The organism is Ruegeria sp. SAZD013 (assembly GCF_059612525.1).
This window is the reverse complement of the sequence record NZ_JBXWQT010000012.1, coordinates 1-56,490: the sequence shown is the minus strand read 5'-3', so window position 1 is coordinate 56,490 and position 56,490 is coordinate 1. Positions and strand designations below refer to the sequence as shown.

Below are 56,490 nucleotides of genomic sequence, written 5' to 3'. Positions count from 1 at the left end.
GAAATGCCCCGCGTCGGTCTGGAAGAACCGCTCTGCCACATCCGTCGCGATGTCGCGCACATCCTCGCCGCGCATGCCGATGGGGAAGGACATGAGCATGTGGGTGGTCTGACCAAGCTTGGGTTTGAAGCCCGCATCCCACCGCTTGGAAAAGCGCTCGGTGAGGTCCTTGATGTCCTTCGCCTCGAGCTTCGCCTTGCCATCGAGGAACCCGCTACTGTCCACGATATGGGTGGACTTGGTGGAGAGGTAATCGAGCTGATTCATCAGCTGCGATTTGGTATGCGTGCCGCCGCCCCGGATCGCCTTGAAGACGGCTGGCCTATGCCCCGCTGCCGCGCGCACAAGCTGGGTCTGCTTGGCCACATGCAGGCCCTGCATCGAGCCGCGGATGCGGCTCCAGCCGTCCCGGAAGACCTCGCCGGTGACCGCGTCGACAGCATCATTCAGCCGCATGGGCAAACTCCCTCAGCGCGGTTGTGGCCTCGAGCTGCATCGCGTCCCGACGGCGGCGCAGGAGCAGGTCGATCTCGTCAGCACTGTCCAGGATGAACCGCGCCAGCCCGCGCATCTGCGCAAGGCGCAATTCGGAGAACTCGGCACTCGTGCCCCCCAAGGCCCCCTGCCCCTGCCGGTTGGCCTTCGTCATCTGCTTGGCGATCTGCGCGACCCCATTGCCGACCTCGTGCAGAGAGGCGCGGTAACGCGCCATTTCGGCCGCCATCTGCACGTCCGGAACGAACACACCGCCTGCCGCTTGAATAAGCCGCCGCAGCCCCTCGGCACGGCTCTCGATCCCCGCCTTCGCCAGCACCGCGTCGAGCGCCGCCAACTCCGCAGCCGTGACCTTCACACTGACCGCTGAGACCGGAATTGCGGCATCCGTCTGGCGCTCGGCATCGGCTTTGAGCGTGTACTGGATCGCCCGCACCGACACGCCAAACCGTTCAGCAAGCTCAGACGTCGACACACCTTCTGCAGCCTCGCGAACGATCTCCATGCGGTCCCTATCTGTGAGACGTTTTGAGCGCGACATGCGAAGAAAGACCCCCTATTTCCTGCCACCTTCCACCAAGGCTGCCCCCACCTTACGATAATATACCTAGCTGTCAATGATATACTTACGTCGCATTCAGGCTCACGCAGCCTTGGTGTCCGCTTCGCGCCGCGGCCCGCAGGAACGCGGCTCTGCCGCCTTCACCATCGGGCGACCCACCTGTCCAATGGGTCCCCTTCCCCAGCACCGCCCGAGGGTCTGGCCGAACACGCATGTGTTCGGACGGAATCGCGGGCGGGCGCAAACCCCACCGACAGGGCGGACAGGCAGGGTCAAGGAGGGCCAGATTTGGCTCCGCCAAATCTCTGCCGCAAAAACCGGGAGGCCCTGGCCTTCCTGTTTTTGTGGATGGCCCCCTTGAGGCTGACTGGCCGGTCTGTCGCGACCTGACCCTTCCGGTCGGCGATCGTCCGTTGCGCGCGCAGCGACCGGCACCAAGAGGAGGTCACCTCGGGCGAACTGACCGCCGGACACGGCATCCCTGGAACAGGGATCGGGCCGCCCCAAGATCGTCCTGGGGCGGCCCATCCTCGCCAGAGGATTTAGTTCTGGGGATCCTTCGCGCTCGGCGGGAACATCACCAGCTCCGAGACCGCGACCGGGAAGTCGAGCTTGAGGCTGAAGAACTCCGATCCATCCCCGTTGCGGGTGTTGCGGAACATCGTGCCCACGCGCTGAAAACGGGTGCGTTCCTGGCCATCGGTATCGGTGAACTTGACGGGGACGGTGGCGACGTAGTGGTTGGTCATTTGGGTTACTCCTTGTTGCGATGGGGATCTGCCAGCACGGGGGCAAGAGGCCCGGTCGCAAGTGCAAATGCGGAGGGTCCGCGGCCCCGCCGTGGAAGCCGTATTTGTGCTTGCCGAAGCGCAAGCGCAGGGCACGATTGGGCCGACCCCGTGCGATCCACATGCATAGCAAAAAGGAGAGACCCGGATGACCTCTGGCATCACGCCGACGCCACCGTCCGCGTCCTCGTTTCGCCAAGTCTGGCCAGGGCGCTGACAAAGCCCCCTCGCATGGGTGCGATGTTCCGCAACACCACCCGAGGGACGCGCAAGTCTTCTGCCTCACGTGCGACGTCTTCCGCCCCCGCGTGGTACGTTGCTGATGATGTGCCTGAGGTGCGCTCAGCCCCCGCCTGAACCGAGACGGATGGATCGCGCTCGGACGGACCGGGTAGAGGGAATGCCATTGCTGGCCACCGGCGCATGTCGATCACGCATGACCGAGCGCGCAAGCGCCATGAGACATGACGAAAGGGCCGCGCCAAGCGCGACCCCCTCTCTTCAATCCTGCGACGTATTCTTCGCCGGGTCCGCAACCCGCATGACCGTCAGGCCTTTCGCTTCCGCCTTCTGCCCGAGGTTCAGCGCGACCCCGTTGCCTCCGAAGAGCACGACGCCTGTCGCAGCGAACTTGTCGTCCAGCATCTCGTCGTTGCACTTGAACGGTGCCGCCCGCCCGTGCGCGGACCAGCGCGGATCGAAGCGCGCTTGTGCGACCCCGCGTGCCCGGGCCCACCGGGCCGCAATCATCTCCGCCCCGTGCTTGCCACCCTTGTGGCAGAGGAAGATCTCCTGATTGCGGTTCTGCTTGATCCGGTCGCGAACCTTGTCGAGCGTGTTGAAGATCACATCGACATCGGTCCAGTCGGTGGCGCCCGAGACGATCAGGGGAACCCCCTCGACTTTCGACTTCTCCGCGGTTTCACGATCATGCTGCTCGAGGAGCTGCCGGGCCTCGAAGACCGCCCCGGTCTCTTGCGCCCGGACGCTCGCCCGCGACCCGGCCGCCGGGATGAAGGCGTGGCCCGTTTCGATCTCGTAGCATTCCGCCGCCGCCTCGCTCATCACCTCGATGGCGCTGACAATCTCGCGCAGCTGCAGGAAGCGCGCCTGCGCCTCTTCGAGCGCGGTCTCGGCGATCTCCGATCCGTCGTGGGATTTTGCCAGCGCGCCGATCTTGTCCGCGGTGCGGTCGACCTCCTTGCCGAGTGCCACCTTGCGGCGCTGCAGGATCGTCGCGAGCCCATGGGCCAGCGGTTCGATTTCTGCTTCAAGGCCGGTCCCGCGCAGCGGACCGAGCAGAGCCTCGAAGCTCTCGCGGATGATGCAGTCCTGAAGAATGTGGTCTTCCGGGATCGGCAGCTGTGCGTCCTTCTCGGTCAGCCCGAAAAGTTCGATGGTCTCGTAGGTGTTTGCGTTGTCGTAAGCCATGTTTGGTCTCCAGTGTTCGGTTCCAAGGCCACCACGTGAGTGTGGGGGCATGGCCGAATGCCTGGTTTCCGAATCTGCCCGGGTCAGGGACGGCGCAGCCGCCGGCTTGCCGGGCGCAAAAGTTTTCCGCGCAGGGCACCCGACACATGCGCGCCCTCCCGCACGGGACCGCCCCGCGCCACAGGCCCCGCTCTCGCCGAAAAGTTTTGCGATCCTTGACGCGGGCTGATTTGGGGGCCATCCGGAGGATATGCTTCCACGCTCATGTGTGTGTGTTTTGACGGTAGGTTTGCCCGACACGAGCAGGCAAACGGCCCGACCGGACGCGGGAGACGGATGGAGTGTCGGGATCGTTTTGCTCCGCAAAACAGACCAGAGCGCAATCCGGCGGAGCGGCCGGGGAGGGACGTGCTCGCGAGGCGGGCAAACCGGGATGCCAAGCGCAACGCCGCGGTGAGGCCGCATGGCCGAATGCGCGACGGACCGAAGGGCCGTTCTCCCCTGCGACACGCGAAGCCGAGCGGGGGAGGCCGCAAGGCTAAAGCGAAGAAGAGCTTCGCAACAATTTCCTTCCAGCAAGCCGAATAAACAAGCTAGTATCTCGCAAGGCGCCTATTGATTTCCCTAATGGGAAGTCTGCATCTCGGATGATCACGAACCGCTTCGAGACCAGATTTCAGGAGGTCGGTCGAACAAACCTCGTGACGTTCCATCTCGTCGAAGACCCACAGGACGCCGTGCATCGCGATTTCTTGGCGCTCTGCCTCAACCCTGAGCGCACCGTCTCCGGTAAGGAGAACCCAGCCCCTCTCAGCCGCGAGGCAAAATGCAAAGACATCTGGCGTCGATAGCATAGCTTTCGCCCGCTTCAGCTCAGTCGCGCGTATAGTTTCTTCTGGCGTAAGTTCCTCCACTCTCAGTCCCAGATCGATCAGATCAGGGCCCATCCACTCAAGGAGTTCCGCTTCATAAAGAATATCTGGAACAACGAAATCATAGGGGAGGTCAAAGAGCCTCGCGGTCAGCGAGGCTCTCTCGATGTCGATCAGGACAGAAGTATCAGAAACAAGAACTTGCACACAGCGACTATGCCATGTGGTCCAAACGTTCTTCCAGTTCTTTTACTCGTATTTCGAGAAGCTCAGCTGCGCGAGACAACCCAATCAACCCCTCGGAGAGGGCACGAAAACACAACCTTTGAAAACGGTCCGGTTCTTCTCGTTCCCAAGGAATGGAATTCGGCTCCTCGAACGGCTCATCCCGCCAACCTCGTTGCTTATAGACCTTAAAGAGGCGCGCAAATGTTGCCTGGTTGATGATCTCCAAATCCTTGCATCGATACGTCAGCGCCTGAATGCTAACGCCAAACCGATCCTTCAGACTAACGAGCTCACCAATGCTTATGTCAGTTCTGCGGGCACCAATCTCCTGCCGAAGCACTTCTGCCGGAACGAGGAATGCGCCAGCAAATCGATTTGCGGCGCGTTCTGAATCGCACCCTTCGGCGACCCTAAGAACCATGTGGCCCAGTTCGTGAGCCAAACTGAAGCGCTTCCGCTCAGACCAGGTCTTCTTCTTGATCATGATAACACGTGCGGAGTGATGCTCTTTTCGACGGACTTTGGCCGCAAGGCCATCAATCCGATCAACGTCCAGAGACAACACCTTTATGCCGTGCTCCTCGAGGAGTTCGGCAAGCATTGGAATCGGGTCATGACCAAGCTGCCAAGAAGCACGCATGTTGCGAGCCGCGTCCTCGGCATCACGAACATCGGTCACCCAGTAGGGCGCTTCGTGCGGGGCATCCCATTCCTGACTCGAAAGATTCAGCAAGCTTTCGACAGCCAGGTACTTTTCAACCATATTGAGCGTCTTGGCTTCGATCGTCGCGATCTCCTTGGCTGACGAGCTGGCTGACTTGCGAAACTCAACGCCCTCCAACTCAAGCTCGTCATCGCTCAGCAGGAAATCAACAGAGACCTCGAGTGCTCGGGCAAGACTCAGCAGCACGCCCGATCCGGGCATGTCTTCATTGCGCTCGTACTTGCCTATGGCTTGAGCGGACACCTTGTTCTCCATGGCATCGGAAAGCGCACGGAGCGAAAGGCCAGATGCCGTCCGGGCTCCTTTGAGTCTCTTGCCAATCATAACGTCCTCCCAGTGGGTGGTTTACACTTCACCCATATGATTGATATTTTGTAAACTACAACGCTTGAAAGCGCGGCTTTTTGTCCCTACTTTGTAACACGAGGCCAAATGGAAGGCAAATTTGTAAACCGCCCAATCGCCCCAAGAGGCGCTAGACAGGCAACGAAGCGAGGAAGCAGCCATGAACATACCGTTTACGGGCGAGCTGACACCAAGGTTTCAGAGCATCGTAGGACTGCCTGATAATGGGCTGGTTGATCCAGTCTTGGAAAAGCTAGGTGCATCATGAGACGCATCCTAAGCATCGATGGTGGCGGCATCAAAGGCACCCAACCCGCGGCTTTCCTGGCGGGTTTGGAAGAAGATCTTGATGAGCCGATTGGCCGCTACTTCGACCTGATTGCGGGAACGTCAACCGGGGGTATTCTCGCGATCGGCCTTGCCCTCGGCATTCCGGCCAAAACCCTCCTCGAACTCTACGAAAATCGCGGGCCGACGATTTTCGGGCAAGCGGGGGACAACAGCTGGTTCAGGCGAAAGGCTCGGGACGCGCGTGCCGCCTTGCGTCACCTGGCCAAGCCGAAGCACGATGCATCGACGCTTCGGGACGAACTCCATGCCGTCCTTGGCGACAAGCTCATCGGCGAAGCTGAGACCCGGTTGCTGATCCCGGCCTGGGATGCCGACCAGCGCAGCGTCTACATCTACAAGACGTCGCATCATCCGCGGCTCACCAAGGATTACCGGAAGCCGGCCCTCGACGCCGCGATGGCGACGTCGGCCGCTCCAACCTATTTCGCGCGTCACAAGACGGTGGATGATGTCGGGCTTCTCGATGGTGGCACCTGGTGCAACAATCCGGTGGGCGTCGCGACCGTCGAAGCGATCTCGATGCTCGGCTGGTCTCCGCAGGACCTGCACATCCTGAGCCTCGGCTGTGTCGACGAGGTCTACATGCTGCCTGAATCCCCTGGCAAGGCCGGTCTCGGGTTGAAGGCCCTCAGTCTTCTCATGGACGGGCAATCCCGTGGAGCGCTCGGCATTGCCCGTCATCTGACAGGCGATCCGCACGACCGGACGGCTGTTCACCGGTATTCGCCGAGCGTGCCGGAGGGTTTCTTTTCCCTCGACGACACCACCAAGATCCAGAGGCTCAAGGGGCTTGGCGCCTCGAGTGCCCGGCATGCGAGCCCCACACTGACCCCCATCTTCTTCCAGCAACCTGCCGAGCCGTTCGTGCCCGTGCATCAACTCGAACGGAACGCCGCATGAACCAGATCTTCTCGCACCCCCTCACCGATACCGCCATTCAGCGGCGGGCGCAGGTCTTCACGATCCTTGAAGAAATCTGCCAGGAGCTGGAATGGACCCAGACCCAGTTCGAGAAGGCCCGTACCAGTTACGAAGCCGTCGCAGACTGGTTGGCCGGATCGAGCGACCCGATGCTTGCTTCCCTCCATGTCTACCTGCACGGCTCCGGCGCACTCGGCACCTCGATCAAACCGATCGGGCGCGACGAGTTCGATGTCGACCTGATCAGCTTCATCCTCGGCCTCGGCCCGAAAATCGCACCGGCACGCCTGAAGGCCGCGATCGGCAAGCGCCTGCGCGAGCACGCCTACTATGCCTCTATTCTGGAAGAAAAGAAGCGCTGCTGGCGCCTGAACTACGCCGGCGATTTTCACCTCGACATCTCCCCGACCATTGCCAACCCGAACTGCATGAACGGCGGTGAGCTGGTACCCGATCGCAAGCTGCGGGATTGGCACGCGACGAATCCTCGGGCCTATCGGACCCTCTTCGACGAAAGGGCGGCCCTAGTCCCGCAGATGACGCAGTCGATCATCGCGGCGCAGCGCGATGCGGCGACGACCGAGCCTTTCCCGGTACGTCAGTCCGTCAAGGGCATTCTGCGGCGGACCGTGCAACTCCTAAAGCGTCACCGGGATCTGGAATTCCTGCATGTTCAGGAGGAGATCGCACCGATCTCGATCATCATCACGACCTTGGCCATGCGATCCTATGAGATGTGCGTCAGGCGCCACGTTTTCGCAGACGAACTCCAGGTGTTGATCGACACGATCCGCCTGATGCCGGTCTTCATCGAGCGGCCCCTAGTCAATGGCCGTCACATCTACGCGGTCTGGAACGAGACCACCGAAGGTGAAAATTTTGCCGAGCGTTGGAATGAAGAACCCACGCGGGTCGAAGCCTTCTACAAGTGGCACAGCAAGGCGCTTGCGGATTTCGAATCCCTGCGTGACCTCGTTGGCCTCGACGCGATTGTAGGCTCCATGAAGGACAGCCTGGGTGACAAACTTGTTGCCCGGACCATGAACCGGCGGATGGATGCGCTGAACGAGGGGCGAAAGACGGGGGCACTCGTGCTTGGTGCGGGTGTTGGCCTGGCCACCCAAAAATCGGCCGCGTCGACGCCCGTTCCCAAGAACGAGTTTTTCGGGGACTAAGCGCGATGGCGGGATCGACCACAAGAATCCGGCTGACACTGCCCCAGCAGTACCTGTTCCTGCAGAAGTCCAAGATAGTAGCCGGCGAGGGGGTGCTCGGTCCGCGCCGGTTGGAATGGCATTTTCACGCACAACCTACGCCGCTTTCTCGGACGTATCAGGTCACCCTTGTCCTGGAGAGGGACGGAACACCGGACGTTCGGGTTATAAGTCCTGACTTGAGGTTGCTCGCCGGTGAACGCGACCTGCCACATATCTACCATGACCCTGATCGGCTCTGTCTCTATCTGCCCGGAACCGGACAATGGGACGCCAGCAAGCGTCTGGACCTCACCATTATCCCCTGGACCCACCTCTGGCTGATCTATTTCGAGGAATGGCTTGCATCGGACGAATGGAAGGGCGGAGGGAAGCACCCTGGAGAGGATGACCCAAACGAGGGCAACCGTGCGTTGAGGCGCAGCCTTCAACGACAACGCTAAAATCCGCTGTTAATCTCATTGTATGATGTGAACCGAGTTGGAACCGAGTGACTGTGGCGGATGATCATTTTTGACGTGAGGCAACGGCGGCGCATAATCCTGAGAACCACAGTAGGGCGGTTCGGCACTCAACAAACTCAAGTGCGTATCTACACCCTGTCAGCACAGAAAAAGGGGAACCGTGGTCCCACGGCTCCCCTTTCGGTTCAGGTCGTGTCCCCCTCGCGCGCCGATTAGGCGACCAACGACAGCCCCGCGCCCGCGTCCTGCGGCTGCTCACCGCTGTCGATGAACGGGATGATCGAGAAGGTCTGCCCGCCGCGCTGTTCTTCATTCTGCACGGCGTTGACGCGCAGGTCGCCATCAGGCGTGTTGATCAGCAGCGACAGGTAGTCATTGCCCGTGCGGCTGCTTTTGGCCATCCACGCCGAGCCGACGCGGATTGGTTTACCCCGGGGCGAGCTGACCTCGATCCGGTAATCCGGGTGGGTCTCCTCGGATTTGTAGCTGTTCTCGATCAGCATGAACTCCAGATCGAACATCATGTTGGCGATGTAGCCGGTGAAGGCGTTGTCAGCGTCCATGGCGGTCAGCTCGCCCGAGATCGAGCCGGATTTCATCAGGCCGTTCGAGACCAGCGGGATGATCTCGAACTCGCCGCTCTGGGCCGTGCGCGCTTCTTTCGTCTGCACCGCGTTGACCCGGAACGGGCCGAGGCCGACATCGATCTGCATCGAGATGTAGGGGTTGCCGCTGGTATTGCCCGTCTCATTCCAGGCCGTGCCGATACGCACCTTGCGGCCGGACTTGTTGATCGCCGTTACGTCATAATCCGGGCTGCGAGCGGACATCTTGGCCCGCGCCTCCAACTGGATGGCGATGTCAAAGCGCGTCGAGTGGATCATGCCGGTGTATTCGGCGGCGGCGGTCTCGACATTGCGGGTGAGGGTTCCTGCGAACATGGGATAGTTCCTTCTTGGATTGGCCGGTGCCTGACGTTCTTGCCAGCGCATCCGGGATTGCTTTCTCGACCCCTCCTGGGATCACAAACCAGAAAGCTTGCTTTCCTTTCAGCCCCGCCCACGGGTCAGAGCTGCCGTCCGACTGGGAATACCCCCGCGCCTTCGGGTGCTGCGCCCCTCCCCTGCCCATCTGGTCTTGATTGGCTGCCCGGATTTTCCGCGCCGTCCTCCGATCGCGCGATGAAGAACTCCGCCTCTTTTCCGTTCAACCGTTGCCCGCCCCGGTCGGTCAGGCCGATGCAGCTGCCGTTCGGCAGATAAGTGATGAGGTACTGACCGACACGGTCCTTGTGGACAACGTAGCCAGTATTGGCCCAGTGCACGGTTTGGCCGGCATCGACGGCCGCCTTGATGTCATCGAGTGTCATGCGAAGCTCCTTACGAAGAATGGTGGGGAAACGACGCAAGAAGCCCGGTCGTCCAACCGGGCTTCCATGCAGCATTTGTTTGGCCAACGGCCGAGAGCTGTCAGGCACCTTGCGTGGCTTGTGTCGCGTGCGCCGCCTTCCAATCCTTCAGACCAAGAACCGTTCTGCCGGCGGCGACTTCAGATGCCCAGGCGGCCCTTGGGTCGCCGTAGGGCTCGGAGCCGACATGCCGGTCGATATGGCCATTGGCCATCCATGGCTCGGGCTGGATCCGTCGCAGCCAGTCCGCCATGCTGGGAATGCGGCCCTGGCAGTCTTCACGGATATGCTGCTCGCCGATCCAGCGCACGGGAATGTCCCGACTTGCGCTATTGGTCAGGGTTAGACCGAAGACACGTTCAGCATCGAACAGACCTTGGGTATGGTGGCGCAAGGCCCGGTGCGTGAAAAGCGCGAGATGCTCTTTCGAGGCGTCAAACCAATCGTGGACGGCCTGATAGTCAGACGGCACCCCGCCGAATTTCCGGGCAGAGCTTTCGGCATGATGAAGCGGATGGGCCATCTCAAAGCCCCTCGTCATAGCTGTGCGAGCATTCGACATAGCGGTCGGCGTGATCGAGGGTGATGCTGTCTGCTGCAATGTCCCAGGTCAGCGTGCCGTAGCCGCCCTCGTTGTTCTCGAACCCCGGATGATGATGATAGGCGAGTGACCAGGCGAAATCGCCCACGGCGGTGACAAGCGCTTCCGACAGTTGGACCTCCGCAGGCTGCACATTCACGTCCTCGACATTGCCAGAGTCGCCATAGCCTTCGTATTCGGCGGTGACCTCGTTGATGCCAAGCGCGCGCAATTGCGCGATCAGTTCCGCTCGGGTTGCTTTCAGGGTGGTTTCGCGCTCGGCGCGCCACTGAGCCGCCATTGCGGCATAGTCCATTTGGGGTTTGGTCATGGGTCTGTCCTTTTGTCTGCAATTGGGGGGCCGGGCGCGGCATTGGTCAGCGCGCGCCCGGAAAGCGCAGACCGGCCAAACCCCGATCCGCGATACCCGACACAAAGCCCCCTTTGACTTTTCAGGCGGCTTGGTCTGCCGTGATGGCAGGCCTCTGCCCCACGATCCGGGCCAGAATGCTTCCCGTGTCGATCCCGTCCCCATGCGGCAGGAAAACCCGCAGCTGGAAGGCGATGATCTCCGTGAAACACCCCATGGCCTTGAGGCCATCAATCATGCCCTTGTCCGCGCCGCCAAACTCAAGGCGCATCTCGCCTGCGACCCGGCGACGGGTCAGGGTCATCCCCCGGCCCAGATCGACAGGCGCGGTGGTGCCAAGGGCGGCGGTCAGCATTTCCTGCGGTGTTTGCGGATTTGACACGAGGAAGCGAGCGCGCAGCGCGGCCGCCCCTTCCTCACTGAGCGTGCGCCCGATCATGGCGGTCGCCCCGTCTGGCGTCACACGGTAGATACGCTCATTGGTGGTCGGAATATCCTTCCAGATCGGCAGTAGCAGCCCGGTCAGCAGATAGAGTTTGGTCGTGGTGGTTTTTGGCATAGACGCAGCCTCTTCATCCCAAAGCCGTGCGAACTCAGACCTGCCGATCTCTTCCCAGGCCGAGGACGCGAAGCGTATTTCCTCCAGATAGTTCGACCCGTTGGGTCGCACCGCCTTACGCATCAGCGTGACGATGTCCTCGTCATACATCTGCATGGGCCGCGCCGAGATCAGCGCCGCGCGGCCGGAGGCGCGATTGACCATGGGTAGCTTGTCGGGATTCCGCGACATGGTCTCTTCGGCGCCCAGCACATGCACCGGGTCGGTGACCTCGAGCCCGATGATCCGCGTCACGGCGCCGGATTTCGGGCAGGTCCAGAGATCCTCGGTCGAGACCTGCTCGATCTTCTCGCCGCGCAGGGTTTCGACGCCGAGGTCGAGCGTGCCCGCTGCGCGCGCCCGTTCAGTCTGATGGGCAATCCGGCGCATGAACTCGGCAAAGAGCGCGTTCTGCATGTGGATGGGAAGGGCAAGCACCCGGTTGAGAAACCGTTGGATCGGCGGAAGCTCCTCGAGCAGCACGCCGTCCTTGTCGATCAGCCGCAGGGCTGTCCAGTCGGTGAAGCTCTCGTAGCTCATCGCCTCAGCGCGTCCGGCGGCAAGATCGGCGAAATACCCGCGCAGTGCGGCGCGTGCGATCGGGCTTTCGAGATTGTCCTCTTCGCGGAACATGCCTTGCGAGCCGGTCTCACGCTGGCCCTTCGTCAAGGCCCCCAGCTGGTCGAGGCGCTTGGCGATCGTCGAGGTGAAGCGCTTCTCGCCATGCACATCCGAGGTGCAGACCCGGAAGAAGGGCGCGCTGACCTGGGCCGAGCGATGCGTGCGACCGAGCCCCTGGATGGCCGCATCGGCGCGCCAGCCGGGCTCCAGCAGGTAGTGACGCCGACGCTTCTGGTTCTTGGCCGTTTGCGCCGCATGATAGGATCGGCCCGTCCCGCCCGCGTCAGAAAAAATCAGGATATCCTTCTCACCATCCATGAAGGCTTGGGTCTCGGAGGAATTGCTGCTTGCGCTACGCTTTTCGGTGAAGAGATGACAGTCCTCGGCCTTGAGGGGCCGGATAGATCGCCCAGTGACCTCGGCGACAGCCTCGTCACCAAAGGCCCAGAGGATCTGGTCGAGCGCTGAGGGGATCGGGGCCAGAGTCATCAACTCCATCATGGCCGCGTCGCGCAGGGCGAGCGCCTCGCGCGAGACGACCAGCGCGCCGGTCTCATCGCGCAAGGGTTCCGCGACCATGTTACCGTCGATCTCCACGAGCTTCTGCGCGTGGATTGGAAAGGCTTGTTCGAGATAGCCCAGAACATAGTCGCGCGGCGTCAAGGCACCCTCGACGAGCTCGTCTTCCGCGTCCATCAACTCAAGCCGACGTTTCAGCAGGCTCTCGCCGGTCGAAACCACCTGGATGACGCAGGCATGGCCCCCGGCCAAGTCTTCCTCGATGGCGCGGATGATGGTCGGTGCCTTCATGCCCATCAGCAGATGATTGAAGAAGCGCTGCTTCGTGCTCTCGAAGCGGGACTTGGCCGAGGCGCGTGCGGCCGAGGCATTGGTCTCGCCCGAGGCGTCATTGACGCCAGTCGCAGTCAGTGCTGCTTCAAGATTGTGGTGAATGGTGCGAAACGCACCCGCGTAAGCGTCGTAGATCTCGATCTGGGCCAGAGTGAGCGCGTGTTCGAGCACGTCATACTCCACGCCATCGAAACTGAGGGCGCGGGCCGTGTAGAGCCCGAGCGTCTTGAGATCGCGCGCGACCACCTCCATTGCCGCCACGCCGCCGGCTTCCATCGCCGAGACGAAGCTCTCGCGGCTCGGGAAGGGGTATTCGGGGCCTTGCCCCCAGAGCCCCAGCCGCGCGGCATAGGCGAGGTTGTGGACACTCGTGGCCCCCGTGGCCGAGATGTAGAAGACGCGAGCCCGGGGTGCTGCCAGTTGCAGCCGTAGGCCAGCAAGGCCCTGCTGGGAGGGTTTGACCCCCCTGCCCTGCTCGGACCCTGCGGCGTTCTGCATGGCATGGGCCTCATCAAAAGCGAGGACGCCTTCAAAGTCTTCACCCATCCAGTCGAGGATCTGGCTCAGTCGCGTGGTGCCGCATTTGCCCGCGGACCGCAGCGTAGCGTAGGTGACAAAGAGGATGCCGTCGCCCATCGGGATGGGCTGGTCCGGTTTCCATTTGGAGAGCGGCTGGATGTCGGCGGGCGAGCCGCCGAGATCGGTCCAGTCGCGGATCGCGTCCTCGATGAGCGTGGCGGATTTGGAGACCCAGATCGCCTTCCTGCGCCCGGCCAGCCAGTTTACTAGGATGAGCCCTGCACATTCGCGGCCCTTGCCACAACCGGTGCCGTCGCCGAGGAAATAGCCGAGGCGATAGGCGCGTGCGACTGGGTCATCGTCGGCGCGCGTCAGCCTCGTTTGGTCCTCATCGATGGTGAACCGACCAGGCAGGTCGCGCCCATGGGCATCATGCGCCATGATGATGGTCTCGAGCTGCGCCTCTGAGAGATGTCCCTCCTCGATCAATCGTGCTGGCAGGCGCAATTCCGAACTGGCGGCACCCGAAGGCACGGGTGGCGCGACAGAGGCCATGGCGATGCTCTCGACCAACGGCGTGGGATGTTCGTGCGCGCCTGCAATCTCGATTCGTTGCGGGCGGTAGCGCGCATAGATGTCCGAGATGGGCGTGTTGTCGCGCGGGGTCTGAAAGCTTGTGAAACTGAGCGAGCGGACGGCATTCGCCTGGGGTTTGGAGGGGGCGACAGGCGTACCGGCGGTCTTGCGCGGGACAGATGCTGGACCGATCGGTCGCGCAGGAGTAACCGCTGCCCCCCGTTGGACTGGGCGCATCTCGGTCCGTGTTGCGGCCACGGCATCGACAAAAGGAAGGGCTTCATCCAGATCGCACACAGTGGCGCGGATCATCTCGCCGTCCTCCTGCACATTGTCGAAGACCATCAGCTGGGTTTCAACAGAGGTGCCAAGCTTTCGGTAGACTTGCCCCGGCATCGTCAGCGCCAGTCGCGGCGTGAGGAGACCGCAGGCGCGGGACCAATGCGCGGCATCGCGCTCAGACGTGAATCCCGGCGGCATGATCGCCACAAGCCGCCCGCCGGGTGCCAGGCGCTTTGCAGCCGCGATGAGATGCTTGGCGGCGATGTGCTTGTCCCGGGAACGATCGACCGAAGACGCGAAGGGCGGGTTCATCACCACGACGTCGGGTAGTACCGGCGCCTGCAGCAGATCGTCGATATGCTCGCCGTCATGGCCCGTTACCGCGCCACCGAAGACAGCGCGCAATAGGCGCTGGCGAAAGGGGTCGATCTCGTTGAGCAAAAGCGTGGCACCGTCCCGGGCGGCGAAAGTAACGAGAGCGCCGGTGCCAGCCGACGGCTCCAGCACGGTCTCGCCCTTGCGGATCGCCGCCGCCCGCACGACCAGCGCCGCGAATGGCAGCGGCGTGGAAAACTGCTGCAGCCGGATCTGCTGCTCGGAGCGGCGGGTTTCGGTGAGGAGCCTTGAGGCAAGCAGCTTTGCGCTGGCGATGTCATCTGCCGCGTCGGCCCCACGCAGCAGCACCTGAACAGCCGCGGCCTGCATCAGGTCATATGCCATGCGCCAGTCCCAGGCACCGCCGGCATCGCTGCCATGAAACGTCTCGCGCATGATGCGCGCGAGCGCTGAGCTACGCAGGGGTTGGTGGTCGATCTCCGCGCCGATTTGCGCGATGGCATTTGCGAGATCAGTGTCAGAGATTGGGAAAGCCGGGTTTGCCGGTTTGGGCTTGGACATGGGGATTTTCCTTTGGATCAGGGTCTGAGTTCCAAAGGACAAAAAGCCCGCTCTACACTTTGAAGGCGTAGAGCGGGCAATTTCTTAGCGGGGGGCCTGCACTCCGATCATGGCCACTGCTGCGCAGCATGAAGAACGCGCAAAATGGTCACCATCTCAGGGCCTTCAACATAAACCACGATGTAGTTCGGCCGAACAACCATCTCCCGGGTCCCATCGACACGGCCCGCACGATACATTTGAGGGCGTTCTGGAAGAAGGGACGTCTTGTGTTCAATCTCATCTTTGAGAACTTGGGCGGCATCCGGGTTGTCGTCGGAAATGTAGTCAATGATTGCCAGCAAGTCGGCGATGGCCGTGGCTTTCCATTCAAGATTTGGCAAGGCGCTTCCCGTCAATCAACGCCTGGGCGTCTTGCATCGCCTTGGCATGGGGCGTTGTGGGCCTAGGATCGTCCAGCGCTTCCTGTACCTTCGCCCGGAACCAGGCGTCATGGGCATCCGGATCAGAAGTCAATCCGGCAGGCAAGCCGCCTTCTGCGGCCACGCGGGTCAGAAGAATACGCACCGCGTCGGAGAGCGTCAGACCGACGCCCGCAAGTGCGTCCGAAGCCTGTGCTTTCAGCTGATCGTCAACACGGACATGAAGCATGGATGTTTGGGCAGGCATGGATGGTCCTCCAGTTGATGGGAGTGATGTATCTCATTTGAGATACGGTTTCAAGTCGGCAGTATGTGAGCGCGTGGTCCTGTGGTGTTGTCTCAGCGGGAAACTCAGCCACGCTGCCCCGCGAGATACTCCGCCAGCACAGGACTGGCATCGCCTTTTGCGGAGCTGAGCAGCTCCGAGCCGGCAAGCGAAGCCTTCGAGAGCCGCACGAGCCCGCCGGTTTCCTCGATGCGGTAGCAGCGGCGTTTTTGCCGCCCCCGTCTGTAGTGCGTCGCTGTGACGATCTGGCAGGTGCTGCCATCGGTGAGCGTCACGGGCGTGGTGAGCCTGATCTTGTCGCCTTCCTCGTAGTCCGGGATCGCAGCCCAGTCCCGGCAACGCTGACGCCAGTTCTGGGCGTAGCTGTCTGGGTCTTTCAGCTCGGACAGCAGGGCCAACAGGATCAGTGGTGCGCGAGATTCGACTGGTCCTGCGCTTTCTTCCATGTCCTTGTAGCCCCAGCAGCCATCATCGTATCGGGTGAGGAAGACAGCCCCGAAAGTGATGGAGCCATCCGCATCGGTGACGTAGGTCGTGTCTTCGACAGGGGTGCCGTCGAGATTGGTGAACCTTGCCGCCGCATACCAAGTGGAGCCAACCTTACAGGCTTTGACCAGCTCGGTTTTGCGCGTGTCGCCCTCGAAGGTGCAGAGCTGGGTGATCTCCGCCTTCTCATCCGCGTAGGTCTGGACGCGGCGATCGGTATAGAAGAGCCAACCCATCACGCCGCCCTCCGGTCATCGATTTCCATCAGCGCATCGAGCGGCACGCGGTAGGGCTGCATCGCGTCGAAATCCTCGCAATTGCCGCAGTTCTGCACGATCGCGAAGGTGTCGCAGGCATCCTTGAGGATGACCCGGAAGGTGCCGCCAAGACCCGAGGGCACCTCGTAGGTTCCGCCGATGAGATAGTCCGAGGCCCGGCGCACGAAGACGCGGATGCTGTGGCCATCGGTAGCGAGCCGGATGGCCCCCCGCCCCCGGTCGATGAGCACCTGCACATCATCGAGGATGTCAGTGTAGAACTGACCGGTCAGATCGCGAAACGCCATGCGGCGCTGCGCCATCCAGTCGCTGTCTCGAAACGGGTTCATGCCGTCGGCGAAGGCGAAGGAGGGATCGGCCTGCTCGGTGGTGACGATGCGGGTGGTCGTGCCGTCGATGCCGTTCGAGCGCAGATGCACACCATTGCCGACGATGAGGATCAGGGCGGGCCTGTCCACGGGCCCGTTCCAGTTGGGCAGGAAGGTCTTGCAGGCGCGCGCATGAGCGATCTGCGCCGCAACGGCGGAGGCAGAGAACTTGAGAATAGCCATGGGGATGTCTTTCCGTTCGGTTTGGAAGGATCGACCCGCGCAGGCATTGCGCCTCGCGCGGGTCGCTTGATGCGTCAGGCCGCTTGCGCGACTTCGCTGTCAGGGACGGGGGTTTCCGCAGTGGGCGCCGTGTCATCACAGGCGAAACCGGCGGTTTGCATCATCGGCGGGCACCAGGCGGCCACGGCGGCGCGCTGCGCGTCCGTAAGCGTGGCGAAGGGCTCGGCGAAGAGCTTGTCGCAGAAGGCGACGATCTCCTTCTTGCTCGAAGAGGCCAGCGTCACCGCCTCCTGGGCGAGACCCAGATCTTCGCCGAGGATCTTCAGGAGCCAAGCCTTCTTGAAGCGATTGAACAGCGCCGCATTCGGCGTCCAATACGCGCGAATGTCGGGCATGATCTCGATCTCGAACGCATGCATCAGGCTGTCACGCTGCCGGTCCCGGGCAAAACAGGACTGCGTGGTGCTGGCCGTCGCATAAGCCACAAGCTTGGCCTTCTCACCCGCTTCGAGCGCGCGAAACGCCGCGAACTGATCCGCGGGCGGGCGGGTGTCATCGTGCCACGAGAGGTCAAGCGCATCATGCGCCACCGCCGCCTGCTCAAGCGAGGTGCCATCGATCTCGTCCATCTTGGCGTGGCTGCGGTATTCCTTGCGAGCCTCTACCTTGATCGCCTGCGTGACGCTCATGCCGCGACCCAGAACGTCGCTCACCAGCTTGAAGAGCGCCAGATCGAGCGTGGCCTCCGGATGCAGCGCCATCGCGGCGCCAAGGGCCATTGCCCGCTCGGTCTTGAGGTCCTCGGCCAGCGAGGCCGGGTAGGTGATCTCGCCGGGGTCCGGGGCCTCCTCGCCCGTTCGGTTGCTTGAAGAGACACGCCCGCCCTCCTCTTTCGCGGTGTCCTCCGGGCGAACGAGGCCAACATGGAGCGTGGTCTGACCACCCTGCCACGACGCGATCACTCCAGATCGCGCCAGGTCCTCGGCGCTGTAGGCCTCCTGCAGATCCCGCGCTTCCTCTTCCAAGGTGTCCACGCGCTCGTAAAGGGCGTTGTAGGCGTCGTCTTCGAGCCCCTCGTCCTCCATCTCGAGCTGCAATTTCTCGAGCTCGACGGTGATCTCATCGATGCGCTTCTGGGCGGTCTCATCCGGCTCGATCGGGCCGGGATAGACGCGGCCATAGTCGGCCATGGCCGCGTAATCATAGCGGACCATCGCATCGGCCCAGGCAAAGCCCAGCCTCATGCGGGCCTCCTCGGCGGCAGCCGTGAGTTTCTCGAGCAGGATGGTCTCGACCAGTGCCGTATCCTCGAGCACCGAATGCTCGTCCAGCAGATCGGCCGAGACAGCGCCGCCGCGGGCCTCGTAGTCTTCGCGCACGAAAGCCCCGATATCGTCGCTGACCTGCACGCCGCGGGACTTCAAAGCCTGACGGACCGTGTAGGCCTGCAGATAGCCGCCGTCCTTGGTGAGCACCTCGTAGACCTCGCGCTGCACCTCCTGGCTCGGGTGCTCGGCAAAGGCCTTCATCGTGTCGAGCGTGATCGTCTTGGCCCGAACCGCAGCGCGGATGTAGGGGTGGATCAGCCCGTAGCGCAACCGGCCTTTGACGGCGGCGACGGTCGTGCCGAAGGTCTTAGCGATGGTCTCAGGCGTCTGGCCGTCGACGTCCATCATCCGCGCGAAAGCCTCGAACTCGTCAATCGCGTTCATCGGCGCTTGCGTGATGTTCTCGGCGAGCGACAGGGCGGTGGTGACGTCGCAATCCTCGGGCACAAGGCGGCAGTCGACCTTGGTTTTCGCGGTGAACCCCTTCTCGCTCTTGTCCGCGACCAGTTCTTTCAGGGCGGCATGGCGGCGACCGCCTGCGAGCACGGCATATTTGCCGTTGATCTTCTGGACCAGGAGCGGCTGGAGGAGACCCAGCACCGCGATGCTGGCTTTCAGATGCGAGATGTTTTCGGGGTCATAGGTCTCGGGGGAGTTGCTGCGCACATTGGCCGGATGTGCTGTCAGATCGCCGATTGCGACGGTGAGAGGGGTAAAGTTTGCGGTCATGGGATGTCCTTTTCGGTGGATGAGGTGTGGCCTGCGCGTTCACGCGCGTGACCAATCCCCGGCATCGGGGATCACCACGACAAAAGGCCCGCTTTGCCTTTTTTGGGGGCAGCGGGCCTTCCTCGTCTGAGATGTCAGGGGGAGGCGTCCCCTGCCCTTCTACCAGTCGCGCGCCAACATGATGGTCAGCACGCGCATGGTGGTGGCAGGATTGTCCGGGGTCTCAGCCCCGTAGCGGAAATCCGAGTCTGCTTCATAGAGATCGATCTTCCAGAACACGGTCTCGCCCCGGATCTCGACCGCCCCGAAATCATGCCAGCCTTCGGGATCATTCTCGGGTTCGAATACGTCGAACTCCCCGGTCGCCTTCACCGCCTCGGCCATGAAGCCGTCGCTGGCCTCCATAAGCGAACGGGTCACATGCATGCGGCCCTGGATGGGCTGCGCGGGCGGCACTCCAAGGCAGGCAAGCTTGCGAAACGCGTCGTTTTGCGCCGCGATCACACTCGGATTAGGGCGGTCTGGCTGGGTTTGTGCGATGATGATCATCGGGCTCTCCTTTGAGAAGTTGAAACACCCTTCCCAAAGCCCGCTTTTTCTTTTCCGCTTGGCGGAAGGACCGAAGCAGAAGGTGCCCTACCCGAACAGCCCCTTGGGTCTGTAATTCGGGTTGGGGATGGTTTCGATCCAGCCGCCCTGGTCCGTGATGCTCTCGAGCGCTGCCGAGAGCGGATACGCGCCCTCAGACGCGCTCCACCAATAGGCACCGCGTTTGAAGGAGATGATCTTGCGGCGGCCGTCGTTGAAGCAGGCCACCCGCAGCGTCTTGGGTTCTTTACGTGACATGCGAGTCTCCGTTCTCCGTATGGTCAAGCAGCCTCGGCGTCCTCCCCTGCCCTCCCCGCCTCCGACCGAGCGATCAGGTAGTCGCAGGCGCGCTGCGCGTCAGCGGCGTGCTTGAATATGGCGCCCTTGTCCGAGCGCAGAACGCGCAGCCAGTTGTAGAGATACGCCGCGTTCATCTCGAGCGTATGCGCCGTGAAGCCGAGCGTCTGACCCAGGAACACCGAGGTCAATTCCGCGACGATCTCCTCGCGCGCGTAGGAAGTGTTGCCGAACTTCGAGAACCCGAAATCGCGGTTCAAGCGATGGCGCGCCTTGGTGGCATGGGCGAGCTCATGCGCCCAGACCCCGTAGAAATTCCGCGGGTTCTCGAAACGCGCGATCGACGGCATGAACACCTTGTCCACGGGCGGCAGGTAGTATGCTTCCGTCCCCGTGAAAACGGTCGTGATGTCGATGGCGTCGAAAAACACCTGCATATGCGGGATGGGCTCGGAGGGTGGATGTTCAGGCACTGGCTCCGGGTCGGGGTAGAAACTGTCGGGCAGGCCATCGATCTGGCAGGCATTGAACACGCGATAGGATTTCTGGAAGCGGAAGATGCGGGCTTCCTTCGAGCGATCATCGCCGTCGCTGCGGTCGTCCTCGCCGCCCGCGTCTTTCCGGCTTTGGCCGTAATAAACGACGACAGAGGACTTTTCGCCCTTGCGGACCTTTGCGTCCAACGCATTGGCTTGCGGCAGCGTCATCCAGAAGGGAGAGCTGTGGCCCGCCATCACGGTCCGCATTGTCAGCAGGAAATTGTTCACCCCCTGGTAGGGTTCACCGCCCACGCGCAGGGGGCGAGAGCTGCCACCTGCGGTCCAGGGCTTGCGCCACGGAAGGACGCCGCGCTCGATGATGCGGATGATTTCGTTCGTGATGACCTCGGAGGCATCGAATTTGGGCGTGCGGGATCGGGCCATGGTTGGCCTCCTTTCGAGTGTTGGTGAGAGGGAATGGTGATCAGGTTGACTGGCGGGGGCGCGGATCGTTGGCGATCCTCGCGCCGAGCCCTTCGACCATGTCGATGTAGGTGGTCAGCGAGACACACTTGCCAGCACCCGAATGCTCAGGGTCGAGCGATCCGTCCCGCGTCACCCGCGGCAGGTTGGCGAAGGCGATGACATCTCTGATGGGTCGGATATCGATGAACGGCGTCCCTCGTGCGACCGCAAGCACGGCGAGGGGAAAGCGCTCGATCGGCGCGAAACTCGAGACGGTGGTCCAACCGAGATGGAGGAATGTCCCGCCGTCTCCGCAGATCACATGCGCGTTCGGCAAACTGGCAGCCCGCCTGAGAAAGCCGATATCGCGGAGAACGGCTTTCCGCTCGAGCTGCCCTGCCAGCTCCGTTTCGCCGGTTCGACGCAGCTCTCTATGCCGCCACCAGGAGGCAGCGGTCGCGCGGAGCACGCGCAAGACACCTGTTTGCATGGGAATGCCCTTCATCCGGAACGGCAGACCGGAACCCGGCCCGGACCCATCTGAGGGACCCCAAAGGCCCTCATCCGTCAGTCACAAAACCCGAAGAACACTTTCACTTTTCGTGGACCAAACCCATGAAACACCCAACCGCCACCGAACTGTACTGGTACGACGGGATCAGAACTTCCACAGGGCCCATCGGCTAGACCTGTGGCGGCTCCTTCTTCACGAGATAGCCCAAACCGCTCAATCGGCCCGCAACTGCCAACGTCTTCGTAAAGCGTGCTGATGCTTTGGCTTCCCGCGATGTAGCGGATCGGCACCCCAGAAAGGGAAACCATGTCGATGATGGCTGTTATGGGCATGATGTCACATCGCGAACACTAAAAATCACAATAACCTATTGTTATTAATTGGTTTTCATCCACCGGATGGATCAGACCATTCCGCAGCCAACAACAAAGCACTCTTTTGAAGAGTTCGGGTGTAATGAAATCAAGAGATTGAGTTGCACCCGCTGTTCTGCGATATCCTCGTCGTCCAATACGACTAAATCAGCGGAACGCGGAACCGCTGCCAACCAGTTGCTGCACTTGAGGAGCCGCTGGCCTCGCTCGCCATGTCGCCATTATTGAAGTGACTGAGAAGTTACGCGGTCACCTTCCCCGCGCGCGGGAATTCGAGGATCGAGCCCTTGATCAAACGGTTTTGTTCACCATCGGTCGTCTGCTCCTTGTGCACCACGGCCCGTAGCCACGATGTTATGCAACAGACATCCACAACCTATCTCTCAGGCATTAGCAGCGATGCAGGCCAAGCGAAGACCCGAGGCCAGGACCCAAATCGCCGTCAGCAGGCGCCGGATTGCTTGGAGCCAATTGTTGAGGGTATTCATCATCAGATCTCAGACATCGAAAAGGGCAGGGGCCGCGGAGGCTCGCAACTGCTAGGTTGGCTACAGCGCAACGCTCTGTATGTTCTTCACTAGCCGCCTTTGCGCTACTAGCAGCGATGGTCACCAGCTGAGGTTTTACCATGATGATCGGGATGCCCTCGTCATCAGATCTTCGCCGCGACGAAGGCGAAAGCCACTTTCACGATCTCAAATACCGCCACACCTCAACCCCCTAACTTTTCTCTCTCGAACACCGTTTGTGTGCCGAGAGCCTACTTAACAGCTGTTAAGTTATGCCATGCCAGCCGCACGAGATCGGAGTTTAACAGCTGTTAAGCCGCGTTCCGCCGGCCAATCAATGCCATGACCATTGGGCCACAGGAAAACTCGCCTGCCGCAGCTTTGGTAGTCAGAGCTCGCAAGTATCCACCAGGCGATCTTATGTCGGCGAAGCGTTCCAGCATGGCAGCAACGACGATCGACGCTTGCTCCGGACCCATGAACCGCTGTGCTTCTTCCCATGCAGACGCACTGATGCCCATGGCTGGCCGCACATGGCACGCCGCATCGAAGAGCTGATGCCAATGCCGGATCTCACCTTGGTAGAAGGTCTTGAGCGAGGGACATGCCGCGATCACTAGGTGCAGCGGGATCTTTGGCAGGTGTCTTGTGTCCTGTTCATCAACGTCAGCCACCGGCTCATTCGTATCCACATCTGGCACACCCGCCGCCGCCCCGCTTTCTTCTAAAGCAGGTTCAATATCTATAGATTCTTTATTTGAATTATGATGATGACGCTCAGATTGGGCATCATTGGTGTTCATTTCTTCTGTTTCAGGGCCATCAATGATGTTGCGTGCCTGGTCAAGGAGAGCTTCAAGATCGGCTCGATGGGCCGCGAGGTCCTCAACTGAAAGCTTGCGACGAAGCGCGCGGGCTGTGAGGGCAGCCCTGTCGCGAAGCTGATCCCAGAAGCCTAGGCCTGGCTGCATCTCGTCTCCGAACTCGGCGAGGGCCGCGAGATCGCGGCGCATGAGGCTTACGACCTCTCTCAGGCGCCTGACGCGCTCCTCAGCCTCACGTACAGCCTCTGCGGCCCGTGCTATCTCCTCGGACTGACAGTAGAGCGGGGAAAGATCAAAGCCAAAGGCAACGCGGTCTTCGCCGTGCTTGCGGACGTAGCGCTTCCCATTGGGGCTATCACGCCGCTGGAGCAAGCCAGCCTCGACAAGACGCGCGAGGTGACGACGCATCGTGGAGCAGGGCATACCATTCAGGCGCTCACAGATCGCCTTGTTCGAGGGAAAGACGACCATCTCGGCATTCCCGCCAAGCGCATCGTCCGGAAAGAAGCTGAGGAGCCCCTGCAAAACCGTCAGATCACGTTCCGAGACCCCAAAGGCCGTTTGCGCCTTGGAGAGCTCGCGCAGGAGTTCCCACTTGTTAACGGGTCTGGCTGGAACAGATGCCTCGTGTCGTTCAACGACACGCAAATGGGCGTGCGAAATCGGCCGCATAAACGGCGAGATTGGTGTGTACTCCATGAAAATGTCCACGAAGACAAAAATTCTAGGGCCCGCGAATCGCTTTGCGCTTGCGGGGTAGGGGCCAGAACGCTACATTCAGAAGTGCGAAAACTGAGATTTTGTAGCGGGCTGATCCCGGTGCGAAACCTTACAAAGGTCTCGTGAAGCTAGCTTCTCGGGGCCTTTTTCTTTTTGCCTGTATCGTGCCTCCTTCTTGTTGGTTGCTCTTCCTCAGTCTCCTGAACGCTTCCAGCGCTCATGAAGCTCGGTAATCAGCTTTGGGGCGTTGCCCTCCAACCAGCTGATAAAATCAGGTTCATCCGTAGTTAGATCAAGTTTGAGCTGCTTGCCTTGGCGGCCGGTCTTGACCGTCGCAGCTCCAACACCGGGGATCGCCAAAGCAGGCACACCCTTTCTAGACGGGCTTGCTTTCTTCTCTGCGCTCTTCGCAGCTGCCAGAACTGCGAGAAACGCACGCTCAGAAACCTCATCGACCGAGCCGGAACTTCCGGACTTGGCTGCATGAGCTATTGCTAGCAGTTGGTCCCGATCACCGTCGTAGGCACCCAAAGCCTTTTTGAGCTCTTCCCATCTCGGGCGACCAATCCCAGGAGCTGCACCAATTGCCTGGATGAGATCCTCGCCGACCGTCCGAACGACACTCAAGAGCTGTGAAACCCCAGCTTCGTGGAGGCTAAGGACTTCGGCGACACCACGATTGGTGCGCTCAGCCCCTTCCAAATGGTCGCCGTCCAGAAGGGCCGTCGCTACAAGCGCACGTTCAATAAAGCTCAGATCACGACGCTCTTGGTTCTCGAGAAGCTGATCTCGAAGCGCTTGATCACCTTCAACCTCTGTGACGATGGCTCGAACTTTGATACCGAGTTCGCGACATGCTTCCAAGCGTCTGCGGCCATAGATCAGGTTGTAGCGATCGCCTTCCAGTGGGCGGACCAAGACAGGCACACGCTGACCGTTCTTGGAAATAGAGCTCTTCAGGCCCTCAACTTCAATCTGAAGCCTGTCATCCAACCGTCCTTCGGTAACAATCTGCGCCGGATCGATCTCAAAAACACCGCCACGCAGTCGGCGCCCTTCAAGAGCGTCAGGCGCGTTGCGAAGGGTCTGCAGCGGCAGGCCAAGTTTAGGCTTTCTTGCCATTCCGCCCCCATGTGTTCTGGATGATTTCAGCGATCTCATCGTTCACTGCGTTCATAGACTCGATCGCACGATCAAACGTCTGACGCGTGAAGTCCTTCTTGTCAGCTTCGTAGAGCGTTTGCTTGGTCAAGCCGGCATCAGAAATTGCGGTCGACTCAACCATGTGATTGGTCAGGACCGACCTCCCAAAGAGCCCGCGAATGAAGGCGATGACTTCGGTCTGTGGTGCGTCGCCGACTTTGTATCGCGTTGGCAAGAAGCGAAGCCAATCGAAGCGCAGATTTGCGCCTGCATCCCTGATTACTCCAAGAAGATCCGCAGTCATTCGCAGGAATTGGGACATCGACATAAGGTCAAGCATCTGCGGGTGAACCGTCACGAGCACACCAGAGGACGCGGAAAGTGCTGACATCGTCAAGAAACCAAGTTGCGGCGGACAGTCGATCACAACAACGTCGTAGTTCGCTTCAACACTATCGAGTGCGTCATGAACTCTCGCGAAGAACGCCTTCGCTCCGCCTCGCTGGATCGCAGCAGGCGTCTCGTGCTCGAACTCCATGAGTTCAAGGTTGCCCGGGATAAGATCAAGGCCGCGGATGTAGGTCTTGCGGATCACTTCGGCGATCGGAACCGGATCGTCATAGCGAACGGCATCATAGAGGGTTCCGCCCTCCATGAGGTCGAGTTCTGGCTGGATTCCGTGAAGAGCCGAAAGAGATGCTTGGGGGTCGAGATCGATCGCAAGAACCCTGTACCCCTTGAGCGCCAAGCGCTGAGCGAGGTGAGCAGACGTCGTCGTTTTGCCGGACCCGCCCTTGAAGTTCACCACTGAAATGACTTGAAGCTCGTCACCGTCGCGACGTCCAGGCACGTAAGTTCCAGACTTTTTTGCGTTTCCTTCAAGCGTCTGCCGGATTTCCCAGATATCGTCGAGCGTATAGCGGCGATGACTTCCAGCCGTCGTCTCGACGTCAACGATCTTTCCTTCTCGATGAAGCTTCCGAAGATAGGTATGGTCGACGCCAAGGAGCTCAGCAGCTTCGCCGCTGGTCAGAGTGCGCATCACCTTCTTTGCATCTGGTGGGAAGTGTGCAGCGCGCTGAGCATGCAGGTTCGACGCGAGAAGTTCCGCGTAGTGCCCGATGGCGATATCTAGATCCTGTTCTGCTTCGCTCATGTTTGCCCCGATCCGTGGGCGCGTTTTTTATGTGACCGCGCGTTATTTTTCGAGACTATTGCCCGAGCAGCCAGATTCGTGCAAGCACTTTCTAGATTTAGTGGCTATCCGTTAGGCCAACACAAGTGTCGTGTTCAGAGGAGCCCCAACTTTTCCGCACGCTCAAGCAGCATTTTGACCGAGGACGGCTGCCAGCCAGTGCGGCCTCGAGGGGTGCGCTCACGCATGGCTTCCAACCGGTCGCAGATCGCTTGTAGCGCGATATCCGGGTCCGACCCTTTGATGGCCGCCACGATGGCCGGCAGGCGGTCATCGGTTTCGCGGCGTCCTGCGCGGCCAAGCACCTCGGCAGGCAGGAATCCGTCTCTGACATATGCCTTCACGGCGCGGAGCAGGCGGCTTTGGGTCCAATGACGATCTGGGGGCAGGGGGCCATTGATAATCCGCAGGACGTCTTCCCAAGCCATATCGGGGCGCAAGCGGCGCACATGGGGCACCCAATCCTGCGCGGTCTCGTTGAGGCGCTCCATGTAGCCGTCCTGTCGCGCCAGCCGCACCTTGCGCAGCGCAGCGGGATCCTTGGCGCGTAGCCCAGGATTGCCACCAACGCGCCCTTTGGCGCGCGCAGAGGCAAGCCCGGCCTTTGTGCGTTCGCGGATCAGAGCGCGCTCGAACTCGGCCGCAGCGCCTAGAACCTGCAACGTGAACTTGCCTTGTGGCGATGCCGTGTCGATCGGGTCTTGGAGAGAACGGAAGAAAGCCCCCTTGGCCTCCAGACGTTCGATCACCTCCAGCAAGTGCGACAAAGACCGCGCAAGCCGGTCGATCCGCACGACGACCAGCGTGTCGCCGTTCTGGACACGTTCGAGCACGCGTGCCAGCACCGGTCGTGCGCGATTGCCGCCAGAGGCGTGCTCTTCAAAGATCTCGACGCAACCCGCAGTTTGCAGGGCCTCAGACTGGGGCAGGAGGGTCTGATCCTCTGTGGAAACACGGGCGTAGCCTATCAGGGGCATGAAATCGGGCTGTCTGCAATTTTATGTATCGCTATTAAACGACCGTTTGTAAACGAATGCAAGTAGGCGCTCTCTCGTCGCGCTCGTCCAAAAACCCTTGGTTACCTTGCGCTGAGCGCGATCTGAGAGGTTCCACCGGCAGTCGCGCGCGCATACTATATAAAGGGCGAAGGCAACCGCCACAGAAATCACTTGGGTAATGTGCAAAACGACAGTATTTTGCACACATGAAGACCCAAACATCCGCTATTATTCATGATTTCGATGACCCACTCTTCACCAATGAGGAGGATGAAGAGGCAAACGAAGACGACCTCTGGTTTCTGCCGGGACCACTCGAAGAAGAACCAGATGATTTGCCTCCCGGGCCGCGAGCGGAACCGCCAGACAATGCCGTCATCAAAGACTGGGCAAAGGCAGAAAGCGTTCACTCTGCGCGACTGGCACGCGTGGCTGGACGCCTGGGTGCTCTGGATGACCGGCTGCTGCGCGGCCCGGAAGGCTGGCGGCATCGGCTTGCTCTGATCGAGGCAGCGGACCTTAGCTGGTTCGCAGGGGATCGGGTCAGTGCTGACCGCCTGGCGCTCTGGATATCGATGCGGCTCTCGGGCGCACAGGATGACCAAAATGCCCTTGCAAGAGTTGGATGGGCTGTTCGGCGCCTGACAGGCGGTCCCGGACCAAAAGCTGATATGGCCGCCTTCCTTGATCGCCGCGATCCCGAGAACATTGAAGACAGCGCTGAGCGTTTCGAAGATCGCGCGGGCGGATGGCTGGATGTAATGGCAGCCGCAGCCGAGCTCCACCCAATCACCCGGGCTTGCATGGGCTTTCATCTCTGGAGTCTGGCGGGCCTCGGACAGCACGGAGACCAGATCGAAGCCGCCGTCACCGCGTCCAGGGTCGCGGCCTGCGACGGAAGCGGCGCCGTCTTCGCGCCGCTGGCTATGGGCGGGGCAGGGGGGCTGCGTGGCTCGGGCACACCTACCGAACGCTTGGCCCGCTGGTTGGATGGCATGAACAGCGCAATTCTGACGGCGATGCGAACACTTGACGATATTGAAGCGTGGACCGGTCGGGCAGAAAACGTCATGGCGCAATTGTCTGGCCGCACGCCAGTTGCCTTGCGAAGAACTTTCTCTCAGTGGCCCTTGGTCTCCGCCCCAATGGCTGAGGCGACGACTGGAGTCAGTCGCGCCGCCGTTCAGCGCAATCTGGCGTGGATGGAGGCAAGCGGTTTGATCCGCGAAGTGACCGGGCAAGGGCGATATCGAATGTGGTCTCTCGACATCTGAAAGTCGTTTCTCAGGGTTTGCTGGATGGCTTCAATGTGTCAGCATGACAGAAATTGTCATGCTGGGATATTACAGCAAACGCAAATTTGAAATGAGGCCGTCAGAATGACTTTCTCAAAAGCTGCCAATCTGTTGCGCGTCGCTGACATGGCGACCTCGCGGTATGATGGAATCCGATTGCAGGACGTGACGGACGAGTTCGGCTGTGATCACCGAACCGCGCAGCGCATGATGCGTGCTTTTGAAGCAGTGTTCCCTCAGGTTAGCGTCACCGAAGATGATCAGCGCCGCCGCCGCTGGCATTTGCCCCGCAGTGATCCTCGATGGCTTCAGGCCCAAGGACTACGTGACAGTGAATTGGCCGCACTCGATATGGCGGAGAAACGCGCGCTTCGCGATGGTGCGCTCGAAGATGCAAAAAACATCCGCGCTTTGCGGGACAGACTGCTTGCAGCGATGCCCGCAAGCCATGCCAGACGCACCGAAGCGGATGCTGAGGCCTTGCTCGAAGCGCAAGGATTTGCATCTCGCCCAGGGCCTCGGTCTGTCACCAACATGGAACTGCTTGGAACGTTGACAGAAGCTTTGCGGGCCCCTTTGGAACTGACGCTCTCCTATCGCGGGGCTGACGATGCGCGACCGCGCGTGAGAGTAGTTCACCCCTATGGCGTTCTTCTTGGTGTCCGACAGTACCTTGTTGCGAAGCCAGTCGATGGAAACAAGGTGATGCGCCGGTTCCGTTTGGATCGTATCGAAGAGGTCAGCATTACGGGCCAGAGTTTTGCACGAGATCCAGACTTTCATCTGGATTCATTCGCTGCTCTGTCTTTCGGCTCCTACCACTCGGACGAGGAATATGGCGAGGTAATATGGCGGTTTGCGCCTGAAGCTGCGGAAACGGCGCGGCGCTTCGTCTTTCACCCAAACCAGAGTGCTTCAGACCAGCCCGATGGATCCGTCCTCGTCAGATTTGTCGCCTCCGGGCACTTGGAGATGGCCTGGCATCTTTACCAATGGGGAAACCAAGTTGAGGTCATAGCACCGAAAGAACTGCGAGAACTTGTGGAGGCGTATCGACGAAGTGACTTCCCTTCACTACCATGACAAAAATTGCCACCCTTAGTTTCTAATATTGCATTAACGCCCAGATAACCGATTCTCGAGAGTGCCCATGCGTATCGATCCATTACTAACTGCCAATCCCATCACCGGGGCAGTGCGCTATGTGACGGATGACCTGCTTCGAGAGACCTATCTCGCTCCGAAATCCCGCGATCTGGACTTGCTGGCCACCCTTGAAGGACGGAACGCACCTTGGAGCGCAAGCTTTGAGGCCGCACCCGCTGAGACAACACGAGCCGTCGAAGCAGCCCTCACGACTGTCGCGCGGTCAACGCAGAGCCTCAGTCCTACTGAACTCGATGTTTCGGCATTGCCGGAATGTCGTGCGAAAACACACCTCGCTGCGTTGAAAGAACTTTGGAAGGACTTGGGCAGTTTGCCTGAGCCATTGGCGGCATGGGCGCGCGTGATCTGTTCTGAAGCGAAAGATGCACTTGAGCCGCTGCCGATCCTTGATCCGTTGCCGTGTCCACACGCTGATGCGGCAGAAGCTGCCTTGGCGGAAGCTCTGACACGCCAACACGGCGCTGCACCCGAAGCAGTTCTGACAAGTTGGATGCAGCGCCAGCCGCGAGGTGATGGGTCAGCAGTTGGTTGCTACGGCATTGTCCAAAATCATTTGGGTGCGGCGACGAATCCTGTCGAACGTGATTCCACCGTGTCCTGTTTCGGGCTGCGTGATCCGAGAGAAGAAGCACAATTTGCAGCGGCACTTGCCCAACGCATGCTTGATGACGGCTGCGTTGATGGCCCTGGCGAAATAGGGTTCTTGGTGCCCGACGACACCGCCTACATGTTGGCAATGCAGGAAGGCTGCGAACGACTCGGTCTGCCGCTTGCGGGTGCGCCGGAGGAAGCGGCCAGGAGAGACCTGACAGGCGAACTTCTTTCGCTCCTGCTGGTCCTGTTGTCCGTGCCTGCACCGCGCACGGCGCTGGCATCCCTTTACATCTCTCCTTTGATGCCATGGACGCGCGACGTTGGTCATCAAATGGCCCGTGAAGTAATGGATTACGGCTGGTCCAAGACAGCCTCTCAGTTGACTGGATCAGCGAAGGAGTTGCTGGAAGCGCTGCAACCATCGCATACCCCGGAGCAATTGTTCGCGCGTCTGGGCGCGATCGATAAATCTCTACCAAATACGGACTTGCAACCGCGCATTGCGCCCTTGCGCGCAGTAACCCGCGAAACGCTCGACTGGGCACTGCTTCACAAGCTGGCGGTTCCACACCAGGTTGACGCCACTGGACATCAACGGTTTGTGGAAGGGGTATCGCTCTTCACAGAGAATACACTTCCGTGGCGGCCCGTTCGCCAGCTACTTGTGCTGGGGATGAACGGCAACCGCTGGCCACGCAGCCCTGGGTCGGATCCTTTCTTCACCGAGGCTGAAGTTGCTCTGATCCGCCAGAATACCGGACTGCAACTTAAGGGCCGCCGCGAGAAGCTCGCGCGTGGACTGGAACTCTTCCGCCGTCAACTTTGTGCAGGGACAGAAGGCTTGACACTCCTCGCACCGGCGAAAAATCTGCTCGGTGAACCTTTGTCGCCTTCCACCGGTTTGGCCTTGATCAGCCATATGCTCGGATCTGAGAAACCAACAGACCTTATGCAGGACGTTCGAGCTCTACCGCGTGATCAATGGCCCGTGGCATGGCATGTAACGCCCCACCTTTCGCACGGATTCAGAGCTGAACTCCCGGAAGATGGTATTCTGCGGCTCAACCGTGGTCTTGGCACACCAGACAAACCGGGCATCGATCTTCTCCGCATCCGGCATGATGATGCGGGGCGGATGCTGCCGCAATCGCCCTCGCGTCTTGAATCCCTGCTTGTGAGCCCCTTGGCCTGGTTGCTCGACGAGCTCGATGCGAAAGACCGCACCTGGGCACCAGAAACCCTCGATGTCATGACCCTCGGGACAATTATACATCAGGTCCTCGAAGACGCCTTCCCTGAAAACGCACCAGTCTCGGCGATTGACGCTTTGGAAGCAACACTGCCCGATATCCTCGATGCAGCGATCAAGAAACACGCAAGATGGCTCAGCGGCGCATCTTGGGCTACAGAACGTCAATCCCTCTTGGGCGAGGCACTTGACGTCGCAAGAACTTGGGCCGGATTCTTGAACGAAACTGGCGCGACCATTTTGCACAACGAAATCAATCTTGCCGGGGATCACGGTGGACTGCTCTTGCATGGCAAGGCCGACTGCCTCCTACAGTTGCCGGACGGGCGGATTCTCGTTGTTGATCACAAGAGATCAGGAGCCGGCAATCGCCGCGACCGCATGTCAAAGGGCTGGGACCTACAAGTCGCACTCTATCGCGCTATGCTGGAGCGCCCCAACGAAGAGACCGCGCTGACGCGACTGGTCGACGATGGAGCGCAAATCGTCACCGCCTATCATACAACACGCGACGCGACGGTTTTGTCCGATGACCTTGGAGCGGGCCTTGCTCGTGTCGAAGCTGCCTCCCGAGATGTCTCTGAGAATGCAATGTCGCATCTCGCGGATGCCGTCGCAGAGGTTGGTGCTGGTACAGTGCGATTAAACCGAGAGGGAGATGCCAAGCGGTTCGAGAAAGAGCGCGGTATCAAAGCGTACGCACTCGAAGGCAATCCGCTGGTTGCGGCCTTCACTTTGCCCGAGGAGGACCAGGCATGACACATCTCACGCTTGTACCTGCCGGAGCAGGGGCCGGGAAAACCCATCGCATCAAGGAAACGCTTGCCGATTGGGTGGTGGGTGGTGAGATTGCCGCCAGCAGGATCTTGGCTGTGACCTTCACAGAAGCTGCTGCTTCGGAGATGCGCGATCGTATCCGCGGCGCATTGATGGCGCGGGGGCGCATCGGGGATGCGCTTGAAATTGACCGAGCATACATCGGTACTATCCACGCTTTAGGACAGCGGCTTCTGACAGAACATGCCTTCGCCGGCAGGCGCTCCCCCGAGAGCCGTCTTCTGACAGAGCCCGAGCGCGATCTTCTTATCCGCTTGGAGATGGGGCGTTGTGAGGCGTTGAAGCCGTTGATGGTTGACTTGGCTCGATTTGGTTATGCTTGGGATCCGCAGACAGGCATGAGTGCCGAGGAGAAATTCCGCGCGAAACTCCTGCAAACTGTCGATCTGATCCGAGGCTTGGGCGAGCGAGGTGGTTCTCCGGATATTCTGAACTCTGCACTGGCGGAATTGACCGATGGCTATGGTGAATGCGAGGCTAATGGAACAGCTTTGACAGATGCATTGAGACGGGCTGTGCAGTCTCTTCTGGATGCATTTCCGCACAATCTTGCAAATCAATTCCAAGGCAATGCGTCTGCCGTGAAGGACTTTTCCGGCAACCACAAAGACCTGCGCCGCGCTTTGGGGCCCGGTGTTTTGGAGGGCGACTGGAAGCTATGGCAAAAACTGAGAAATCTTCGTCAGTCGAAGCGGGGCTCACAAACCCCTGAGGGCTACGATGAACGTGCAGCTGCCGTGGTCGCCGCTGCAGATTTCTTGCCACGCCATCCAGGGCCTCTGGAGGATGCTCGCGCCCATCTCACCGCAATTGTGACCGGTGCACAGGAGGTTCTCGCCGCCTATCAGGCCGCGAAACGGGAAGCAGGACTCATCGATTATGCCGACATGATCGTCGAAACCGAAACCTTGCTGCGGAAAGACCCCGCAATCCTGCAATCGGTTCTTGGCGAGATCGATTGTGTGGTGATCGATGAGTTTCAAGACACTAACCCGGTTCAGTTCGCCCTGCTTTGGCGGCTGGCTTGTAGCGCCAAGCATGCACTCATCGTTGGAGACACCAAACAGTCGATCATGGGATTTCAGGGCGCAGACGCCCGGCTGTCAGCAGCACTTCAAACGGCAAATCCGGATGTTATTGCACCGCTTGACCGCAACTGGCGATCCGATCCGCGGATCATGGAACTTGTGAACACGCTTGGGCCAACACTCTTCCCAGATAGCTATGATGCGCTTTCGCCAGTGAGGGCTGAAACCGGTGAGACGGCATTCGAAGTTCTGAATTTGCCGCGAAGTGACTTCGTAAATGGGGCTCCCAGCATCGCCAACCGCGTCGCCGATCTTCTGGCTGATGGAACACAAGTGTTCGACAAAGCGCGAGAAGAGCTTCGTGCTGTTCGTCCAGAAGACATCGCCGTGCTCTGTTACACCCACGGTCATGCCAGCAGCGTCGCCGCAGCACTTGAGGCACATGGCATTCCTGTCCGCATTCAGCAGGCGGGCTGGCTGGGCGCACCCGCTATGCGTGCGGCGCGCGCGGCGTTGGCCTACACGTCTGACCCCGGAGATACATACGCGGCACTCACGTGGCTGACGCTCGGGCCACCTCGAATGGCGATGGAGGATGCTCTTCGCAATGCCGTGGATGGAGTGCTGGACACGCATCAGTCATTGGAAAACTTACGAGGGTTGAACCAAGCAATCGAAGCGCTTCCGATCGCTGATGCGGTTGCCTTGGTGTTGCAGACCACCGGTTTGCGAGACTGGGCTGCAGGCATTTCCGACGCGACACAGGCCCTGGCGGATTTGGCCCGCTTGGATGGAGAAGCGCAGGAATTCGACAGGATGTTGCCCGGGCTGCGCGCCGCAGCAGGCTTCCATGGCAACAACATGCAGATTTTCCTGGGTTGGATTTCAGGGCAGACGGATAGAGATTGGGATCGCCACCCAGACCGCGACGCTTGGTCAGGCAGCGGCGTTGAAATTTGTACATGGCATTCAGCAAAAGGTCGGGAATGGCCGATAACACTCGTGGCCGGCCTCGATCAAAGTATTGCTGAGCGCCCTGGAACGTTGCGTGCAGAGTTCGAAAGCTTTGATCATCTTGCGAGTGTGCTGGACAACGCTGGGCTAGGCTTCCTCCCAGACTTCGCAGCCCCGGAGAGCCAGCAAGCCTTTGCTGATGCGCGGCATCCCGAAGATATGAAAGATGCCGCCCGCAAGCTCTACGTCGCGCTGACGCGGGCTCGGGACAGACTGATCTTGGTTCTCCCTAAGGAACGGAGGACAGCCCGCACGCAACCCGAGCGAATGATAGATATTCTACGGGATCACGCCGGTCTTACAGTAAACGACGGCGAAATTTCTCTGTGCGGACGCGCGTTTGAGGCTCGAATCCTCGACGGCAATGTCGAAAGCCCTGACTCGACAGGAATCGTGGAAAATGTTGGGTATGCTCTCTTCGGCGAACAGCGGGGATTGGATCTGACTGGCAAGACAGCGTGGCGGCGGAGCCCATCGACTTTCGCCAACCCAATCGACGAACCAGCAAGCCATCTGACTACCTACAATCTTGGATCACCTATCTCAGATCGCGCATTGGCCGATCCTGCGGCGCGAGGAACTGCCTGGCATCTTGCGTTTCGCGTCCTCGTCCAACACCCAGATAAGGCAGATCAGCTGGAAGCCGCGACCGGCCTGCCGAAAGACACTCTAGCGGAGATTGAAGCTCAGGCTAGGGCTCTAACCTCTTGGCTCTCCGATCAGGGTTTTGATCGTCTGCATTTCGAACTTCCTATTCAGGAAGTGGCGGCCGATGGCTCTGAGACCAATGCAATCATCGATTTGCTGGCCGAAGGCCAGAACAGCCTGCTAATCGTTGACCACAAATCCGGGGCCTGTCCGGATCCTGAGGCACGTTTCGCAACTTATCTACCTCAGCTCGCGGCGTATGCAGAGCTCATCCGCAAGGAGTGGCCGGACAAACAAATCAAAGGAATAGCGATCAACTGGATGAGCGAAGGAACACTTTCGCTTTCCCGGGTGCCGCAGGAAGTCCTAACGTGAAAACACCCAGTCAGATAAGGGCAACAAAAATCGTAGAGCTGAGTTTGGGAGAAGCCGTTGAACGACAATGAATTCAAGTCCCAGACGAACCGACCCTCCTTGTCCCGCTCAAGGCCCGAAAGTCCACGACAGTGGACCTCACGGCGTCCGCGCTTGAGAGTCGAAGTGCTCAGCACCTTCCATGTGGTGGAGCGTAGACTGATGACGGCGCGAGGCTGCGCCACGATTCATTTAGGAGGCCCGAAAACATGATCTCGATTCAACAGCACAATCTGCTGATCTTACGGCCGTCGCGACGCAGGATCGGTATCAAGCCCCAGCCTCTTAAGCGCGTAGAACAACAGCGCGCGGCCAGCCTCCATGCCGTAGTCCATTTCGATGGCTCGGCGCTGGTTGTCGGAGAGTTCCGGATGCGGTCCGATCTCGAGCACGACCTCTGTGTGCCAAGCCTCATCCACGTGCGGGTCCGGCGTAACCGGTCCTTGCCCTACACAGCCACGCCCGCAAATCATCCGTGACGTGATGCGGTGGCCTACGGGCGACTTCACAGGGCTTGGGTCTTCCCTACGGGATCATCCGTTTATGTCTCGTCACCTCCGCAAGAAGATTGGTCCGCCCTATGCACTTTCTGCTCGCCCTCGTTCTGGTGTCGTTTGTTGCCGCCCCGCAGGCCCATGCCGATCGCTTGACCGGCGTTGCCAGCGTGATCGACGGCGATACACTGGAAATTTGTGGACAGCGCATCCGGTTGCATGGGATCGATGCCCCTGAAAGCCGACAAGTTTGCGCCACGGCCGAGGGTCAGCGCTGGCGCTGCGGACAACAAGCGGCACTGTCCCTCGCCGACAGGATCGGCCGTCGGCAGGTCAGCTGCACCGTGCGCGATATCGACCGCTATGGCCGCTTCATTGCGGTCTGTCATCAGGACGGCACCGATCTGAACGCCTGGCTTGTGCGTGAAGGGTGGGCCGTGGCTTATCGCCGATACAGCGGCGACTACATTCGCGATGAGACCGAATTCAGATCCGCACGGCGCAATATCTGGTCCGGGAGTTTTGACATGCCGTGGGACTGGCGGCGCGCGCAACGTGGTGGATGACGACGGGCAACGCTGTCAGCTCGCGATCTTGCTGATCTCCGCAACCACAATATGTGTCACCAATGTTGCAATAGTATATTTTCGTATGTATGCTGGGTGAAGATCGTCAAGGGTCCTTGCCATGCGTTTCGAATTCAAAAACCTCCCTCTGGTGGCCTTTTTAGCTCTCGCCTTGACCGGCCCTACAGTTCCGACGCAAGCACGCGCCCAAACCTATCAGATCGACTGTGCCATCCTGCTGTGTTTGTCCGGTGGATGGCCAGCTTCCGTGCCCTGCGCCCGCGCACGGGCCGAGTTCATCCGGCGCATAACTCCATGGCCGGTGGAGCCGCCGCTTCAGATTTGGCGCTGCCCGATGGGTGCGTCTTACGATGGACCTGCTAGATCGCGGCCCACGGACCGGATCTTCGATGCCCTATATGGTGGTTCAGGAACCCCTCCAAACTCTTCAGCCCCGCTCTTCGAGCAGGCAGCCAGTGCAGGCGGGATGCTTGGGCCTACAGGCTCCAACGCGGCTTGGGACAACCTCGTAAGGGCCGATTACGCTCTCCAGCTCGTGGAAGACCGAGCCGACATCGATATCAGCGGGCCGGAATTCAATTTCGTGCGCTCCATTCGCGTCTTTGACGTTCGTTATGCCCGCCAGCACGAATCCGGGCGAGATGGCGACTGCAACCGCAGCGCCGTAGTTGTCCTCGGCACCTATGGGATCCAGGGCGATTTTTCGTGGAGGTCGTCTTCACCCGAAGCGCTTCCTGCGGCGCATGCCGGTCTTGAGAGATGGGGCGAGCACTGCCCAAGCATTTTTCACAGATCCGTCTTTGTGGAGTGGCATGACTACAGCGGGAATTACGGTTTCGAGCAGGTCAATTACTGACTGCTGAGCTGCTACGACGTCGCGCAGAGCCTTGTACGAAATCAAACCTGGAATGCAGGAATATCCACACAATTGAGGGCCATAATGGCCATATTCTTCCATGTCAGTCGTAGCGACAATTCAGCTGCGTGAGAGACGCGAAGTCGATTTCAGCTTTATCGGCATCGCTAAGATCCGGGTAAATCCTTGTGACGCGCTGTGGGCCATGCATGTCCCACCGGATTGCCAGAGCACCTGTGTTCCAGCGATATACCCAGCCGACAATGGTTTCTTCATCGGCTGCAATCAAATTGGCGATCGCGACGCCTTCGACCTCATTTTCGTTCACTGTTTACTGACTTTCTGCAATTTGGCGTTGCGGATAGCAGCTCAAATCCAAAACGTTTGCTGCAACCGTATGCCGGGCCTAGTTAAAATCGGTGACTGTTCGTCCTCGCGGTAACGAATTCACACCGGGAGAAGTCGGCTCCCGTGTTCTCGATTGATGAAATCGCTTAAATCCTGTGGTCGGGCTCCGTGGCGGCTTCGACGATCGCCAAAACATCGAACGGGTCAAACCCAATGGCGCGCGCCAAAACGACCAGTTCGACGACGTCGATCCGGCGTTCGCCGCTCTCAATGCGCGCAACGAGAGATTGATGGCACTTGAGCCTGTCCGCCAAGTCGTCCTGGCCCAAGCCTGCGCTTTTGCGCGCGTCGACCAACGCCTGGCAGAGTGCCATCTGCCCTTTGCTTCTGATTGTTTTTGCCACGCGTCACATACCTTTTGTGACGTCGCTAGCGGATGAAATCTGTTATCTAAAAAGTAGATATTTGAGGGTGTTATCGGCGTCTGGTTTTCACGGGCTGCTAGTCTGATGCTCCCGAGGCTGCCCATCAATCCCCTACCAATTGCAGAAATCGGCCATAGTCCTCGCTGACTTCCCGCGCTTCTTCGAAAGCGCGGGCGCGTTCGCTGTCAAGGCAACGGAAGTAGCTCTGGATATCCTGGATGTAATTTTCGAAATCGCCGCGGATGATAGCCGCATAGTCCCGCGCGGCCTGCGAATCACTTGGCAGGAAGGGGCGGGGCGGGGCGAAGCAGGATTCCGCCAAAACCGGCCCGGGAGCGCAGATCAGAAGGGCCAGAGCTTGCAATGGGAGCAGGCATATCAACCTCGGGTTTCTCAAACCTGTTATCTCCTTGATCGCGGACACTGGCCGAGACTAGTGTTTGCGTGACCAAACTACAGCCAAAGCATGATATTACATCTTGCGGTTGATAGTATACTATCGTAACTCTGGGCTTCAAGTGGGAATGCCTAGGGTCGCGCCATTGGAGAAAGCGTGAGCCGGGCCATGAACTGGGACATCGAAGCACCAAATGTGGTTACGGAAGCACGTTTCCGCGAACTCGTGGAAAGCGGCTATAGCGCAGAAATCCTGTGCCAAGAATCGGCACACAAGAAAGGCCCCAGCTATTACGGGGTCTGGATCATGCGTGTGGTCTCCAACGAAGGCGTGGAGAAGCTGCTGGTCACGGCCCGTACTCGGACGACCTATAACGACATCAAGATCCGCGAGTTCAAGACGATCTCTGGCGTGGTGTCTTTCTTCATTGGCCTTGGTTTTGCGCATGTCGACCTGCCGCTTGAGGCGGGGACAAGCCGTACGCACAAACTCGCCCCACCAGACAAAGCCCCATCAGAAGAGGGCACTGGCAGCTAGCCTCGTCTGTCTCTGGCTGGTCACAGCGCCAGCTTCAGCGCAAATGGTCCTGGTCATGGAGAGCGACGGCTCTCTGACGCCGTCCCGCTCCCAAAGCAGCTTTGCTCGAAACTACAATGACGGGATTGGTCAGGGTTCGGCCTCCGATGGGATCGCAATTTTCGGCGAGGTAGAGGACGAGCAAGAGGGCGTCCAAGTTGCGGCCCTTGCCCGCCTGACTCCCCTGCCCCGCGCCGATGTTCTCTCTGGGATTCAGACCACGGCCTTGCGCTATGCCGGCCATCCGGGCCTGCGTCGCGCGGGGCTTTCCGTGACCGATTGGCTGGCTCTCTATCGGGCCAATATCGAGGTTGAGAGCGCCTATCGCCAGGATGCGATCTCGAGCGCGGGCGCTATAGGCCTTGGCCAGCTGATGCCCGCCACTGCCCGTGATCTCGGCGTTGACCCGCGTGACCCGCTGCAGAACCTCGACGGGGCCGCCCGCTACCTCGCGATGATGTTGGACACGTTTGGCGATCCACGCCTTGCCCTCGCAGCCTACAACGCCGGACCCGATGCGGTCCGCCAGTACGGCGGCATTCCCCCCTACCGAGAAACCCAGAACCACGTGGCCCGCGTCATGGCTGTCGTGGCCCGATTGGAAGGATCAAATTCATGAGACAGATTTCAAACCTCTTTGTCGCCTCACTGGCGCTTTTCCTGCTCATTGCCGAGCCCGCCCTTGCCCAAAGCATCGATCTCTCCCCGATCCAAAGCTTGTTGCAGGGCATTGTCGATGCTCTAACCGGCCCGCTCGGCGTCGTGATCGCCACACTCGCGGTCCTTGGCGTTTTCTTGAGCTGGTTCTTCAATATCATCGATCTGCGTCAGGCGCTCTGGGTCCTCGTCGGGATCGCTGGTGTTGCGGCCGCTCCCACCATCGTCGCCGCGGTTTTCGCCGGTGGCTGAGCGCTCGCCTCTCTTTCTGGGCCTCGTGCGCCCGCCGAAGCTTCTGGGCCTGCCCATCATGTACGCGATGGTCTGGCTTTTCGGCTCGGTGCTCTTGTTCGTCTGGGTCCAGCACCTTGCGGTGCTGGGCGTGGCCGCCCTGCTCTACCCGGTTCTCTGGAAGGCCGCGGACTGGGATCCGCGTTTCATCGACGTGATGATGACGGCGCTGCAAGAGACGCCGCCCACGCGGAACCGCTCCATCCACGGCGGGGACAGCTATGCCCCGTGAAGCCGCGCTTGATCTCCGCACGATGACGCCGGAGTGGTATGCGCGCGAGACCCGCCTCGCGCACATGCTGCCCTATGTGAGCCTCGTCGATCACCAGACCGTGCGGACCCGGGTCAACGAGCTTTTCCAGTGCATCCGGCTCGACGGAGTCAATAGCTACACGACCGATGACACCTATCTCGATAAGGTGACCGCGCTTTTTGCCCGGATCATTGCGCAATTGGGGCCGGAGTTCAGCTATTACGTCCATAAGGTCTCGAAGGCGATCACGCCGGACCTCAAGCCCCTGCGCGAGGACAGTTTCGCGGGAGAAGTTGACCGGCTCTGGCGCACGAAACTCGAGACCAGCGGGCTGCGCGACAAGACGCTCACCCTTACGATCATCCATCGCCCGCCTCCGAAAAGCGTCCTGCCCTTCCTGAACCGCAGCGCGCCGGATCGCCTCAAGGAAGCGACCGAGAAGCGCCTTCGCCGATTGGGCGAGGCCGTGAACGTGTTCCTGTCTGGCCTGACGGAGCTGAAACCGCATGTACTCACGGCCAATAGCGGCGAGTTAATCGGCTTTCTGGGGGCCCTCAACACTGGCCAGGAACTGCCGCTCTATCCGGCGAACACCTATGGCTTCCTGTCCTTCAACGTGGCCAACACGCGAGTGACGTTTCAAGGCGATCACTTCGAGCTCTCCGAAGGAGTCGTGGGGCATCGCTATGGCAAGAGTTTCACCATCGGGGAATACTCGGAAGGCACCTCCTGCACCATGTTCGACATGCTGAACCTGCCGGTCGACATGATCGTCACCCATTCCTTCACGCCGATCAATTCGAACCTCATGGCGGGCCGCATCAAGCGGCAAAAGCGTCAGATGCAGGCCAGCCAAGATGCGGCGCTCTCGCTCATGGAAGCCCTCGATATCGCTGCCGATGATCTGGAGGCCAAGCGGCAGAGCTTCGGCGAGCACCACATGGTCGTGACGATCTTCTGTGACACGCTCGACGAGTTGCAAGCACTCAGCGCCGAAATCGTCAACGCCGCCGCCGCCGAAGGCGTGAAGATGATTGGCGAGCGGGTCGCGGCAAAAGCCCACTACCTCAGCCAACATCCCGGCAACCAACCGAAGCGCGTGCGCGCCAGCGCGATCACCAATCGAAACTTCGCGGATTTCGCGGCGTTTCATCGGACCCAGCTCGGCAAACCGGCGGAAAAAACGCCCTGGGGCAAGGTCATCACCTATCTGCCCACGCCGGAGCAGAGCGCCTATCGTTTCTCCTATCACGAGCAAGGCAGCCCCGACAAAGAACCCACCAGCGGGCATACACTGATAATGGGGCGGCCCGGATCGGGCAAATCGGTGCTGTCGGCCTTTCTCATGACACAAGCCCGTCGAGCAGGTGCGCGGATCTTCGTCTTCGATTACCGTCTCGGTATGGAGATGGCGGTCCGTGCCAATGGCGGGCGCTACGCGTCTTTGAAAGCTGGGCAACCCACAGGGCTCAATCCTCTTTGGACGGAAACCGATAGTCGCGGCACAGCATGGCTCTCGGATTGGCTCGCCACCCTGCTCTACCGTGCCGACAAGCCACTCACTCCGGCCCAGACCAACCGCATCCAGGAGGTCGTGCGTCAGAACGCTCAGGCCACGAACCCCGCCCTGCGCAACTGGCAGGATTTTGCATCGCTCTTTGTCTCCACCGACGATGGTGGCGATTTGCACCAGCGCCTTCTCGAGTGGACCGAAGAGGGCCGCTACGGCTGGATCTTCGGACAAACGCTGGAAGACACCTTCTCTCTGGAAGGCGATGTCGTTGGCTTCGATCTCACCGGCATTCTCGACAGCGAGGCCGAGAAAGAACGCATGGCCGTCCTCTCCTATCTCTTCCGCCGGGTCGAGCGCGAGATCGAGGATCGCCGTCCCACGATCATCGTCATCGACGAGGCCTGGAAGGCGCTCGACAACGCGTATTTCGCCGAGCGGCTGTCGAACTGGCTCGTGACCGCGCGCAAGCAGAACACCGTCGCGGTGATGATGACGCAATACGCCAGCCAGCTCGAGCGCACCCGAACCGGCAAGACCATCGTCGAAGCGGTGCCCACACAAATCCTGCTTCCGAACATCCGCGCCCATGCCGCCGATTACGCGATGCTGAACCTCTATGAGAAGGAACTCGATGTGCTTCTCAACACCGGCAGCGACAGCCGCCTTGCGCTCATCCGCGACGACCAGGGCTCGATCGTCGTCGATGCCGATCTGAGCGCCCTCGGGCCCAATCTCACCATCCTCGGCGGCATGGAAAAAGGCGAGACGCTCGTCGGTGCCGACTACCGCGACCGCCCAGACTTTTGGAGGCTTTCATGATTCGTACTCTGTTTCTTCTCACCGCGCTCGGCGCTTTGGCCTCCTGCGCCCAGTACCAGGAACCGCAGGCGAACTGCTTCACCTTCCTGGCCTCGACAGCACCCACAGCACCTGATTGCAGCTTCACGCCCCTTGGCACGCCGGAGGGTGACGTTGAAGTCTAGGCTGCCTCATATCCTGGCCCTTTGCCTGCTGCCCGGTCTTGGCGCCGCCCAAGGCGTGCCGACCAATGACAGCGGGCTGACCGCGCGTGACATCGTCGAGACCAGCGATCGCGAGGCCGACCTCGCGGTCCAGGCCGACAAGCTTGCCGCGCGCGAACTCATTGCCGAGATCGAACGCGAGCAACTCGAGACCTTGCAACGCGTCCTCGATGCCCAAACCAGCTTCGGCGGTCAGGGTTTGCCGGCCATGGTCTCCGGGCTGGAAAGTGGCAGCGGGGATCCGGCCCGTTCCGCCGAGGCCGTCTATGGCAATGCCGAGATTGATCCCAACCCCGGCGGCGCGCAGATGTTCGGCGATGCGTCCGAAAACATCGAGCAGCTCATCATCCGCGTGGCCCAGGAAACCAGCGGTTTCGCAGGCGTTGGGCGCGCCGGACTGTCCCCCGTCCAGTGGCGCGCGCTCCTCCAAGCGCTCATCTGGCAGGAAAGCCGCTTCACCATCGGCGCGCGCTCGCCGGTCGGGGCCTTTGGCCTCACCCAGATTATGCCCGGTACGGCCAGCGATCTCGGCATCAACCCGGAATACTATGACAGCCCCTACCTGCAGGTGCATGGCGGCGCGCGGTACCTGGCGGCCCAGCTCAACACCTTCGACGGCAATGTCATCAACGCGCTTGCCGCCTATAACGCCGGACCCGGCCGCGTGTTCGAATATGGTGGCGTGCCGCCCTTTGCCGAGACCCAGCACTACGTCCAAGTCATCCCCGAACGCTACAATCTCTACCTCAGCCGAATCGGCGGGATCGAAGCGCTCGGCACGATCGACCCCGCGCTTCTGGCCAATGCTAACCTCTCGATGACCGGGCATGGCGCGGCTTTCTATGGCAACAACTCGCCCGCCGCGATCAGGCAAGCTGCCCTGCGTATCCAAGACATCGTCACGCGGATTTCCGTGACGGAAGACGTGCAGGAAAGCGTCGCGCTCAACACCTATGCCCGCGCCGAACTCGTGCGTCTCGTCGCGGCCCGCATCCGGCTACAGGCGGCGCGGACCCGCGTACTCTCGGCCGAAGAGCTGGCACAGGCCAGCGCCCGCATGGCCGAGGGCGCGTTCATGGAATTCACGATCAGGGAGATAGACTGATGAGAGATTTACTCTTGAGAACGGCCTTAGCCTCGACACTTGGGATTGGCCTACACTTGGGAACCCTCTCCCCTGCCCTTGCGCAAGGCGTGCCCGTCGTCGATACCCAGAACATCGCGCAAAACATCCAGCAGCTCCGGCAGATGATCGAAGACGAGATCCTGCAAAACGAGCAGCTGACGCAGCTCCGCGAACAGCTTGCGACACTCACGGACCAACTCGCGGAGCTGCAAAGAACCTATGAAGCACTTACCCGCCTTGCCGAACTTCCCGAGATTATCCGCACCGAGATGGAGGACGAGCTGAACGGCCTGCTCGACCAGGAGTTCGGCGATATCATCGCCACGATTGAGGCGATCAAGACCGGAGACTTCTCTGGCCTGTCGGGCTCCGGCGCGGGCGAGATCGAAACACAGATGGACCGGGTGCTGGCCGATCTCGGCTTTGATGACGATACCCTCACGGAAATGGCCACCAGCGGCAATCCCGGGGCCAACCGCGTGGCGACGCAGGCCACAACCGGCGCGCTCGTCTCGGCCGCTGCCCAGAACAGCTACGAGGACGCAGGTCAATCGCTGGAACGCGTCGACCGGTTGGTCGGGCTGATCGATGACATGGACGAACTGAAGGAAAGTATCGACCTCAACACGCGGGTGACGGCGGAGCTGGCAATTGCCCTCGTCGCCATGTGGCAGCTTGAGGCCGTGCAAACCGTGGGTGACGGCACAGGCGGCGTGATTGATGCCGCCACAATCGCCGAAGAACAGCGCTTCATGGATTTCACCTTGCCGGACCTTCGGGCCGAGTAATCGTGGGGGCATGAATGGTGGCGAGTGAACAAGAAATCATCGAGGAAGAACTGGTCTACGGTGCCTTGCGCCGCGAACGGCTCTGGCAACGCCTTGGCCTGACGGGCCTTGTCTTCGGTGTCATCGGCTGTCTGAGCGCCGCGGCGGTCTCGATCCTCGATGTCGACCCGCCCCCCGTCGTTGTTCCCTATGATCCCGCCACCGGCTTTGCACTCCCCGAAGCCTCGGTCGGCGCCTCCTCGGTGACCGCCAACCAGGCGATCATCGAGGCGGAGGTGTTCCGCTATGTGACCGACCGGGAGGTCTACAACCAGCTCGACAACGATCTGCGCATCCGCAACGTCCTGCGCCGCTCGGACGGAGCTGCCGAGAGCGGGCTGCGCCAGATCTGGAACAGCGCCAATGAGAACTACCCGCCGACAGTTTATGGCCCCAATGCCCGGCTTGATGTGGAAATCCTCAGCATCAACCGGATCGGTACGAACCGCGCCACCGTCCGCCTGCGCAAGCGCCTGACCTCCATCAATGGCGTCCAAACCGGGCTTTTCACCGCCACGCTTCTCTTCGAGTTCCGCCCCGAGACCCGCCGCTCCATCGATGAGGTCTGGACCAACCCCTTCGGCTTCACGGTCCTCGAATATTCCATCCGCTCCGACAGATTGGAGAATTGAATTTGTTCCCTGCTCGACTTTTCATATTGCTGATTGCCCTGTTGCCCGGCCTTGCTTTTGCCGAAGCCATCCCGCGTGGCGGGCCCAATGACAATCGGGTGCGGCTGGCAACATATCAAGAAGGTCAGGTATACCGCCTCAGCGTGTCGCTCACCCATGTGACTACGGTCGAGTTCGGGGAAGGCGAGAGCATCCGCTCGATCATTGCGGGCGACACGGAAGGCTTCGAGATCGACGGCGTACCCGGCGGTCAGGCCTTCGCGATCAAGCCGGTGGCGCGCGGGGTGCATACCAATGTGACCGTCTACACGAACAGGCGCAGTTATTACTTCAACGTCGAGGAGACCCGCAGTCCGACCTTTTACGTGGTCCAGTTCCGCTACCCCGAAGACAATACGCGGCCCACACGTGCCATCGCGGCCCAAGCGCCGAACTATAATTACGGTGCCAGCGCGCGGACCGAGTTCACCCCTACCCGTGTCTGGGATGACGGGACGTTTACGTATTTCGTATTTCCGCGGAACGCGCCGGTGCCTGCGATCTTCCGCTACGCCAATGGCCGTGAGCGCACGGTCAACACGCAAGCCACCGAGGACGGCGTGATCCGGGTTTCAGGCGTGAACCGACAATGGGTGCTGCGGATCGGGGAGGAGGTGGTCTGCATCGAGGCCACACCACCTGCGGGGGTAGGCTCATGAGCGATACTGGAAACGCAGACCTCGAGAAACGTCTCGCGGCTCTAGAACAAGGCAAGGGCGCTGGTTCGCCCCCTGCCCCACGACGCTCACCGCTGCTCGCTTTGGTCGTCGTCCTCGTGATCGGCGCGGGCGGTGCCTTGCTCTATCTCATGTCCCAACCCGAGGAAGAGGAAGCCCTTCCCACGGCCACGCCGGACGTGTTCCAGAACGAAGGCGACGGGTTCGGCGCCATCGAGACCTTGCCCCCGCCCGAGCCCGAGGTTGTGTTCGTCGCACCCGATCCGGTCGAGCCCAATGCTGAGCTTTTGGCACAGATCACCGCGCTGCAGGCTCAGATCGAGGAATTGCGCAACGCCCCCGAGCCGGTCGTTGAGGAAGACACCGCCGCCGCAGAGGCGATCGACGCGCTGACCACTCAGATCGCTGCGCTCCAAGCCGCCTCGGAAGCCGCACAGCAACGATTCCAGGACGAACTGACGGCGCGGGATCGCAGCCTTGAGCAACTCCGCATGGATCTGGAACTGGCCCAACTCGAGGCCAACCGCCCGCTCCCCGCACCCATCGGGCCCACCGAGGACGAGTTGCGCGCGCGGGAAGAAGAGCGGCTCCGCCGCGAGGAGGAAGCAAGGCGACTGGCGGAACTCGAGCGCCGCGCGGCAGAGGAACGTGCGTTTCAGGAACGCCGCATCACCTCGCCCACCATCGCTTTTGGTGGCACCTCCGGTGCGAATGAGACGGCACTGACCGAACGGACCTTCGGGGAAGTGACGGATTTTGTGCTGAACGGCGCGCTGCCCACTTCGGTGACGCAAGCCGAGGTCATCGCCAACCCCTCCAACACAATCATCCAGGGCACCATGATCCAGGCTGTCATGGAAACCGCCCTCGACAGCTCCCTGCCCGGCCAGACCCGGGCCGTTGTTTCCGAAGACGTGTTCAGTTTCGACGGTTCTCGGCTCTTGATCCCGCGTGGATCCCACCTTATCGGGCGCTATCGTTCGGACGTTGATATCGCGCAGCGCCGGGTCACCATCGCTTGGGACCGGATCATTCTGCCCGACAACCAGACTATCCAGATCAGTTCTTTTGGGGGCGATGAATTGGGTCGCTCCGGCGTCACCGGCTTTGTCGACACGCGCTTTGACGAGCGCTTCGGCTCGGCCGCGCTGATTTCACTGATCTCCGCCGCGCCTAGTGCAGCCGCTGCAAATGTGCAGAACGAAACCGCCGCGGATGTGCTCGAAGACGTGGGCGATGATCTTGCCGATGCCACGGACAGCGTGATCGGCGATTACCTTTCCATCGGCCCCGTCATCTATGTCGACCAGGGGACCCGCGTCACCGTGATGGTCGACCGCGATCTGGAGATTTTCTGAGCCCATGTCGCTGAGCTATCTCGAAACCTCCCTCGACAGGATCGCCGCCGCCACCCGCGACGATGTCATCGAGATCTGCATCAATCCTGACGGAAGCTGCTGGGGAGAATTCCAGGGCGATCACTTCATGCGAAAGCTGGACCAGATGCTGACCGCAACAGAAGTCAAAGACCTCGGCAACCAGATTGCTTCCTCCGCAAACACCACCATGAGCAAGGACCGCCCCATCGTCTCGGTCTCGATCACCTACAAAGGTCGCCCGATCCGGGCGCAGGTCATCACCCCGCCTGCCGTGCTCTCGGCCATGTCGATCAGCCTTCGGTTCTTTTCAAGCCTGCCGCTAGACGGGATCGCTCTCGATTTCCTCTATGGTAAGGAACGCAAGCTTGAAGAACTCCGCCTCGAGAAAACCCGCGAACTCCGCGAGGTTGTGGCGGCAGGCGTGATCGACGATGCCCTGGCCTTCTGCGTCGACAACAAGCTCAACATGATCGTCTCGGGCGGCACCTCCACCGGCAAGACCGTCGCCGCGCGGAAGATCCTCTCTCACGTGCCATCAGAGGAACGCATCGTCACCATCGAGGAAGCCGCCGAGCTTTTGCCGACCCAGCCCAATGCCGTGACCCTCATCGCCAATCGGGATGCGGAGTTCCAGACCGCCGATGTGCTGCTCACTGCCACGCTGCGCATGCGCCCGGACCGCATCATCCTGGGCGAGGTGCGCGGCAAGGAGGCCATGACCTTCCTCGAGGCGATCAACACTGGCCATGGCGGGTCCATGACCACGCTGCACGCAGAAACCCCGCAACTTGCCGTGCAGCGTCTGGCCATCGCCGCACTCAAGACTGAGATCCCGATGACCTATGCCGACATGATCCAGTACATCGAAAACTCCATCGATGTGATCATCCAGGCCGGTCGCCACGATGGCCGGCGCGGCATCACCGAATTTTACCTCCCCGGCGCAACTGAGATTGGAACTTCCCGATGAAGACATTTGAATACGAAATCCTGTCCTTTCCCATGACCCGAAAAACCAGTCTCACCGACATGCAGGCCAGCCTGAACGCGAAGGGGGCCGAAGGCTGGGAGGTCGTGTCGATCAGCTCCTCGGAATTCGCCAATGTCGGCCACACAGTTTTCCTGAAGCGCGAAACCACTATCATCGGAGCCGCGGAATGAAGCCGGCGCGGCTAACCCTTGCGCTAGTCGCGCTGGCCGTGAGCCTACTGGCTGTCCCTGCCTTCGCAGAGCGCAATATGGTGCCGACCCTCGATCGCAGCTTTGACGTCTGTCCGGACCGGCCCGCTGAGCCCAACTGGATGCAAGAAATACCCCTGCGCCAAGCCTATCAACGCGTGTTGGTCCAGGATATCTACCGCGCCCAGAATCTCGAGCGCATCATCGAGACCGAAAGCTGCGACTGTGAAATCCGGTTTCCGTCTTGGGACGCTGCCGAGGCGGAGTTTCATGAGCAGCACGCGAGTGACGAACGCTGGATAATGCTGGAAGCATCCGACGCGTACAATCAGCGCGCCAACGACGTTCGCCTTGAGGCTAAAGCCATCTGCGAAACCGCAGGCAATTGGTAAGGCAGCCCCGTTATGAGCGTCGTCACCTATTTCGTTGAAACCTCCCAGGGCTATCTCGACACCGCCGCCGAAACCCAGTTTGGATCGGTTGCGGCAACGGTGGGCACACTTCTGGTACTGGGAACAACACTCGTGGTGATCCTCGTCTTCCTGAACATGATCTACCAGTACAAGGCGATGGACGGGCGCGCGGCTTTTTGGCTCGCGGTCAAGATCGGGCTCATCGGGATATTTGCAACCAACTGGGTGCAGTTCAACGCCCTCTCCTCCGCCATCCTTGCCGGGATCGACAGCATTGCTGGGGCGCTCGTGGCTTCGGTCGGCGGTGGAACTCCTGGCCCTTCTGGAACTTTCGCCGAAGAATTCGACCGTTTGATCGCCGAGTTGGGGGACTATTTGAACGCCGCAGGTTCAGAGTTGAACTGGATGGCCGGCGCCATGCTCGACATTGTCGGGGTCCTCTTGCTCTCGATACTCGGCGGGCTGGCCGCCTTCATCCTTGTGGCATCCCGCCTGATGATCGCACTTCTAATCGGGATCGCGCCGGTGATGATCTTCCTCACCCTCTTCGAGGTGACTAAAGATTACTTCGCACGCTGGCTGTCGGCACTGGTTTCCTTCGCACTCTACCCAATCGTCGTCGCAGGGGTGTTCGCAACGATCACTGGCGTCTCTTCCGCTCTTATCGGTGAGCTTGGCGACCCGGAAGGGGCTTCAAACATAGGCGCGCTCATCCCATTCTTCATGATGGTCCTCATGGCCAAGGGCTTCATCATTGCCACGCCCTTCATCGTGCGCGCGATCTCCGGAAACATCATGATGCCCGCCCTCTCCGGTGGCCTCGGCGGCGGCTACAGCTTTGCCCGCGCCGCAATGGGCAGCAAGCAGGCCTACAATCGCTACCTGATCGGTGGGGCAAGCGGTGCGGAATATGCGGCCCTCAGAGCGCGGCAGTTCTTCGGTGTGCAGCAGATGCCTGTTCGGCAAGGGATGGGGCAGACGGGTTCCGCAGGAGGCACAGGATCCGCAGACTCGGGGTCAAAAATGCTGGCGCAACTGGCTCGGCTGGCAAGGTTGGGAAAGAGATGACTGCGCACAATTGGAATTCAGCAACCCAAGAAAGATTTGCACCTAAAAAAATGCTGGTTCTTCTTCGCGAAGAAGACCATTTCTTTTGATTTCGCGAGAATACTCAGTCCCGTTCAATACTGACTTTTTGCAGAACTTATATCGCCCCAAAAGCCCTCTGTGAGAGCCTAACCCACTTCCAATAGACCGCTACCAATCAAATCAAGAACCGCCTCTTTAATCAGTTCTGTCGCTTCACTCACATCATCAAGCGTCGTGTCCTTCCCAAGACTAAAGCGCACCGATGATGAGGCGCGCTCGTCATCGAGTCCGATGGCGCGAAGCACATGGGAAGGCTCCGATATCCCGCTTGTGCAGGCGGAGCCCGTCGAGGCAGCAATTTTGGGCTGCAGTCGGCTGAGAAGATCAGCTGCCAATACTCCTTCAAAGCCAACATTGAGGTTTCCAGGATGCTTGCTCTCCGAGTCAAGCGGCCCATTCACCCAAATGCGGCAGGGAAGGTCTTGTAGCTGCTTCAGGAATGAATCGCGTAGGTCGGCCAGTTGCTCTCGGCGATGATCGCCTCCCTCTGACGCTGCAATACGTGCAGCAGTGCCGAAGCCGACGCAAAGCGCAACCGGAAGCGTGCCCGACCGCAAGCCGTTTTGCTGGCCGCCCCCAAGGATCGTGGGCTGCATCGAAGGTTGAAGGTCTCGCCGAGCAAAAAGCGCACCGATGCCGGAAGGGCCATACATCTTGTGACCCGACAAACTGACGAGATCGGCGTGATCAGCAAGCCGCGACACATTCATCGCACTTGGCGCTTGAGCCGCATCGCAATGAAAGTACGCACCGGAAGCGCCTACGATGCGAGAGATTCTCTCAATGTCCTGAATTGTGCCAATTTCATTATTGGCAGCCATCACAGATACAAGAAAGACATCGTCAGAAACGGAATTCTCCAGGGCATCGAGATCAATTACGCCCTGTGTGTCCACAGGCAAATACTCAATAGAGAATCCATATTCCGCTGAAAGCGCCCGCCCAATTTCCAGGACGCACTTATGCTCAATGGAGCTCAGGAGAATCCGTCGTCGCTTGCTCGCCAAACCTTTTCGGGCTAAGCCAAGCAGAGCGAGGTTGTTGGCCTCCGTTGCCCCCGAGGTGAAGATAATCTCGTCAGGGTCAGCACCTATAAGCCTAGCGATCTCCGACGCAGCACGTTGAACAGCTTGAGAAGCGCGCCAACCAACGGCATGATCACTCGAATGCGGGTTGCCAAAGCGACCTTCAAAATATGGCATCATCTCGGCAAATACGGTCGAGTCAAGCGGACAGGTCGCCTGATGGTCCAAATATATCACGCCGTCAATTTTCATAAACTTATCAGCACCTTCTCGTGATCAGACTTCAAAAACTCGCTCAGACGTGAGCTCAGAGACTTTCTGGGGGATATCCCCAGGAACGAGTTTGACCCTACCACATTTAGTGGGTTATTGTCGAGCTGGATCAATCTTCCAGGACGAGACCCTATGGCACGCGGACCTATCTACAACGACGGCTACAGGCCACAATTTTCGGGCCACGAGACCTTCCCGCTCCGCTATGGGTGGCTGAAGAAGGCATACGACGCGGTCTATGAACGCGAAGATGGTGCGGACGGTAAGCTCGCCTTCACGCGTGATGACTCCATAGCGCGTTTCGGGGTTGGCAAGAACATGGTTTCATCGATGCGCCATTGGGCGGCGGCGTCCGGTATCATCGAGGATGGAGAGGGCGCCAATGCGCTTGTAACAACAGGTCTCGGCCGACAGTTATTCGGAAAAAGCGGACTTGATCGATACATAGAACATCCTGCTTCGCTTTGGCTAATTCATTGGAATCTTGCGGGTCGCCCTGAAAAAACAACTTGGTACTGGAGTTTTAACAATTTTTCTGGCGTTACGTTTGAGCGCGAACAACTTGTTCGCGCATTAGAGAAGGTCGCCAAGGATCGTGAATGGCCGCGCGTTTCTGCTACGACCATACGCCGTGACGTCGAGTGCTTCCTGCGAACCTACGTGGCGAAAGCTGCGTCTGGGGCGGCATCGCCCGAAGACTCCCTGGAGTCTCCGCTTGCAGAGCTCGGTCTCATTAAGGCAGTTGGTCGCCGCGACGGCTTTAGGTTTGTGCGAGGGCCAAAGTCATCATTGGGGAACGGGGTCTTCCTCTACGCCTTGATTGATTTCTGGAAGGACTATTCGTCGGCACAGACTCTTTCTTTCGAAGCTGTGGCGCACGAGCCGGGCTCGCCGGGGCGGGTATTCTTGCTTGATGAAAATGACGTTGCTGATCGGCTTCTGGCGCTTGAGGACTTTACGAAAGGCTCTTTTAGGTGGTCGGAAACAGCAGGCCTCAAGCAGGTCATCCGAGATGTGGCTTTGGATGCGGAAGCAGCACTCATTTACGCGATGTTTGATTACAAGAAAAAAATTATCGAGAGTAGAGAGGCGGCCTGATCATGCTTTCCGAGACCGTGAACATTGGGCGCCGGTTCCAAAGATCGATAAAAATTGATAGCGATTACAATGATCTCAAGGCTCTTGAGGGATTTGTCTGCCCGAAATCGTCAGTAGATGTTCTTCAGGCGGTGGCGCACCATGTCTCCGATACAGGGCATGGAGCGTTTACCTGGACGGGCCCGTACGGCAGCGGAAAGTCTAGTCTTGTCGTAGCGATGAGTGCATTGCTTGGGGCCGATGATGAGTTTCGCTCGAAGGCCGCGACGGCCATCGGTCGCAAGGCGGCGGATGCAATTCTTGAAGCTCTCCCCCCAAAATCGAAGGGCTGGCAGGTTTTGCCGGTTGTAGGCAGGCGTGCGAGCGCTGTGGACATCATTGGGCGTGCCATTGAGGAAGCCGGGCTAGGTAGCTGTCCTGAAACGGGAAAATGGACGGATGATGCTGTCGTGGCCACGCTTAGCGCTTCTGCAGAAAAGGCACCGCACAGCCATGGCGGTGTTGTCCTTTTCATCGATGAGATGGGTAAGTTTCTTGAAGCCGCCGCTCAAGATGGCACCGATGTCTACATTTTTCAGCTCCTCGCGGAAGCTGCCTCACGTAGTAAAGGACGCTTGATCGTCATCGGGATTCTTCATCAGGCATTCGAGGACTATGCCAACCGGCTGTCGCGCGAAATGCGCGATGAGTGGTCGAAAATTCAAGGCCGCTTTATCGATCTTGCCGTGAATGCGGCAGGAGAAGAGCAAATCGAGCTCATCTCTCGTGCGATTGAGAACGGGCGCGCACTAACGAAACCTGGCTCACTCTCGGTGACAGTTGCCGACGAGATTAAGCGTCAACGACCGGCGGCGTCACGGCATCTCTCCGAAACTCTTGAGGGATGCTGGCCGCTTCATCCCGTTGTGGCCTGTCTTCTTGGCCCGATCTCCCGGCGTCGCTTCGGCCAAAACCAACGCAGTATCTTCGGCTTCCTCAATTCAGCAGAGCCGCACGGTTTTCAGGATTTCATCCGTCATAATGGCGCGGGAGTCTTATATGAGCCGGACCGGTTATGGGATTACCTTCGGGTTAATCTAGAGCCTTCTATTCTCGCCTCTCCGGACGGTCATCGCTGGGCAATGGCTGCCGAGGCAGTAGAACGCTGTGAATCTCTGGGGGGAAGCGAGCTTCAAATCCGCCTTCTCAAAACAATTGCACTGATTGACCTCTTTAAGGAACGCTCAGGGCTTACGCCTACAGACGGCTTGCTAGGCTCCTGCCTGCGGGACGTATCGAAAAAGACGGTGGAGGATGCACTCGGGCAGCTCAAGAAGTGGTCTCTTGTGATCTTCCGGAAGTTCGCGGACGCCTACGCCATTTATGCTGGCAGCGATTTCGACATTGATCACGCAATCGAGGATGCGCTGCAGCGCGTTCGAGAGGTTGATTTTGCAGCGCTCCAAAAGCTGGCAGGGCTTCAGCCCATTCTTGCAAAGCGGCATTATCATGATACCGGCGCATTGCGCTGGTTTGATGTCGAAATAGCACCTTTGAATGGCGTGATCGAACGCGCCGCAGCGTACACATCCAAGTCAGGCACGATTGGCGCTTTCCTTCTCGCGATCCCCACGGAAGGTGAAAGCCAAGAGATCGCCGAGAAATTATGCCGTGAGGCGGCGCGTGAGTCCAAGCACTGGGATGTCGTCGTAGGCCTGTCGCAGCGGGCTTGGGTAATCGTCGATCTCGCAAGAGAGCTTATCGCGCTCAGTGAAGTACAAGAGGAGCATCCTGACCTCGCTGGCGACACCGTTGCGCAGCGCGAAGTGCATGCGAGAAGAACGGCTCTTCAAGGTCAGCTCGAAGAAGAGTTGAGGGCAGCCTTTGACCATGCCACCTGGTACCTGAAGAACCACAAGCCGCAGAAATGGGATCAGGCCGAGATCAACAATGCCGCCTCTGATTTGGCCGCCAAGCGCTTCCCGCTATCGCCTAAAATCAACAATGAGCTCCTCAATCGCATCAAGCCGTCGAGTAACGCCATAGCTGCCCAGAATGCGCTATTGCGCGCGATGGTCAGTCGAGAAGGTGATGAGCGTCTTGGCATAGAGGGTTATCCTGCAGAAGGCGGCCTATTCGCTTCCCTCCTAGAAGCGACTGGTTTGTACGGAGAGGTAAGTGGTGCCTGGCAGTTCCGCGCACCGTCGAAAAAACGCGATCTAAGCAATCTTAACCCACTTTGGGAAGCCGCCTCGGAGCACCTGAGGCAGGCAAAGGACAGAACGGTTACCGTATCTGAGCTATACGATCTCTGGGGCAAACCGCCCTTCGGTTTAAAAGAAGGACTAAGACCAGTTATGGTCGTGGCGTTTATACTCACACAAAGAGAAAACGTCGCCCTGTATCGCGAAGGTATCTTCCAAGCACGGTTTAAGGATATCGACGTTGAAATCCTCGCCAAAGATTCTAGCGAGATTCAGCTCCGCTGGATGGACCTTTCCGATCTATCTCGTAGGTTGCTATCGAGCATGGCCGAAATCGTGCGCGATCTCGATGCCTCAAACGGCCTCGCACATCTCGCGCCTATCGATGTCGCCCGCGGCCTCATTGCCATATTCGACAAGCTACATCCATGGACAAAGCGTACCATGCAGTTGTCCTCTAACGCAACGCGGGTGCGCGATCTGTTCAAGCACGCAAACGATCCGAACAAGTTCTTGTTCGACGACATTCCTACCGCGTTCGGCGGGCGCGGCGCACTCGACGAGGAAAACAATCTCCAGAGTATCGTTAAGGATGTACGCGAAGGACTAGAAGAGCTTGTCGCCTCATACCCGTCGATGCTGCGACGTCTGCATGATCTTATGCTGGCCGAGCTTCAGGTGCCTAACGCCTCACCGCAGGCTCTCAGTGAGCTGCGCGCACGGGCAGAGAACATCCGTGAGATCGGTGGCGACTTCCGATTGAATGCCTTCATCGGAAGGCTCTCACAGTTTGAAGGGACAGAACAAGACCTAGAAGGAATTGCAAGTTTGGCAGCAAATAAGCCGCCGCGTGACTGGACCGATCCCGACCTCGATCGCGCTTCCGTCGAGCTTGCAGACTTTTCGCAGAGATTTATTCGGGCGGAGAACTTCGCGCGGGTGAAAGGCCGGAGCGATAAGCGGAGCTCGATGGCGGTTGTTGTTGGTTTAAACGGCCGTCCAGCTCCCGTGCACGCCGAGTTTGAAGTTTCAGAAAGTGAGCGGAAAAAGGTCGAAGACATAATCAGGAGACTTGAAGATGTCATCGATGTCGAGGCCCCAAAGAGCCGCCATCTGCTTCTTGCAGCACTAGCGGAGTTGAGTTCCCGCTACATGAACGACGAAGAAATTGATGGCAAAAAAATGGAAGTGGAACGAGTAGTATAATGAGTGAATCCGAAGAAAAGCATGTTTTGGGCTTATCGGGTGGAAAGGACAGCGCTGCTCTCGCAGTTTATATGCGCCAGCACCACCCCGAGCTTGATATTGATTATTTCTTTACTGATACGGGCAAAGAACTCCCCGAGGTATACGAATTCCTTGGGCGGCTCGAAGGATTTCTAGGAAAGCCTGTTTTAAGACTAAATCCTGACAGAGACTTCGACTTCTGGCTTAAGCAGTACAATAATTTCCTGCCGTCACCGCAAACGCGTTGGTGCACTAGACAACTTAAGCTTAGACCATTCGAGCACTGGCTCAAACCAATGTTGGAAGAAGGAAAA

At 59.8% G+C, this 56,490-nt stretch carries 58 protein-coding genes (1 of these 58 only partly in view); 27 read left to right on the top strand and 31 right to left on the bottom strand.

Features of this window, described 5'->3' with window-relative positions; all coding sequences use genetic code 11:
* The 7 genes from AC2FLU_RS02105 to AC2FLU_RS02075 form a co-directional block, all read right to left on the bottom strand.
* Positions 1-456, bottom strand: partial view of a relaxase/mobilization nuclease domain-containing protein gene (locus AC2FLU_RS02105; RefSeq protein ID WP_496811815.1) — the 5' portion only. Its footprint begins 1,878 nt before the window's first position; the window shows 456 of its 2,334 coding nt (coding positions 1-456); its start codon is at positions 454-456; its stop codon lies off the left edge, out of view.
* Positions 443-1,036 (bottom strand): helix-turn-helix domain-containing protein, encoded by a 594-nt coding sequence (locus AC2FLU_RS02100; protein ID WP_496811814.1) that lies wholly within the window; start codon positions 1,034-1,036, stop codon positions 443-445. The genes AC2FLU_RS02105 and AC2FLU_RS02100 overlap by 14 nt, the downstream gene beginning before the upstream one ends.
* 563 nt (positions 1,037-1,599) lie before the next feature.
* A complete protein-coding gene (locus AC2FLU_RS02095) occupies positions 1,600-1,806 on the bottom strand; it encodes a hypothetical protein (RefSeq protein ID WP_496811813.1) in 207 nt (68 codons plus the stop codon).
* 200 nt (positions 1,807-2,006) lie between these two features.
* On the bottom strand, positions 2,007-2,252 hold the full coding sequence (locus AC2FLU_RS02090; protein WP_496811812.1) for a hypothetical protein: 246 nt from the start codon (positions 2,250-2,252) through the stop codon (positions 2,007-2,009).
* Positions 2,253-2,346: 94 nt separating this feature from the next.
* The gene (locus AC2FLU_RS02085; protein WP_496811811.1) at positions 2,347-3,276 is read right to left on the bottom strand and encodes a DUF2493 domain-containing protein; all 930 of its coding nucleotides are present in this window, start codon (positions 3,274-3,276) and stop codon (positions 2,347-2,349) included.
* 593 nt (positions 3,277-3,869) lie between these two features.
* Positions 3,870-4,355: a PIN domain-containing protein gene (locus AC2FLU_RS02080; RefSeq protein ID WP_496811810.1), complete on the bottom strand. Its 486-nt coding sequence runs from the start codon at positions 4,353-4,355 to the stop codon at positions 3,870-3,872.
* Between the two features lie 7 nt (positions 4,356-4,362).
* Positions 4,363-5,424: a helix-turn-helix domain-containing protein gene (locus AC2FLU_RS02075; RefSeq protein WP_496811809.1), complete on the bottom strand. Its 1,062-nt coding sequence runs from the start codon at positions 5,422-5,424 to the stop codon at positions 4,363-4,365.
* 285 nt (positions 5,425-5,709) lie between these two features.
* Here AC2FLU_RS02075 and AC2FLU_RS02070 point away from each other — a divergent pair, with 285 nt between their 5' ends.
* The 3 genes from AC2FLU_RS02070 to AC2FLU_RS02060 are packed head-to-tail and all read left to right on the top strand — an operon-like array spanning position 5,710 to position 8,374.
* Positions 5,710-6,696: a CBASS cGAMP-activated phospholipase gene (locus tag AC2FLU_RS02070; RefSeq protein WP_496811808.1), complete on the top strand. Its 987-nt coding sequence runs from the start codon at positions 5,710-5,712 to the stop codon at positions 6,694-6,696.
* Entirely contained in the window at positions 6,693-7,892 is a 1,200-nt protein-coding gene (locus tag AC2FLU_RS02065) for a nucleotidyltransferase domain-containing protein (RefSeq protein ID WP_496811807.1), read from the top strand. Before AC2FLU_RS02070 ends, AC2FLU_RS02065 begins: the two co-directional genes overlap by 4 nt.
* Positions 7,893-7,897: 5 nt before the next feature.
* Complete coding sequence (locus AC2FLU_RS02060; protein ID WP_496811806.1) at positions 7,898-8,374, top strand: type II CBASS E2 protein; 477 nt, start codon at positions 7,898-7,900, stop codon at positions 8,372-8,374.
* A gap of 233 nt (positions 8,375-8,607) precedes the next feature.
* Here AC2FLU_RS02060 and AC2FLU_RS02055 read toward each other — a convergent pair whose 3' ends face one another.
* From AC2FLU_RS02055 to AC2FLU_RS01965, 19 genes are all read right to left on the bottom strand, one after another.
* A complete protein-coding gene (locus AC2FLU_RS02055) occupies positions 8,608-9,336 on the bottom strand; it encodes a DUF736 family protein (RefSeq protein ID WP_496811805.1) in 729 nt (242 codons plus the stop codon).
* Between the two features lie 125 nt (positions 9,337-9,461).
* A complete protein-coding gene (locus AC2FLU_RS02050; RefSeq protein WP_496811804.1) occupies positions 9,462-9,764 on the bottom strand; it encodes a hypothetical protein in 303 nt (100 codons plus the stop codon).
* A 100-nt stretch (positions 9,765-9,864) separates the two neighbouring features.
* A complete protein-coding gene (locus tag AC2FLU_RS02045) occupies positions 9,865-10,326 on the bottom strand; it encodes a DUF6915 family protein (protein WP_496811803.1) in 462 nt (153 codons plus the stop codon).
* 1 nt (position 10,327) lies between these two features.
* The gene (locus tag AC2FLU_RS02040; RefSeq protein ID WP_496811802.1) at positions 10,328-10,714 is read right to left on the bottom strand and encodes a DUF6878 family protein; all 387 of its coding nucleotides are present in this window, start codon (positions 10,712-10,714) and stop codon (positions 10,328-10,330) included.
* A 121-nt stretch (positions 10,715-10,835) separates the two neighbouring features.
* Positions 10,836-15,098 (bottom strand): strawberry notch-like NTP hydrolase domain-containing protein, encoded by a 4,263-nt coding sequence (locus AC2FLU_RS02035; protein ID WP_496811801.1) that lies wholly within the window; start codon positions 15,096-15,098, stop codon positions 10,836-10,838.
* Between the two features lie 107 nt (positions 15,099-15,205).
* Positions 15,206-15,481 carry a type II toxin-antitoxin system RelE/ParE family toxin gene (locus AC2FLU_RS02030; protein ID WP_040884151.1) on the bottom strand — a complete coding sequence of 92 codons (276 nt, stop codon included), beginning with the start codon at positions 15,479-15,481 and terminating at the stop codon, positions 15,206-15,208.
* Positions 15,468-15,767 carry a type II toxin-antitoxin system RelB/DinJ family antitoxin gene (locus tag AC2FLU_RS02025; protein WP_274841076.1) on the bottom strand — a complete coding sequence of 100 codons (300 nt, stop codon included), beginning with the start codon at positions 15,765-15,767 and terminating at the stop codon, positions 15,468-15,470. Before AC2FLU_RS02025 ends, AC2FLU_RS02030 begins: the two co-directional genes overlap by 14 nt.
* Before the next feature lie 104 nt (positions 15,768-15,871).
* Positions 15,872-16,528: a DUF6927 domain-containing protein gene (locus AC2FLU_RS02020; RefSeq protein ID WP_274841075.1), complete on the bottom strand. Its 657-nt coding sequence runs from the start codon at positions 16,526-16,528 to the stop codon at positions 15,872-15,874.
* Complete coding sequence (locus tag AC2FLU_RS02015; protein ID WP_058239109.1) at positions 16,528-17,121, bottom strand: hypothetical protein; 594 nt, start codon at positions 17,119-17,121, stop codon at positions 16,528-16,530. Before AC2FLU_RS02015 ends, AC2FLU_RS02020 begins: the two co-directional genes overlap by 1 nt.
* Before the next feature lie 74 nt (positions 17,122-17,195).
* Entirely contained in the window at positions 17,196-19,178 is a 1,983-nt protein-coding gene (locus AC2FLU_RS02010; protein WP_496811800.1) for a ParB/RepB/Spo0J family partition protein, read from the bottom strand.
* Positions 19,179-19,337: 159 nt separating this feature from the next.
* Entirely contained in the window at positions 19,338-19,727 is a 390-nt protein-coding gene (locus AC2FLU_RS02005; protein ID WP_274841073.1) for a DUF3768 domain-containing protein, read from the bottom strand.
* Positions 19,728-19,814: 87 nt separating this feature from the next.
* The gene (locus AC2FLU_RS02000) at positions 19,815-20,024 is read right to left on the bottom strand and encodes a DUF6330 family protein (RefSeq protein ID WP_012187359.1); all 210 of its coding nucleotides are present in this window, start codon (positions 20,022-20,024) and stop codon (positions 19,815-19,817) included.
* Positions 20,025-20,047: 23 nt separating this feature from the next.
* Positions 20,048-20,986 carry an ArdC family protein gene (locus tag AC2FLU_RS01995; protein ID WP_496811799.1) on the bottom strand — a complete coding sequence of 313 codons (939 nt, stop codon included), beginning with the start codon at positions 20,984-20,986 and terminating at the stop codon, positions 20,048-20,050.
* Positions 20,987-21,026: 40 nt separating this feature from the next.
* Positions 21,027-21,512, bottom strand: a complete 486-nt coding sequence (locus AC2FLU_RS01990; RefSeq protein ID WP_496811798.1) for a hypothetical protein — start codon at positions 21,510-21,512, stop codon at positions 21,027-21,029.
* A gap of 62 nt (positions 21,513-21,574) precedes the next feature.
* A complete protein-coding gene (locus tag AC2FLU_RS01985) occupies positions 21,575-21,853 on the bottom strand; it encodes a hypothetical protein (RefSeq protein ID WP_496811797.1) in 279 nt (92 codons plus the stop codon).
* Between the two features lie 862 nt (positions 21,854-22,715).
* Positions 22,716-23,927, bottom strand: coding sequence for a plasmid replication protein RepC (gene repC / locus AC2FLU_RS01980; RefSeq protein WP_496811796.1), 1,212 nt, complete (start codon positions 23,925-23,927; stop codon positions 22,716-22,718).
* A gap of 213 nt (positions 23,928-24,140) precedes the next feature.
* Positions 24,141-25,070 (bottom strand): plasmid partitioning protein RepB, encoded by a 930-nt coding sequence (repB, locus tag AC2FLU_RS01975; RefSeq protein WP_496811795.1) that lies wholly within the window; start codon positions 25,068-25,070, stop codon positions 24,141-24,143.
* The gene (repA, locus tag AC2FLU_RS01970; protein ID WP_009827042.1) at positions 25,054-26,247 is read right to left on the bottom strand and encodes a plasmid partitioning protein RepA; all 1,194 of its coding nucleotides are present in this window, start codon (positions 26,245-26,247) and stop codon (positions 25,054-25,056) included. The genes repB and repA overlap by 17 nt, the downstream gene beginning before the upstream one ends.
* Positions 26,248-26,381: 134 nt before the next feature.
* Complete coding sequence (locus AC2FLU_RS01965; RefSeq protein WP_496811794.1) at positions 26,382-27,263, bottom strand: recombinase family protein; 882 nt, start codon at positions 27,261-27,263, stop codon at positions 26,382-26,384.
* Between the two features lie 227 nt (positions 27,264-27,490).
* Between AC2FLU_RS01965 and AC2FLU_RS01960 the strand changes: the two genes are divergently transcribed.
* The 4 genes from AC2FLU_RS01960 to AC2FLU_RS01945 all read left to right on the top strand — a co-directional run bounded on the left by AC2FLU_RS01960 (position 27,491) and on the right by AC2FLU_RS01945 (position 35,491).
* A complete protein-coding gene (locus tag AC2FLU_RS01960; RefSeq protein ID WP_496811793.1) occupies positions 27,491-28,558 on the top strand; it encodes a helix-turn-helix domain-containing protein in 1,068 nt (355 codons plus the stop codon).
* Between the two features lie 105 nt (positions 28,559-28,663).
* Complete coding sequence (locus AC2FLU_RS01955; protein ID WP_496811792.1) at positions 28,664-29,662, top strand: helix-turn-helix transcriptional regulator; 999 nt, start codon at positions 28,664-28,666, stop codon at positions 29,660-29,662.
* Positions 29,663-29,729: 67 nt separating this feature from the next.
* Entirely contained in the window at positions 29,730-32,348 is a 2,619-nt protein-coding gene (locus tag AC2FLU_RS01950; protein WP_496811791.1) for a RecB family exonuclease, read from the top strand.
* Positions 32,345-35,491 (top strand): UvrD-helicase domain-containing protein, encoded by a 3,147-nt coding sequence (locus AC2FLU_RS01945; protein ID WP_496811790.1) that lies wholly within the window; start codon positions 32,345-32,347, stop codon positions 35,489-35,491. The genes AC2FLU_RS01950 and AC2FLU_RS01945 overlap by 4 nt, the downstream gene beginning before the upstream one ends.
* Positions 35,492-35,772: 281 nt before the next feature.
* Here the strand turns inward: AC2FLU_RS01945 and AC2FLU_RS01940 are convergent, their stop codons facing one another.
* A complete protein-coding gene (locus tag AC2FLU_RS01940) occupies positions 35,773-36,039 on the bottom strand; it encodes a BrxR family transcriptional regulator (protein WP_496811789.1) in 267 nt (88 codons plus the stop codon).
* A 71-nt stretch (positions 36,040-36,110) separates the two neighbouring features.
* Between AC2FLU_RS01940 and AC2FLU_RS01935 the strand changes: the two genes are divergently transcribed.
* Together AC2FLU_RS01935 and AC2FLU_RS01930 are read left to right on the top strand one after the other, a co-directional pair.
* Positions 36,111-36,590, top strand: a complete 480-nt coding sequence (locus tag AC2FLU_RS01935; RefSeq protein ID WP_496811788.1) for a thermonuclease family protein — start codon at positions 36,111-36,113, stop codon at positions 36,588-36,590.
* 121 nt (positions 36,591-36,711) lie between these two features.
* On the top strand, positions 36,712-37,467 hold the full coding sequence (locus tag AC2FLU_RS01930; RefSeq protein WP_496811787.1) for a hypothetical protein: 756 nt from the start codon (positions 36,712-36,714) through the stop codon (positions 37,465-37,467).
* Between the two features lie 103 nt (positions 37,468-37,570).
* On the opposite strand, the gene AC2FLU_RS01925 is transcribed toward AC2FLU_RS01930, so the two are convergent.
* The 3 genes from AC2FLU_RS01925 to AC2FLU_RS01915 form a co-directional block, all read right to left on the bottom strand.
* Positions 37,571-37,795: a hypothetical protein gene (locus AC2FLU_RS01925; RefSeq protein ID WP_496811786.1), complete on the bottom strand. Its 225-nt coding sequence runs from the start codon at positions 37,793-37,795 to the stop codon at positions 37,571-37,573.
* Between the two features lie 166 nt (positions 37,796-37,961).
* Complete coding sequence (locus tag AC2FLU_RS01920; protein WP_350080343.1) at positions 37,962-38,219, bottom strand: helix-turn-helix domain-containing protein; 258 nt, start codon at positions 38,217-38,219, stop codon at positions 37,962-37,964.
* A 124-nt stretch (positions 38,220-38,343) separates the two neighbouring features.
* Positions 38,344-38,595: a hypothetical protein gene (locus AC2FLU_RS01915; protein ID WP_496811821.1), complete on the bottom strand. Its 252-nt coding sequence runs from the start codon at positions 38,593-38,595 to the stop codon at positions 38,344-38,346.
* 210 nt (positions 38,596-38,805) lie between these two features.
* Here AC2FLU_RS01915 and AC2FLU_RS01910 point away from each other — a divergent pair, with 210 nt between their 5' ends.
* From AC2FLU_RS01910 to AC2FLU_RS01840, 15 genes are read left to right on the top strand one after another with little or no spacing between them, the layout of a single operon-like run.
* The gene (locus AC2FLU_RS01910) at positions 38,806-39,174 is read left to right on the top strand and encodes a hypothetical protein (RefSeq protein WP_496811785.1); all 369 of its coding nucleotides are present in this window, start codon (positions 38,806-38,808) and stop codon (positions 39,172-39,174) included.
* 43 nt (positions 39,175-39,217) lie between these two features.
* Positions 39,218-39,832 carry a lytic transglycosylase domain-containing protein gene (locus AC2FLU_RS01905; protein ID WP_350080339.1) on the top strand — a complete coding sequence of 205 codons (615 nt, stop codon included), beginning with the start codon at positions 39,218-39,220 and terminating at the stop codon, positions 39,830-39,832.
* A complete protein-coding gene (locus AC2FLU_RS01900; RefSeq protein ID WP_012187323.1) occupies positions 39,829-40,122 on the top strand; it encodes a TrbC/VirB2 family protein in 294 nt (97 codons plus the stop codon). The genes AC2FLU_RS01905 and AC2FLU_RS01900 overlap by 4 nt, the downstream gene beginning before the upstream one ends.
* Positions 40,115-40,393 (top strand): VirB3 family type IV secretion system protein, encoded by a 279-nt coding sequence (locus tag AC2FLU_RS01895; RefSeq protein ID WP_075777190.1) that lies wholly within the window; start codon positions 40,115-40,117, stop codon positions 40,391-40,393. The genes AC2FLU_RS01900 and AC2FLU_RS01895 overlap by 8 nt, the downstream gene beginning before the upstream one ends.
* Complete coding sequence (locus AC2FLU_RS01890) at positions 40,383-42,746, top strand: VirB4 family type IV secretion/conjugal transfer ATPase (protein ID WP_496811784.1); 2,364 nt, start codon at positions 40,383-40,385, stop codon at positions 42,744-42,746. Before AC2FLU_RS01895 ends, AC2FLU_RS01890 begins: the two co-directional genes overlap by 11 nt.
* Positions 42,743-42,910 (top strand): hypothetical protein, encoded by a 168-nt coding sequence (locus AC2FLU_RS01885; RefSeq protein ID WP_167733416.1) that lies wholly within the window; start codon positions 42,743-42,745, stop codon positions 42,908-42,910. The genes AC2FLU_RS01890 and AC2FLU_RS01885 overlap by 4 nt, the downstream gene beginning before the upstream one ends.
* Positions 42,900-44,054: a lytic transglycosylase domain-containing protein gene (locus tag AC2FLU_RS01880; RefSeq protein WP_496811783.1), complete on the top strand. Its 1,155-nt coding sequence runs from the start codon at positions 42,900-42,902 to the stop codon at positions 44,052-44,054. Before AC2FLU_RS01885 ends, AC2FLU_RS01880 begins: the two co-directional genes overlap by 11 nt.
* A complete protein-coding gene (locus tag AC2FLU_RS01875; RefSeq protein ID WP_496811782.1) occupies positions 44,054-44,863 on the top strand; it encodes a type IV secretion system protein in 810 nt (269 codons plus the stop codon). The genes AC2FLU_RS01880 and AC2FLU_RS01875 overlap by 1 nt, the downstream gene beginning before the upstream one ends.
* 14 nt (positions 44,864-44,877) lie before the next feature.
* Positions 44,878-45,534: a VirB8 family type IV secretion system protein gene (locus AC2FLU_RS01870; protein ID WP_075777193.1), complete on the top strand. Its 657-nt coding sequence runs from the start codon at positions 44,878-44,880 to the stop codon at positions 45,532-45,534.
* Between the two features lie 2 nt (positions 45,535-45,536).
* Positions 45,537-46,232, top strand: coding sequence for a TrbG/VirB9 family P-type conjugative transfer protein (locus tag AC2FLU_RS01865; protein ID WP_496811781.1), 696 nt, complete (start codon positions 45,537-45,539; stop codon positions 46,230-46,232).
* Positions 46,229-47,608, top strand: coding sequence for a TraB/TrbI/VirB10 family type IV secretion system protein (locus AC2FLU_RS01860; RefSeq protein ID WP_496811780.1), 1,380 nt, complete (start codon positions 46,229-46,231; stop codon positions 47,606-47,608). Before AC2FLU_RS01865 ends, AC2FLU_RS01860 begins: the two co-directional genes overlap by 4 nt.
* A gap of 4 nt (positions 47,609-47,612) precedes the next feature.
* The gene (locus AC2FLU_RS01855) at positions 47,613-48,599 is read left to right on the top strand and encodes an ATPase, T2SS/T4P/T4SS family (RefSeq protein ID WP_093994390.1); all 987 of its coding nucleotides are present in this window, start codon (positions 47,613-47,615) and stop codon (positions 48,597-48,599) included.
* Entirely contained in the window at positions 48,596-48,790 is a 195-nt protein-coding gene (locus tag AC2FLU_RS01850; protein ID WP_093994389.1) for a DUF4177 domain-containing protein, read from the top strand. The genes AC2FLU_RS01855 and AC2FLU_RS01850 overlap by 4 nt, the downstream gene beginning before the upstream one ends.
* A complete protein-coding gene (locus AC2FLU_RS01845; protein ID WP_496811779.1) occupies positions 48,787-49,200 on the top strand; it encodes a hypothetical protein in 414 nt (137 codons plus the stop codon). Before AC2FLU_RS01850 ends, AC2FLU_RS01845 begins: the two co-directional genes overlap by 4 nt.
* A 12-nt stretch (positions 49,201-49,212) precedes the next feature.
* A complete protein-coding gene (locus AC2FLU_RS01840) occupies positions 49,213-50,289 on the top strand; it encodes a TrbL/VirB6 family protein (protein WP_496811778.1) in 1,077 nt (358 codons plus the stop codon).
* 167 nt (positions 50,290-50,456) lie between these two features.
* Here the strand turns inward: AC2FLU_RS01840 and AC2FLU_RS01835 are convergent, their stop codons facing one another.
* Positions 50,457-51,647 carry a cysteine desulfurase family protein gene (locus AC2FLU_RS01835; protein WP_496811777.1) on the bottom strand — a complete coding sequence of 397 codons (1,191 nt, stop codon included), beginning with the start codon at positions 51,645-51,647 and terminating at the stop codon, positions 50,457-50,459.
* A gap of 153 nt (positions 51,648-51,800) precedes the next feature.
* Here AC2FLU_RS01835 and AC2FLU_RS01830 point away from each other — a divergent pair, with 153 nt between their 5' ends.
* From AC2FLU_RS01830 to AC2FLU_RS01820, 3 genes are all read left to right on the top strand, one after another.
* Positions 51,801-52,766 (top strand): DUF4007 family protein, encoded by a 966-nt coding sequence (locus tag AC2FLU_RS01830; RefSeq protein WP_496811776.1) that lies wholly within the window; start codon positions 51,801-51,803, stop codon positions 52,764-52,766.
* Positions 52,767-52,768: 2 nt separating this feature from the next.
* Positions 52,769-56,155 carry a hypothetical protein gene (locus AC2FLU_RS01825; RefSeq protein WP_496811775.1) on the top strand — a complete coding sequence of 1,129 codons (3,387 nt, stop codon included), beginning with the start codon at positions 52,769-52,771 and terminating at the stop codon, positions 56,153-56,155.
* The coding region (locus AC2FLU_RS01820; RefSeq protein WP_496811774.1) for a phosphoadenosine phosphosulfate reductase domain-containing protein at positions 56,155-56,490 on the top strand (336 nt) is incomplete at its 3' end. The genes AC2FLU_RS01825 and AC2FLU_RS01820, both read left to right, overlap by 1 nt.

Bases quoted from the DNA above. Each gene is read 5' to 3' on its own strand.
- AC2FLU_RS01825 (WP_496811775.1), top strand. From the start codon at position 52,769: ATGCTTTCCGAGACCGTGAACATTGGGCGCCGGTTCCAAAGATCGATA.
- AC2FLU_RS01950 (WP_496811791.1), top strand. From the start codon at position 29,730: ATGCGTATCGATCCATTACTAACTGCCAATCCCATCACCGGGGCAGTG.
- repA (WP_009827042.1), bottom strand. From the start codon at position 26,247: ATGAGCGAAGCAGAACAGGATCTAGATATCGCCATCGGGCACTACGCG.
- AC2FLU_RS01900 (WP_012187323.1), top strand. From the start codon at position 39,829: ATGAGACAGATTTCAAACCTCTTTGTCGCCTCACTGGCGCTTTTCCTG.
- AC2FLU_RS01985 (WP_496811797.1), bottom strand. From the start codon at position 21,853: ATGCCCATAACAGCCATCATCGACATGGTTTCCCTTTCTGGGGTGCCG.
- AC2FLU_RS02015 (WP_058239109.1), bottom strand. From the start codon at position 17,121: ATGGCTATTCTCAAGTTCTCTGCCTCCGCCGTTGCGGCGCAGATCGCT.
- AC2FLU_RS01860 (WP_496811780.1), top strand. From the start codon at position 46,229: ATGAGCGATACTGGAAACGCAGACCTCGAGAAACGTCTCGCGGCTCTA.
- AC2FLU_RS01855 (WP_093994390.1), top strand. From the start codon at position 47,613: ATGTCGCTGAGCTATCTCGAAACCTCCCTCGACAGGATCGCCGCCGCC.
- AC2FLU_RS02035 (WP_496811801.1), bottom strand. From the start codon at position 15,098: ATGTCCAAGCCCAAACCGGCAAACCCGGCTTTCCCAATCTCTGACACT.
- AC2FLU_RS01845 (WP_496811779.1), top strand. From the start codon at position 48,787: ATGAAGCCGGCGCGGCTAACCCTTGCGCTAGTCGCGCTGGCCGTGAGC.
- AC2FLU_RS02010 (WP_496811800.1), bottom strand. From the start codon at position 19,178: ATGACCGCAAACTTTACCCCTCTCACCGTCGCAATCGGCGATCTGACA.
- AC2FLU_RS02025 (WP_274841076.1), bottom strand. From the start codon at position 15,767: ATGCCTGCCCAAACATCCATGCTTCATGTCCGTGTTGACGATCAGCTG.
- AC2FLU_RS01945 (WP_496811790.1), top strand. From the start codon at position 32,345: ATGACACATCTCACGCTTGTACCTGCCGGAGCAGGGGCCGGGAAAACC.
- AC2FLU_RS01850 (WP_093994389.1), top strand. From the start codon at position 48,596: ATGAAGACATTTGAATACGAAATCCTGTCCTTTCCCATGACCCGAAAA.
- AC2FLU_RS01905 (WP_350080339.1), top strand. From the start codon at position 39,218: ATGGTCCTGGTCATGGAGAGCGACGGCTCTCTGACGCCGTCCCGCTCC.
- AC2FLU_RS02055 (WP_496811805.1), bottom strand. From the start codon at position 9,336: ATGTTCGCAGGAACCCTCACCCGCAATGTCGAGACCGCCGCCGCCGAA.
- AC2FLU_RS01830 (WP_496811776.1), top strand. From the start codon at position 51,801: ATGGCACGCGGACCTATCTACAACGACGGCTACAGGCCACAATTTTCG.
- AC2FLU_RS01890 (WP_496811784.1), top strand. From the start codon at position 40,383: ATGCCCCGTGAAGCCGCGCTTGATCTCCGCACGATGACGCCGGAGTGG.
- AC2FLU_RS02045 (WP_496811803.1), bottom strand. From the start codon at position 10,326: ATGGCCCATCCGCTTCATCATGCCGAAAGCTCTGCCCGGAAATTCGGC.
- AC2FLU_RS01995 (WP_496811799.1), bottom strand. From the start codon at position 20,986: ATGGCCCGATCCCGCACGCCCAAATTCGATGCCTCCGAGGTCATCACG.
- AC2FLU_RS01870 (WP_075777193.1), top strand. From the start codon at position 44,878: ATGGTGGCGAGTGAACAAGAAATCATCGAGGAAGAACTGGTCTACGGT.
- AC2FLU_RS01885 (WP_167733416.1), top strand. From the start codon at position 42,743: ATGATTCGTACTCTGTTTCTTCTCACCGCGCTCGGCGCTTTGGCCTCC.
- AC2FLU_RS02020 (WP_274841075.1), bottom strand. From the start codon at position 16,528: ATGGGTTGGCTCTTCTATACCGATCGCCGCGTCCAGACCTACGCGGAT.
- AC2FLU_RS02005 (WP_274841073.1), bottom strand. From the start codon at position 19,727: ATGATCATCATCGCACAAACCCAGCCAGACCGCCCTAATCCGAGTGTG.
- AC2FLU_RS01840 (WP_496811778.1), top strand. From the start codon at position 49,213: ATGAGCGTCGTCACCTATTTCGTTGAAACCTCCCAGGGCTATCTCGAC.
- AC2FLU_RS01875 (WP_496811782.1), top strand. From the start codon at position 44,054: ATGAGAGATTTACTCTTGAGAACGGCCTTAGCCTCGACACTTGGGATT.
- AC2FLU_RS01930 (WP_496811787.1), top strand. From the start codon at position 36,712: ATGCGTTTCGAATTCAAAAACCTCCCTCTGGTGGCCTTTTTAGCTCTC.
- AC2FLU_RS02065 (WP_496811807.1), top strand. From the start codon at position 6,693: ATGAACCAGATCTTCTCGCACCCCCTCACCGATACCGCCATTCAGCGG.
- AC2FLU_RS02040 (WP_496811802.1), bottom strand. From the start codon at position 10,714: ATGACCAAACCCCAAATGGACTATGCCGCAATGGCGGCTCAGTGGCGC.
- AC2FLU_RS02060 (WP_496811806.1), top strand. From the start codon at position 7,898: ATGGCGGGATCGACCACAAGAATCCGGCTGACACTGCCCCAGCAGTAC.
- AC2FLU_RS01955 (WP_496811792.1), top strand. From the start codon at position 28,664: ATGACTTTCTCAAAAGCTGCCAATCTGTTGCGCGTCGCTGACATGGCG.
- AC2FLU_RS01990 (WP_496811798.1), bottom strand. From the start codon at position 21,512: ATGAAGGGCATTCCCATGCAAACAGGTGTCTTGCGCGTGCTCCGCGCG.
- AC2FLU_RS02085 (WP_496811811.1), bottom strand. From the start codon at position 3,276: ATGGCTTACGACAACGCAAACACCTACGAGACCATCGAACTTTTCGGG.
- AC2FLU_RS01835 (WP_496811777.1), bottom strand. From the start codon at position 51,647: ATGAAAATTGACGGCGTGATATATTTGGACCATCAGGCGACCTGTCCG.
- AC2FLU_RS01935 (WP_496811788.1), top strand. From the start codon at position 36,111: ATGCACTTTCTGCTCGCCCTCGTTCTGGTGTCGTTTGTTGCCGCCCCG.
- AC2FLU_RS02095 (WP_496811813.1), bottom strand. From the start codon at position 1,806: ATGACCAACCACTACGTCGCCACCGTCCCCGTCAAGTTCACCGATACC.
- repB (WP_496811795.1), bottom strand. From the start codon at position 25,070: ATGGCAAGAAAGCCTAAACTTGGCCTGCCGCTGCAGACCCTTCGCAAC.
- AC2FLU_RS01960 (WP_496811793.1), top strand. From the start codon at position 27,491: ATGAAGACCCAAACATCCGCTATTATTCATGATTTCGATGACCCACTC.
- AC2FLU_RS02050 (WP_496811804.1), bottom strand. From the start codon at position 9,764: ATGACACTCGATGACATCAAGGCGGCCGTCGATGCCGGCCAAACCGTG.
- repC (WP_496811796.1), bottom strand. From the start codon at position 23,927: ATGGAGTACACACCAATCTCGCCGTTTATGCGGCCGATTTCGCACGCC.
- AC2FLU_RS01910 (WP_496811785.1), top strand. From the start codon at position 38,806: ATGAACTGGGACATCGAAGCACCAAATGTGGTTACGGAAGCACGTTTC.
- AC2FLU_RS01965 (WP_496811794.1), bottom strand. From the start codon at position 27,263: ATGCCCCTGATAGGCTACGCCCGTGTTTCCACAGAGGATCAGACCCTC.
- AC2FLU_RS02090 (WP_496811812.1), bottom strand. From the start codon at position 2,252: ATGGCATTCCCTCTACCCGGTCCGTCCGAGCGCGATCCATCCGTCTCG.
- AC2FLU_RS02000 (WP_012187359.1), bottom strand. From the start codon at position 20,024: ATGTCACGTAAAGAACCCAAGACGCTGCGGGTGGCCTGCTTCAACGAC.
- AC2FLU_RS02070 (WP_496811808.1), top strand. From the start codon at position 5,710: ATGAGACGCATCCTAAGCATCGATGGTGGCGGCATCAAAGGCACCCAA.
- AC2FLU_RS02075 (WP_496811809.1), bottom strand. From the start codon at position 5,424: ATGATTGGCAAGAGACTCAAAGGAGCCCGGACGGCATCTGGCCTTTCG.
- AC2FLU_RS02100 (WP_496811814.1), bottom strand. From the start codon at position 1,036: ATGTCGCGCTCAAAACGTCTCACAGATAGGGACCGCATGGAGATCGTT.